General features: G+C 67.0%; 56 protein-coding genes and 1 riboswitch (2 of these 57 only partly in view). Of the genes, 15 read left to right on the top strand and 41 right to left on the bottom strand.

Annotated features, from left to right (window positions below; genetic code table 11):
- A protein-coding gene (locus tag QHC78_RS12305; protein ID WP_413816450.1) for a 2Fe-2S iron-sulfur cluster-binding protein crosses the window boundary here: on the top strand, window positions 1-298 show its 3' portion. Its footprint begins 44 nt before the window's first position; 298 of the gene's 342 nt are visible here — the last part of the coding sequence; its start codon lies beyond the left edge, outside the window; its stop codon occupies window positions 296-298.
- On the opposite strand, the gene QHC78_RS12300 is transcribed toward QHC78_RS12305, so the two are convergent.
- Window positions 252-1,211 carry a LysR family transcriptional regulator gene (locus QHC78_RS12300; protein ID WP_319744844.1) on the bottom strand — a complete coding sequence of 320 codons (960 nt, stop codon included), beginning with the start codon at window positions 1,209-1,211 and terminating at the stop codon, window positions 252-254. The two genes, QHC78_RS12305 and QHC78_RS12300, sit on opposite strands and share 47 nt — an antisense overlap.
- 149 nt (window positions 1,212-1,360) lie before the next feature.
- Between QHC78_RS12300 and QHC78_RS12295 the strand changes: the two genes are divergently transcribed.
- Window positions 1,361-2,572, top strand: coding sequence for a 3-hydroxybenzoate 6-monooxygenase (locus tag QHC78_RS12295; RefSeq protein ID WP_319744842.1), 1,212 nt, complete (start codon window positions 1,361-1,363; stop codon window positions 2,570-2,572).
- Window positions 2,573-2,602: 30 nt separating this feature from the next.
- Here QHC78_RS12295 and QHC78_RS12290 read toward each other — a convergent pair whose 3' ends face one another.
- From QHC78_RS12290 to QHC78_RS12280, 3 genes are all read right to left on the bottom strand, one after another.
- Window positions 2,603-3,160 carry a hypothetical protein gene (locus QHC78_RS12290; RefSeq protein WP_319744840.1) on the bottom strand — a complete coding sequence of 186 codons (558 nt, stop codon included), beginning with the start codon at window positions 3,158-3,160 and terminating at the stop codon, window positions 2,603-2,605.
- Between the two features lie 114 nt (window positions 3,161-3,274).
- Window positions 3,275-4,300 (bottom strand): aldo/keto reductase, encoded by a 1,026-nt coding sequence (locus QHC78_RS12285; protein WP_413816449.1) that lies wholly within the window; start codon window positions 4,298-4,300, stop codon window positions 3,275-3,277.
- A 29-nt stretch (window positions 4,301-4,329) separates the two neighbouring features.
- Window positions 4,330-4,827, bottom strand: coding sequence for an acyl-CoA thioesterase (locus QHC78_RS12280; protein ID WP_319744837.1), 498 nt, complete (start codon window positions 4,825-4,827; stop codon window positions 4,330-4,332).
- 123 nt (window positions 4,828-4,950) lie between these two features.
- Between QHC78_RS12280 and QHC78_RS12275 the strand changes: the two genes are divergently transcribed.
- Entirely contained in the window at window positions 4,951-5,787 is an 837-nt protein-coding gene (locus QHC78_RS12275) for an NAD(P)-dependent oxidoreductase (RefSeq protein ID WP_319744835.1), read from the top strand.
- 22 nt (window positions 5,788-5,809) lie between these two features.
- Here the strand turns inward: QHC78_RS12275 and QHC78_RS12270 are convergent, their stop codons facing one another.
- Genes QHC78_RS12270 through QHC78_RS12260 form a run of 3 tightly spaced genes read right to left on the bottom strand, consistent with a single transcriptional unit; the run spans window position 5,810 to window position 8,135 of the window.
- Window positions 5,810-7,210, bottom strand: a complete 1,401-nt coding sequence (locus tag QHC78_RS12270; protein ID WP_319744833.1) for an ATP-binding protein — start codon at window positions 7,208-7,210, stop codon at window positions 5,810-5,812.
- Complete coding sequence (locus QHC78_RS12265; RefSeq protein WP_319744831.1) at window positions 7,207-7,965, bottom strand: response regulator transcription factor; 759 nt, start codon at window positions 7,963-7,965, stop codon at window positions 7,207-7,209. The genes QHC78_RS12270 and QHC78_RS12265 overlap by 4 nt, the downstream gene beginning before the upstream one ends.
- 32 nt (window positions 7,966-7,997) lie before the next feature.
- Window positions 7,998-8,135: a hypothetical protein gene (locus QHC78_RS12260; protein WP_319744829.1), complete on the bottom strand. Its 138-nt coding sequence runs from the start codon at window positions 8,133-8,135 to the stop codon at window positions 7,998-8,000.
- Between QHC78_RS12260 and QHC78_RS12255 the strand changes: the two genes are divergently transcribed.
- Window positions 8,134-10,290, top strand: coding sequence for a TonB-dependent receptor domain-containing protein (locus tag QHC78_RS12255; protein ID WP_319744827.1), 2,157 nt, complete (start codon window positions 8,134-8,136; stop codon window positions 10,288-10,290). The two genes, QHC78_RS12260 and QHC78_RS12255, sit on opposite strands and share 2 nt — an antisense overlap.
- On the opposite strand, the gene QHC78_RS12250 is transcribed toward QHC78_RS12255, so the two are convergent.
- Complete coding sequence (locus tag QHC78_RS12250) at window positions 10,280-11,080, bottom strand: DUF2243 domain-containing protein (RefSeq protein ID WP_319744825.1); 801 nt, start codon at window positions 11,078-11,080, stop codon at window positions 10,280-10,282. The two genes, QHC78_RS12255 and QHC78_RS12250, sit on opposite strands and share 11 nt — an antisense overlap.
- Before the next feature lie 107 nt (window positions 11,081-11,187).
- Here QHC78_RS12250 and QHC78_RS12245 point away from each other — a divergent pair, with 107 nt between their 5' ends.
- On the top strand, window positions 11,188-11,418 hold the full coding sequence (locus QHC78_RS12245; protein WP_319744823.1) for a hypothetical protein: 231 nt from the start codon (window positions 11,188-11,190) through the stop codon (window positions 11,416-11,418).
- Between the two features lie 52 nt (window positions 11,419-11,470).
- On the opposite strand, the gene QHC78_RS12240 is transcribed toward QHC78_RS12245, so the two are convergent.
- Window positions 11,471-11,884, bottom strand: a complete 414-nt coding sequence (locus tag QHC78_RS12240; protein ID WP_319744821.1) for a hypothetical protein — start codon at window positions 11,882-11,884, stop codon at window positions 11,471-11,473.
- A gap of 128 nt (window positions 11,885-12,012) precedes the next feature.
- On the opposite strand from QHC78_RS12240, the gene QHC78_RS12235 reads away from it, so the two are divergent.
- Window positions 12,013-13,158 (top strand): alpha-hydroxy acid oxidase, encoded by a 1,146-nt coding sequence (locus tag QHC78_RS12235; RefSeq protein WP_319744819.1) that lies wholly within the window; start codon window positions 12,013-12,015, stop codon window positions 13,156-13,158.
- A gap of 31 nt (window positions 13,159-13,189) precedes the next feature.
- On the opposite strand, the gene cls is transcribed toward QHC78_RS12235, so the two are convergent.
- From cls to QHC78_RS12205, 6 genes are all read right to left on the bottom strand, one after another.
- The gene (gene cls, locus QHC78_RS12230; protein WP_319744817.1) at window positions 13,190-14,626 is read right to left on the bottom strand and encodes a cardiolipin synthase; all 1,437 of its coding nucleotides are present in this window, start codon (window positions 14,624-14,626) and stop codon (window positions 13,190-13,192) included.
- Between the two features lie 133 nt (window positions 14,627-14,759).
- On the bottom strand, window positions 14,760-15,383 hold the full coding sequence (locus QHC78_RS12225) for a glutathione S-transferase family protein (protein ID WP_319744815.1): 624 nt from the start codon (window positions 15,381-15,383) through the stop codon (window positions 14,760-14,762).
- A gap of 63 nt (window positions 15,384-15,446) precedes the next feature.
- Complete coding sequence (locus tag QHC78_RS12220; RefSeq protein WP_319744813.1) at window positions 15,447-15,836, bottom strand: sirohydrochlorin chelatase; 390 nt, start codon at window positions 15,834-15,836, stop codon at window positions 15,447-15,449.
- Window positions 15,833-16,801 (bottom strand): DNA-binding protein YbiB, encoded by a 969-nt coding sequence (ybiB, locus tag QHC78_RS12215; RefSeq protein ID WP_319744811.1) that lies wholly within the window; start codon window positions 16,799-16,801, stop codon window positions 15,833-15,835. Before ybiB ends, QHC78_RS12220 begins: the two co-directional genes overlap by 4 nt.
- A gap of 40 nt (window positions 16,802-16,841) precedes the next feature.
- Complete coding sequence (locus QHC78_RS12210; RefSeq protein WP_413816460.1) at window positions 16,842-17,630, bottom strand: IclR family transcriptional regulator; 789 nt, start codon at window positions 17,628-17,630, stop codon at window positions 16,842-16,844.
- 91 nt (window positions 17,631-17,721) lie between these two features.
- Window positions 17,722-18,903 carry an acetyl-CoA C-acetyltransferase gene (locus tag QHC78_RS12205; protein ID WP_319744807.1) on the bottom strand — a complete coding sequence of 394 codons (1,182 nt, stop codon included), beginning with the start codon at window positions 18,901-18,903 and terminating at the stop codon, window positions 17,722-17,724.
- Between the two features lie 198 nt (window positions 18,904-19,101).
- On the opposite strand from QHC78_RS12205, the gene QHC78_RS12200 reads away from it, so the two are divergent.
- Window positions 19,102-20,160: an MBL fold metallo-hydrolase gene (locus QHC78_RS12200; RefSeq protein WP_319744805.1), complete on the top strand. Its 1,059-nt coding sequence runs from the start codon at window positions 19,102-19,104 to the stop codon at window positions 20,158-20,160.
- Between the two features lie 96 nt (window positions 20,161-20,256).
- Window positions 20,257-20,856 carry a DUF502 domain-containing protein gene (locus QHC78_RS12195; RefSeq protein WP_319744803.1) on the top strand — a complete coding sequence of 200 codons (600 nt, stop codon included), beginning with the start codon at window positions 20,257-20,259 and terminating at the stop codon, window positions 20,854-20,856.
- 52 nt (window positions 20,857-20,908) lie between these two features.
- Here the strand turns inward: QHC78_RS12195 and QHC78_RS12190 are convergent, their stop codons facing one another.
- From QHC78_RS12190 to QHC78_RS12180, 3 genes are all read right to left on the bottom strand, one after another.
- Window positions 20,909-22,378: an aldehyde dehydrogenase gene (locus QHC78_RS12190; RefSeq protein WP_319744801.1), complete on the bottom strand. Its 1,470-nt coding sequence runs from the start codon at window positions 22,376-22,378 to the stop codon at window positions 20,909-20,911.
- Between the two features lie 19 nt (window positions 22,379-22,397).
- Window positions 22,398-23,552, bottom strand: coding sequence for an iron-containing alcohol dehydrogenase (locus QHC78_RS12185; RefSeq protein ID WP_319744799.1), 1,155 nt, complete (start codon window positions 23,550-23,552; stop codon window positions 22,398-22,400).
- Between the two features lie 126 nt (window positions 23,553-23,678).
- Window positions 23,679-24,641 carry a Bug family tripartite tricarboxylate transporter substrate binding protein gene (locus QHC78_RS12180; protein ID WP_319744797.1) on the bottom strand — a complete coding sequence of 321 codons (963 nt, stop codon included), beginning with the start codon at window positions 24,639-24,641 and terminating at the stop codon, window positions 23,679-23,681.
- A 138-nt stretch (window positions 24,642-24,779) separates the two neighbouring features.
- On the opposite strand from QHC78_RS12180, the gene QHC78_RS12175 reads away from it, so the two are divergent.
- Entirely contained in the window at window positions 24,780-25,763 is a 984-nt protein-coding gene (locus QHC78_RS12175) for a LysR family transcriptional regulator (RefSeq protein WP_319744795.1), read from the top strand.
- Window positions 25,764-25,783: 20 nt separating this feature from the next.
- Here the strand turns inward: QHC78_RS12175 and QHC78_RS12170 are convergent, their stop codons facing one another.
- The 5 genes from QHC78_RS12170 to QHC78_RS12150 all read right to left on the bottom strand — a co-directional run bounded on the left by QHC78_RS12170 (window position 25,784) and on the right by QHC78_RS12150 (window position 30,336).
- The gene (locus QHC78_RS12170; protein ID WP_319744793.1) at window positions 25,784-26,089 is read right to left on the bottom strand and encodes an I78 family peptidase inhibitor; all 306 of its coding nucleotides are present in this window, start codon (window positions 26,087-26,089) and stop codon (window positions 25,784-25,786) included.
- Window positions 26,086-27,279, bottom strand: a complete 1,194-nt coding sequence (locus QHC78_RS12165) for a metallophosphoesterase (protein WP_319744792.1) — start codon at window positions 27,277-27,279, stop codon at window positions 26,086-26,088. The genes QHC78_RS12170 and QHC78_RS12165 overlap by 4 nt, the downstream gene beginning before the upstream one ends.
- Before the next feature lie 30 nt (window positions 27,280-27,309).
- Window positions 27,310-27,933, bottom strand: coding sequence for a methionine biosynthesis protein MetW (gene metW, locus QHC78_RS12160; protein WP_319744790.1), 624 nt, complete (start codon window positions 27,931-27,933; stop codon window positions 27,310-27,312).
- Window positions 27,930-29,135, bottom strand: coding sequence for a homoserine O-succinyltransferase MetX (metX, locus tag QHC78_RS12155; protein WP_319744915.1), 1,206 nt, complete (start codon window positions 29,133-29,135; stop codon window positions 27,930-27,932). Before metX ends, metW begins: the two co-directional genes overlap by 4 nt.
- A gap of 24 nt (window positions 29,136-29,159) precedes the next feature.
- A riboswitch (SAM riboswitch) is annotated at window positions 29,160-29,238 on the bottom strand.
- Window positions 29,239-29,292: 54 nt separating this feature from the next.
- Window positions 29,293-30,336 (bottom strand): Bug family tripartite tricarboxylate transporter substrate binding protein, encoded by a 1,044-nt coding sequence (locus tag QHC78_RS12150; protein WP_319744788.1) that lies wholly within the window; start codon window positions 30,334-30,336, stop codon window positions 29,293-29,295.
- Between the two features lie 105 nt (window positions 30,337-30,441).
- Between QHC78_RS12150 and QHC78_RS12145 the strand changes: the two genes are divergently transcribed.
- Window positions 30,442-31,278, top strand: a complete 837-nt coding sequence (locus QHC78_RS12145; protein WP_319744787.1) for an IclR family transcriptional regulator — start codon at window positions 30,442-30,444, stop codon at window positions 31,276-31,278.
- Between the two features lie 32 nt (window positions 31,279-31,310).
- Here QHC78_RS12145 and QHC78_RS12140 read toward each other — a convergent pair whose 3' ends face one another.
- From QHC78_RS12140 to QHC78_RS12120, 5 genes are read right to left on the bottom strand one after another with little or no spacing between them, the layout of a single operon-like run.
- A complete protein-coding gene (locus QHC78_RS12140) occupies window positions 31,311-32,216 on the bottom strand; it encodes a VOC family protein (RefSeq protein ID WP_319744785.1) in 906 nt (301 codons plus the stop codon).
- Complete coding sequence (locus QHC78_RS12135) at window positions 32,210-33,172, bottom strand: substrate-binding domain-containing protein (protein WP_319744783.1); 963 nt, start codon at window positions 33,170-33,172, stop codon at window positions 32,210-32,212. The genes QHC78_RS12140 and QHC78_RS12135 overlap by 7 nt, the downstream gene beginning before the upstream one ends.
- A gap of 29 nt (window positions 33,173-33,201) precedes the next feature.
- Window positions 33,202-33,927 carry a class II aldolase/adducin family protein gene (locus QHC78_RS12130; protein WP_319744781.1) on the bottom strand — a complete coding sequence of 242 codons (726 nt, stop codon included), beginning with the start codon at window positions 33,925-33,927 and terminating at the stop codon, window positions 33,202-33,204.
- Between the two features lie 9 nt (window positions 33,928-33,936).
- A complete protein-coding gene (locus QHC78_RS12125) occupies window positions 33,937-34,437 on the bottom strand; it encodes an aromatic-ring-hydroxylating dioxygenase subunit beta (protein WP_319744779.1) in 501 nt (166 codons plus the stop codon).
- The gene (locus QHC78_RS12120) at window positions 34,437-35,714 is read right to left on the bottom strand and encodes an aromatic ring-hydroxylating oxygenase subunit alpha (RefSeq protein WP_319744777.1); all 1,278 of its coding nucleotides are present in this window, start codon (window positions 35,712-35,714) and stop codon (window positions 34,437-34,439) included. The genes QHC78_RS12125 and QHC78_RS12120 overlap by 1 nt, the downstream gene beginning before the upstream one ends.
- Before the next feature lie 242 nt (window positions 35,715-35,956).
- Here QHC78_RS12120 and QHC78_RS12115 point away from each other — a divergent pair, with 242 nt between their 5' ends.
- On the top strand, window positions 35,957-36,970 hold the full coding sequence (locus QHC78_RS12115) for a Bug family tripartite tricarboxylate transporter substrate binding protein (protein WP_319744775.1): 1,014 nt from the start codon (window positions 35,957-35,959) through the stop codon (window positions 36,968-36,970).
- A gap of 42 nt (window positions 36,971-37,012) precedes the next feature.
- Here the strand turns inward: QHC78_RS12115 and QHC78_RS12110 are convergent, their stop codons facing one another.
- The 7 genes from QHC78_RS12110 to gcvA form a co-directional block, all read right to left on the bottom strand.
- On the bottom strand, window positions 37,013-37,789 hold the full coding sequence (locus QHC78_RS12110; RefSeq protein WP_319744773.1) for a helix-turn-helix transcriptional regulator: 777 nt from the start codon (window positions 37,787-37,789) through the stop codon (window positions 37,013-37,015).
- 119 nt (window positions 37,790-37,908) lie between these two features.
- Window positions 37,909-39,645, bottom strand: coding sequence for a phosphoenolpyruvate--protein phosphotransferase (ptsP, locus tag QHC78_RS12105; protein WP_319744771.1), 1,737 nt, complete (start codon window positions 39,643-39,645; stop codon window positions 37,909-37,911).
- 3 nt (window positions 39,646-39,648) lie between these two features.
- Window positions 39,649-39,918 (bottom strand): HPr family phosphocarrier protein, encoded by a 270-nt coding sequence (locus tag QHC78_RS12100; RefSeq protein WP_319744769.1) that lies wholly within the window; start codon window positions 39,916-39,918, stop codon window positions 39,649-39,651.
- Window positions 39,919-39,920: 2 nt separating this feature from the next.
- The gene (locus QHC78_RS12095) at window positions 39,921-40,334 is read right to left on the bottom strand and encodes a PTS sugar transporter subunit IIA (RefSeq protein ID WP_319744767.1); all 414 of its coding nucleotides are present in this window, start codon (window positions 40,332-40,334) and stop codon (window positions 39,921-39,923) included.
- A gap of 11 nt (window positions 40,335-40,345) precedes the next feature.
- Window positions 40,346-41,308, bottom strand: coding sequence for a glutathione synthase (gene gshB / locus QHC78_RS12090; RefSeq protein ID WP_319744765.1), 963 nt, complete (start codon window positions 41,306-41,308; stop codon window positions 40,346-40,348).
- A gap of 157 nt (window positions 41,309-41,465) precedes the next feature.
- Window positions 41,466-42,878: a guanine deaminase gene (guaD, locus tag QHC78_RS12085; protein ID WP_319744763.1), complete on the bottom strand. Its 1,413-nt coding sequence runs from the start codon at window positions 42,876-42,878 to the stop codon at window positions 41,466-41,468.
- Window positions 42,879-42,987: 109 nt separating this feature from the next.
- Window positions 42,988-43,875: a transcriptional regulator GcvA gene (gcvA, locus tag QHC78_RS12080; RefSeq protein WP_319744761.1), complete on the bottom strand. Its 888-nt coding sequence runs from the start codon at window positions 43,873-43,875 to the stop codon at window positions 42,988-42,990.
- A gap of 147 nt (window positions 43,876-44,022) precedes the next feature.
- Here gcvA and QHC78_RS12075 point away from each other — a divergent pair, with 147 nt between their 5' ends.
- The 3 genes from QHC78_RS12075 to QHC78_RS12065 all read left to right on the top strand — a co-directional run bounded on the left by QHC78_RS12075 (window position 44,023) and on the right by QHC78_RS12065 (window position 46,930).
- A complete protein-coding gene (locus QHC78_RS12075) occupies window positions 44,023-44,820 on the top strand; it encodes an aspartate dehydrogenase (protein ID WP_319744759.1) in 798 nt (265 codons plus the stop codon).
- A 6-nt stretch (window positions 44,821-44,826) separates the two neighbouring features.
- The gene (locus tag QHC78_RS12070) at window positions 44,827-45,786 is read left to right on the top strand and encodes an alpha/beta hydrolase (RefSeq protein ID WP_319744757.1); all 960 of its coding nucleotides are present in this window, start codon (window positions 44,827-44,829) and stop codon (window positions 45,784-45,786) included.
- 154 nt (window positions 45,787-45,940) lie between these two features.
- Complete coding sequence (locus tag QHC78_RS12065) at window positions 45,941-46,930, top strand: tripartite tricarboxylate transporter substrate binding protein (RefSeq protein WP_319744755.1); 990 nt, start codon at window positions 45,941-45,943, stop codon at window positions 46,928-46,930.
- 106 nt (window positions 46,931-47,036) lie between these two features.
- Here QHC78_RS12065 and QHC78_RS12060 read toward each other — a convergent pair whose 3' ends face one another.
- Together QHC78_RS12060 and QHC78_RS12055 are read right to left on the bottom strand one after the other, a co-directional pair.
- Entirely contained in the window at window positions 47,037-48,479 is a 1,443-nt protein-coding gene (locus tag QHC78_RS12060) for an aldehyde dehydrogenase family protein (RefSeq protein WP_319744753.1), read from the bottom strand.
- Window positions 48,476-49,549, bottom strand: a complete 1,074-nt coding sequence (locus QHC78_RS12055) for a DODA-type extradiol aromatic ring-opening family dioxygenase (RefSeq protein WP_319744751.1) — start codon at window positions 49,547-49,549, stop codon at window positions 48,476-48,478. The genes QHC78_RS12060 and QHC78_RS12055 overlap by 4 nt, the downstream gene beginning before the upstream one ends.
- A gap of 209 nt (window positions 49,550-49,758) precedes the next feature.
- Here QHC78_RS12055 and QHC78_RS12050 point away from each other — a divergent pair, with 209 nt between their 5' ends.
- Window positions 49,759-50,619, top strand: coding sequence for an AraC family transcriptional regulator (locus QHC78_RS12050; protein ID WP_319744749.1), 861 nt, complete (start codon window positions 49,759-49,761; stop codon window positions 50,617-50,619).
- On the opposite strand, the gene QHC78_RS12045 is transcribed toward QHC78_RS12050, so the two are convergent.
- The 4 genes in view from QHC78_RS12045 to QHC78_RS12030 are tightly spaced (at most 46 nt apart) and all read right to left on the bottom strand, a layout consistent with a single transcriptional unit that may run on beyond the window.
- The gene (locus QHC78_RS12045) at window positions 50,595-52,391 is read right to left on the bottom strand and encodes an ABC transporter ATP-binding protein (RefSeq protein WP_319744747.1); all 1,797 of its coding nucleotides are present in this window, start codon (window positions 52,389-52,391) and stop codon (window positions 50,595-50,597) included. The two genes, QHC78_RS12050 and QHC78_RS12045, sit on opposite strands and share 25 nt — an antisense overlap.
- 19 nt (window positions 52,392-52,410) lie before the next feature.
- Complete coding sequence (locus QHC78_RS12040) at window positions 52,411-53,214, bottom strand: IclR family transcriptional regulator (protein ID WP_319744745.1); 804 nt, start codon at window positions 53,212-53,214, stop codon at window positions 52,411-52,413.
- A 46-nt stretch (window positions 53,215-53,260) separates the two neighbouring features.
- On the bottom strand, window positions 53,261-54,355 hold the full coding sequence (locus QHC78_RS12035) for a hydroxymethylglutaryl-CoA lyase-like TIM-barrel protein (RefSeq protein WP_319744743.1): 1,095 nt from the start codon (window positions 54,353-54,355) through the stop codon (window positions 53,261-53,263).
- A gap of 9 nt (window positions 54,356-54,364) precedes the next feature.
- On the bottom strand, window positions 54,365-55,000 hold the 3' portion of the coding sequence (locus QHC78_RS12030) for an enoyl-CoA hydratase/isomerase family protein (RefSeq protein ID WP_319744741.1). Its footprint extends 165 nt past the window's final position; the window shows 636 of its 801 coding nt (coding positions 166-801); its start codon lies beyond the right edge, outside the window; it ends in the stop codon at window positions 54,365-54,367.

The raw sequence follows: 55,000 nt of genomic DNA, 5'->3' as shown, positions 1-55,000 counted from the left end.
GTGCCACGCCGTCACGCTGGAACCCCAGCAATGGACGTTTGCCGCGGGGGCCGACGAAACCCTGTTCCAGGCTGCCCGCCGGGCCGGCATACGCCTGCCCACGCTATGCCGCAACGGCACCTGCCGCACCTGCTATTCCAGGATGGAGCACGGCAGCGTCCGTTACCAGGTGGAATGGCCGGGACTCAGCGCGCGCGAGAAGGAAGAGGGTTTTATCCTGCCGTGCGTGGCCGTGGCGACTTCCCCTATCGTCATGGTGAACCCGCACGCCGAGAAGATCGGCGGCGGGACGGATTGACGTTCCGCGGCGACGGCGCCTGACCCTCGAGAAACAGTTCAGCCAGCGTCTGGCGCAGCCAGGCATGCCCCGGATCCCGGTGGAAACGCGCATGCCAGTACTGGTTGACGGCGTAATGCTCGATAGAAACGGGCGGCGCGTATAGGCGCAGGTCTTCCTGCCGCGCCACGATTTCACCCAATAGCCGCGGTACGGTCGCCACCAGGTCGGTTTGTGCGATCACCGCCGCCAGCCCCAGGTAGCTGGGCAGGCGCAGAACGACTTGGCGCGCCAGGCCGGCGCGCCGTATCGCCTGCTCCACGATCAGTTGGCTGGTGGTAGACGGCGAGACGTCGATATGGCCTTCGCGGACGAAATCGGCGCGCGTGAAGGTTTTGCGCACGCGCGGGTGGCGCGCTCCTGCGACGCAGACGAAATCCTGCTCGAACAGCCGCTGGCGATAGAAGCCGGCTTCCAGCTGCGGCATGAAGCCGATGGAAAGATCGGCTTCGCCGCTTTCCATGCGCGCAGGCGTATCGGGCGCGATACGGAGGATTTCCACGCGTACCGACGGCGCGACCTCGCGCAGCCAGTTTACGATGCGGGGCAGCAGCACGATGTGGCTGATGTCGGTCATGCAAAGCCGGAAGGTGCGGTTTGAGGCCTCGGGCACGAAAGTGGGCGGCTCCAGCAGCGCCTGCATCGATGCGAGCGCTGCCGCCACCCGGCTTTCGAGTTCCAGCGCCCGGGCCGTCGGCTCCATGCCGGAAGTCGTGCGCACGAACAGCGGATCGCCGAATACTTCGCGCAGCTTGGCCAGGAAGAAACTCATGGTGGACTGGCTCATGCCCATGCGTTCGGCGGCCAGCGACACGCTGCCGGTACGGCGGATTTCGTCAAAGACTCGCAACAGCTTCGTATCGATATTCTCCAATCCGCCTGCCCTTTCATATCGAAAATATCGATTCAGACTATCGATGCCGCTCCATGGAGTCAAGCCAGGCCCCTAGCTAAGATGGCGCGACTTTTCCCCGCCCTTGCCGTGCGTAGCTATGCCGGGCAAGGGCGACACCAGGAGACATCATGACCCATAGAACCCAAGCAACGGCCATCGTGGTCGGCGGCGGCATCGGTGGCCTGGCGGCGGCGCTGGCGCTGGCCAAGGAAGGCGTCTCGGTCGAGCTGCTGGAGCAAAGCCCCACCATAGGCGAGATCGGCGCCGGCATCCAGCTCGGCCCGAACGCGTTCGCGGCCCTGGACGCGCTAGGGGTGGGCGAGGCCGCGCGGCGGCGCGCCGTCTTCACCGAACGCCTGATCATGATGGACGCCGTAGACGCCACGGAGGTGGGCGGCTTCGAGGTCGGGGACGCGTTCCGCCAACGATTCGGCAACCCTTATGCCGTCATTCATCGCGCCGACATCCACCTGTCCATCCTCGAGGCGGTCCAGCTCCATCCGCTGATCCGGTTCCGGACCTCGACCCGGGTGCAGGCGCTGGAACTGGGCGATGGCCATGCGACGGTGGTGGACGAGCAAGGCAACCGTCACACGGCCGACGTCGTGATCGGCGCCGACGGAGTCAAGTCGGTCATCCGCGACACGCTGATCGGCGACGAAGCCCGGGTAATCGGACATGTGGTCTACCGCGCGGTGGTCGACGAAGCCGACATGCCCGGCGATCTGAAGATCAATGCCCCGGTAGTCTGGGCCGGCCCGAATTGCCATCTCGTGCACTATCCGCTGCGCGGCGGGCAACAGTACAACCTGGTGGTGACTTTCCACAGCCGCGAGCCGGAGGTCTGGGGGGTCCGGGAAGGCAGCAAGGAGGAAGTGCTGTCCTACTTCGAAGGCATCCACCCGCGTCCGCATCAGATGCTGCACCGCCCGACCTCGTGGAAGCGCTGGGCCACGGCCGATCGCGACCCGCAGCCGCGATGGGGCCAGGGCCGCGCGACCGTGCTGGGCGATGCCGCCCATCCGATGACGCAATACCTGGCCCAGGGAGCCTGCATGGCGCTGGAGGATGCGGCGACGCTGGGGGCGGCGCTGCGCCATGCCGGCGGCGATCTGGAAGCCGCGTTCCGCCTCTACGAGGACTCGCGTATTACGCGGACCGCGCGCGTCGTGCTGTCCACCCGTTTGATGGGCACGCTCTACCATGCCAAGGGCGTCGAACGGCTGGTGCGCAATTCACTGTGGGCCGGGCGGCAGCAGGAGCAGTACTACGACGCCGTCCAATGGCTGTACGGCTGGCGCGTGGAGAACTGCCTGAACCTGGCCTCCCGGCAGGCGTAAGGGCGCGCAGGGCGGGCGCCGCCGCCGCGGCTAGGGCGCGACCGGGCTTTCCCTGAACGCAGCGGGTGCGGGCCGGTGGAGCGGCTTGCCCGACAAGCCCGGGAACACGATGGACAGCGCATAGATGTCCAGGACCGGGTCGTGGCCGAGCACAAAGGAGGCCCCCAGGGCTTCCAGCAGCGGCACGATGCGTTGCGCGCCGCCGCCAGGCGGCACACCTTCCCCGGCCCCCGGCGAGGCCGGCAGGTCCTCGAGCGTGAGCGGCAGGGACGGGGCCGCGCCAAAGCCATTGCCGTGGCCGACGAACAATTCCGCCCGCCCCATCTCCCATCGCGCACGCACGACCACGCGCCGGTGGATCCCGGGCCGCTCGGCGACACAGGCGATCGCCGCCTGCAGCAGCGCCGCGACGTCGTGCGCGCGGCCACAGACAAGTACCGGATGGGCGGGCACGTCGGCCTCGATATGGCGGACGTACCCCTCTTGCGTAATGCAAAAAGCGTCCACCGCTTCCCTGATCAACAGGCCCAGGTCGCACAGCGGACTCGTCGAAAACAGTGGCGGCCGTTGGCCGGCAAGATCCGTCATGAGTAGGCACGCAACAGACAACCCCGGCGAGTCTACGGGGAAGCGATGCGGCCAATCGCAAACAATGACAAACGCGCGGCCGGGTTCGCCCCCAGGGGCGCTGCCCCGGGCTGCTCAGTAGGCGCTTGCCCGGGTCAACCGGTCCAAGGCCTCGGGCTCGAGCTTCAGGCTCGCGGCCGCCTGCAGCGAATCGAGCTGCGCCTCGGAGGTCGCGCTGGCGATCGGCGCGGTCACCGCAGGCTGGTACAGCAGCCAGGCCAGGGCCACGGCCGCCGGCGTCGAACGGCATTGCGCCGCCACCTGGTCCAGTGCATCCAGGATCCGCAAGCCCCGCTCGTTCAAGTAGCCGCCCACCCGCGCGCCACGAGCCTTGCCTTCCAGATCCGCGGCGGTGCGGTACTTGCCGCTCAGGAAACCGCTGGCCAATGCGTAGTAATTAATGACCGCTACCTGGTTCTTCAGCACCACCGGCGCCAATTCGGTCTCGAAGGCCTTGCGCTCGACCAGGTTGTATTCGGGCTGCAGCGTCGCGTACGCCGCAAGCCCGTTGGCCCGGCTCACGTCCAGGGCCTCCTGGAACCGGGCAGCCGTATAGTTCGATGCGCCTATGGCCCTGACCTTGCCGGCCCGGACCAGTTTGTCGAATGCGGCCAGGCTTTCTTCCAGTGGCGTACCGGTATCGTCGTCGTGGGCCTGGTAGAGGTCGATATAGTCGGTCTGCAGGCGCCGCAGCGATCCCTCGACCGCCTTTTCGATATAGGCAGCCGAGAGGCCTCCCGGACTGCCGAGCGCGGCCTTGCCGACCTTGGTCGCGAGAATGACCCGATCGCGCTTGCCCGTCCGCTTGAACCAGTTGCCGATGATGGTTTCGGACTCGCCGCCCTGGTTGCCGGGCACCCAGCGCGAATAGGCGTCCGCGGTATCGATGAAGTTCATCCCGCGGTCGGCCAGCGCATCGAGAATGCGGAACGACGCGGTCTCGTCCAGCGTCCAGCCGAAAACGTTGCCGCCGAAGGTGATAGGGAATACCTGCAGGCCAGTGGTGCCGAGCGATCGATAAGTCATGGGCTGCCTCGCGAGTAAGTGGGACGGGATCGAAAATAGTAGGAGATTCCCGTCCGCCGGCAAAATACCCGGCATGGGTGGCCGCCCGGCGGCGCCGGCGATGCTCAGCCCTGCTGGGCGCCGGTCTTCACCTTGATTCCCTGGTGCCGGCGCTCCATTTCCTGCCGCAGCTCGCGCCGCAATTGCGCGGCCTCGAAGCGCTGGCGCTCTTCCTCGGTCTGAGGCTGGAGCGGCGGCACGGGCACCGGCACACCGTCGTCATCGACCGCCACCATCGTGAAATAGCAGCTGTTGGCATGCCGCACCAGCTTGTTGCGGATATCCTCGGCAACCACCTTGATGCCGATTTCCATGGACGTGCGGCCGGTATAGTTGACCGAGGCATAGAAGGTCACCAGCTCCCCCACATGGATGGGCTGGCGGAATACGACCTGATCGACCGAAAGCGTTACCACGTAGCGGCCGGCATACCGGCTGGCGCAAGCGTAGGCCACCTGGTCTAGGTATTTGAGAATGGTGCCGCCATGCACATTGCCTGAAAAATTGGCCATGTCGGGCGTCATCAGGATCGTCATGGAAAGCTGGTGCTGGGAATCGTTCATGGCGAACCTTCGCGGGCGGAACACATGCGTCATTGTAGCCACCGCGACGGCCGGCGCCCGTCGTTGTTAACATGAAACGCAGGGCGGCCCGCCGCCCCTTTCAATTCGTCCAGGATCATTCTCATGCAAAGCCGAACCATTGCTCTTTTGCACCCCGGCGCCATGGGCGCCGCCCTGGGGGCCTGCCTGGTCTCCCGCGGGCACCGCGTACGCTGGAGCTCGGCCGGACGCAGCGCCGCGACCCTCAAGCGGGCCCAGGCCGCCGGCCTGGAAGACGCCGGGACACTGGAGGCTGCCTTGCGAGGCGCCGATTTCGCCATCTCGGTCTGCCCGCCCCACAATGCGCTGGAACTGGCGCGCGAAGTTGCCGGGCACCGCTATGAAGGCATATTCGTCGACGCCAATGCGGTGTCGCCCGCAACCGCCAAGCAGATCGAGCAAGCGGTACGCGAGGGCGGGGCCCGCTTCGTCGACGGCGGCATCATCGGCCTGCCGCCGCGCAAACCGGGCTCGACCAGGCTGTACGTCGCCGGCGACGATGCCGCCGCAACGGCCGCCCTGTTCGACGGCAGCGCGCTGGACGCCGTGGCACTGGACAGCCCGGCCGGCAGCGCCTCGGCATTGAAGATCTGCTATGCGGCGTGGAGCAAGGGTTCCACCGCCCTGCTCGCGGGCATACGCGCCCTGGCCCGGCACGAACAGATCGAGGGCGCTTTGCTGGCCGAATGGCAGCGATCGACGCCGCAGACCGCCGCGCGCTCCGAGGAAGTCGCCCAGAAGGCGGAAAAGGCCTGGCGCTGGGTGGGCGAAATGGAAGAGATCGCCGCCACCTTCCAGGCCGCCGGCCTGCCCGGCGGCTTCCACCTGGCCGCCGCCGATCTCTACCGCCGGCTGGACGTCTACAAAGACGCCGCCCAGCCTCCTTCCGTCGATCAGGCGCTGGACAAGCTGCTGCGCTGACCGCCCGGCACCGCGGCCGATCCTAGGCCGGCAGGTACAGCCGGACCACCAGCCCACCCCCGTCGCGCAAGGAAGCCTCCACCGTGCCGCCGTGGCGCCGGACGGCGGTGGCGGCAATCGCAAGCCCCAGGCCCGCGCCTCCGCTTTCCCGGTCGCGCGCGTCGGCGACGCGGAAAAAGGGCTCGAACAAATGGGGCAACGCATCCGGCGGCACGCCCGGCCCCCGGTCGGCCACGCTCAGGCAATAGCGGCCGTCGCGCCGGGACAGGGTGACGTCCACCTCCCCTCCGGGCGGCGAGAACCGCAAGGCATTACGCAGCACGTTATCGAGCGCGCTGGCCAGCGCCGCCCGCTCGACTTCCACGACGGCATCGTCGGTGCCCGCAACCCGGACCGCGACATCCTTGGCCTGGGCCTCGAAGCGCGCGTTGTCCACGACTTCGCGCATGAGCTCGGCCAGGCGTACCCGCTCCCGGTGGTGGACGGGCTGGCCGCGCAAGCGGGCCACGTCCAGGATCTTGCCTATCATGGCATCCAGGCGCTCGCATTCGCGTTCGATACGGTCCAGCTGGGTCGATAGCCGCGACCCGCCGCGCCGGGCCAGATCCAGCGCCACGCGCAGCCGGGCCAGGGGCGAGCGCAACTCGTGGGAAACGTCCCGCAGCAATCGTTCCTTGGTGGCGACGAGGTCATGGATGCGGCCGGCCATGGCATCGAAATCCCGGGCCAGCACGCCCAGTTCATCGCGGCGCCCGCCCAGCGGCCGGCCCGCGCGCACCGACAGGTCGCCTGAGGCCAGGCGCCGGACACCGTCCCGCAGTTGCCCGACCGGCCCACTGATGGTGCGGGCCAGCAGCCAGCAAATGGGCGCGCTTACCAGAAAGCAGAACAGCAACAAGAGCCAGGGCACGTGCGGCTGGTCCAGCACGTCCAGCTCCGACAGCGCAAAGGGATCGAACAGCAAGTCCAGGCGCCGGCCGTCCTCCAGGACCAGCCGGCGGATGTTCCACCAGGAGGGCTGGTATTCGGGCGGTGTCGCATCGGCAGCCGGGATGGGCGTACGGGCGGCCGGCGGCAGTCCCAACGTAGCGCGCCAATGGTCGCGCGCCCGGTAGGCCCGCAAGCGGTCGGCCGTCAGCATGGACAGCTTCTGTCCCGCGATCTCCCGGTTGCCGGCATCGACGATGTACGCGCCCAGCGCCGGATGCCGGTCGCGCAGCCCGGCCAGCCAGGCGCGCAGCGCGGGCTCGCCCCCGGCGCGCGCGGCCTCCCGGGCTTCGCGCGCGAGATGGTCGGGGTTGACCTCGTACAGCGCCTTCATGCGGTAGGACAGGACCGAGCCGGTAATGGCCATGCCGCCCGCCAGGATCAGCCCCATGGCGATCCAGAACGACAGGAAAATGCGCAGGAACAGGGATTTCACGCCCCGCCCGCCAGCAGCATGTACCCCAGGTTGCGCAAGCCGCGTATTTCGGGGGCCGCACCGCGGCATTGCCGCAGCTTGCGCCGCAGATTGCTCACGTGGGTATCCAGGCTGCGGTCATAGGCTTCCAGCTGGCGGCCCAGAGCCGCCTCGGTCAGGTGCTCGCGGGTGACCGGCGTGCCGGCATGGCGCATCAGGATCTCCAGTATCCGCAGTTCGGCGGAGGTCAGCGCCAGCGCCTCGCCCGCCATATAGGCGCGCTGCGTGGAAGGCACCACGCGCAGCGCGCCGACGGCGATGCCCGGCTCATGCTGCAACGGCCGCGACAAGGTGCGGCGCAGGACGGCGTGCATGCGCGCCAACAGCTCGGCCGGACTGAACGGCTTGCAGACATAGTCGTCGGCGCCGGACTGCAATCCTTCGATACGGTCCTCCTGGGCCGTACGCGCCGTCATCATGATGACCGGCATGCTGGACATCCGGCGGATTTGCCTGAGCACGTCGAAACCCGAAAGCCGGGGCAGCATGACGTCCAGCAGCAGCAAGTCGAAATTGCGCCGGTCGACCATTTCCGCCGCGATGGCGCCGTCCGGCGCCACGTGCAGCTCGAACGGCTCGTCGGCAAAGAACTCCGCCAGCATCTGCGTCAGTTCGGCGTCGTCGTCGGCCAGCAGCACGGCCGGCTGGCTTGCGCTCACCGCGCCGCCGGCCCAGGCCGGACCGGCCTCTTCCTGTCGTGCATACCGCACACTCATGCCCCTATTATCTAAAGATAGCTAAAGAAATGTCAAAAAATCCAAAGACCCAAACCTTGGAGCCGGAAATCGGTCGTGCGGCCATTATAGTCAATGGAAATCATTCTCATTTGTTTTGTCGGTGCGCCGCCCAGGGCGCGCAGTGCTTTTTCGCTAGAGAATCCTTCCATGCCCTATGCTTACCCCCGGCCGCTCCGCGCGCAACGTCGCTACCCTTTTGCGCTCTCGAGTCTATGCGCCGCCCTGCTGGGCGCGCTTTCCGGCCCTGTGGCCGCGCAGGAGCCGGAGCCCCCGGCGCAGGCGCTCGATACCGTGGTGGTAACCGCTTCGGGATTTGAACAGGACATCAAGCAGGCGCCGGCGTCCATCAGCGTGGTGACCCGCGAGGAGCTCGAGCAAGGCGCCTTCCGGGACCTGACGGACGCGCTGCGCACCATCGAGGGCGTCAGCGTGATCGGCGCCGCGGCCCAGGCGGGCGGCGGCGGCCAGGACATCAGCATCCGCGGGATGCCGGGATCCTATACGCTGATCCTGGTGGACGGCAAGCGCCAGAATACCCGCGAAGCCCGCACCAACGGCAACGCGGGCTTTGAGCAGGGATGGATTCCTCCCCTGGAAGCGATCGACCGCATCGAAATCATCCGCGGCCCCATGTCGTCGCTGTATGGATCCGATGCCATGGGCGGGGTCATCAATATCATTACGCGCAAGGTCGCCACGCGCTGGGGCGGCTCGGCCAAGATAGAGGGCACGCTGCAAGAGCGCTCCGAAGCCGGCAACTCGGCCGGGACGAACTTCTACCTGAGCGGGCCGATCAAGGAAGACATGCTGGGGCTGGCCATCTACGGCGGCTACTTCCGCCGCGGCGAAGACGAAATCGTCTATGGCTTCAACAAGGCGGAAAACTACAACCTGAACGGCCGCCTCTCGCTTACCCCAAACCGCAACCATGACTTCGTGCTGGACTTCGGGCGCAGCCGGCAGAACGTCGCGTATCACCGCGGCGTCTCGGTCACCGACACCACGGCGTCGACCCGCAGCGTGAACGAACGCGAAAATGTCTCGTTCACCCATACCGGCCGCTGGGGCGACTGGGGCACCTCCACCATCAGCCTCTACCAGGAACAAGCGCACCGCCGGAACTTCAATCTCGAAACCAACGCGGTACCGGCCGACCCCAACGTCCTGCGCAACACCGTGCTGGACGGCAAATGGACGCTGCCGGCGGCCAACCATCTCATTACGATGGGCGGGCAGTACCGCAAGGAAGCCTTTACGGCCACCAACTATGTCGGCCGCGAGTGCATACGCACCGATCCGTCCGATCCCTATTTCGGCTGCTTCGACCCCGGCACCGGCAACCCGTATCCGGACATGCCGAACAACGGCAGCTCGTGGCGCACCGTGACCGACTCCAGCGCCAAGCTGTCGACCGTCATGAAGGCCGTGTTCATCGAGGACGAGTGGAGCATTACCGACAAGTTCGCGTTGACCGGCGGCATCCGCCTGGACGACCACGAAATCTTCGGCCGCGAGTGGACCCCGCGCGCCTACGCCGTCTACCACTTCAACGACAACTGGACCTTGAAGGGCGGTATCTCCAAAGGCTATAAGGCGCCTTCGGCACGCGATATCCTGCCGGGCTATGCGCTGTCTTCGGGCGGGGGCAACGGCGGCGGCTCCATCGTCATCCGTTCCAATCCCGACCTGCAGCCCGAAACCAGCATCAACCAGGAAATCGGCCTGCACTATGGCGACGGCGGCCGCTTGTCGGGCGGGCTGACCCTGTTCAACAACGATTTCAAGAACAAGACCACCGAGATCACGCTGCCCGGGGAAGTCGATCCCAACTATCCCGGCGCCACCATCCGCTCGCGGGTCAACGTCGGCAAGGCCGTCATGCGCGGGGTGGAAGGCAACCTGAAATGGGCGATCACCGACACGGTCTCGGTGCGCGGCACCTACACCTTCATCCGCTCGAAAATTACCGACGATCCCATCAACGGCCAGACCGGCCTGCAGCTGGCCGGTACGCCCAAGCAGATATTCAGCGGCACCGTGGAATGGAAGCCCCGCCACGCCCTGACCGGCTGGGCACGCGTATGGGCCTACGACAAGCAGATGCGCCTGAACCGTACCAGCGCCGTACCCACCATTTCGCCGGGATACGTCCAGGTCGATGTAGGCGGTTCGTACCAGGTGAACAAGACCGTCACGCTGCACGCTGCGATCTACAACCTGGGCGACAAGCGGCTGGACTACGAAACAGCCAACCAATACATCGACGGCCGCCGCCTGTGGGTGGGGATGAACGTCAAGTTCTGACCTGGAGCCAGCCCAGGCAACCCGCGGGCAGCAGCGAACCGCCCACCCACAGCGCGCCATGGCGGTAGAGCAGCGAGGCGCGCTGGCCAGCGGCGGGCCTTACGGCCCACAACTGGCCGGAGGCGTCGCTCCATAGCAGGTCCGCATCGATACGCTCGAGCGCCGCGATGGCCTGCGGCGCCGACACGCCGGGCCGGAACAGCACCAGCACCGCGCTCTGCCCGGGCGCGGGCAGCATGGACCACGGCATGGCGATGGCCACGGCACCAAAGAGCGCGGCCGCACCGGCCCGGCCCGTGCCGGAAGTCCCGCCACGGCGCGACAGCCACCAACCGAGCGCAATAAAGCCCAGGCCGAACACCGCGAACCACACCAGATCCCAGAGCAAGGGGCTGGCGCTATCCATCCGGATGCGGTGCAGTCCCAGCAGCCAATGGGACAGCACGGCGTCGATCACATGCCATACCCCGAAGCCGATCAACGCGTCGGCCCAGAGCCGGCGGCCAGCGCCGGGTTGTGCGTACTCCCACCGCGTACGCCACAGGCACCACAAACCCGCCAGCGCAATGCCGTACATCAAGAGGTGGAACAGGCCATCTGCCATGACTTGCATACGCAGGTCCAGCCAGGGCGCCGTCTCGATACCGCTGAACAAATGGTGCCACTGCAGTATCTGGTGCAGCAGGATGCCATCGAAGAAGCCGCCGAGCGCAAAGCCCAACAGGTAGCCCGCCCAGCGGAACAAGGCGGTAGGCGTCCACGCGACCTTGGAAATGGCTGCGCTTTCCATGCTGTCTCCTCGTATTGGCCCACACCCGGCGCCCTGCCGGGAACAGGGACGCGCGCCGGCCGCGCGGCACGCTACTTGCTGTTCCCGAGCCTCCTGAGGAGGCCCGTATGAAACCCGATGACCCCGCTACCCGGCGCGACACCAAGCCGACTCCCGTCATTCGAGAGCGCCCCAGCGACCCCAACTGGCTGGGCGTCGGCTCGGAACCCGAGCCGCGCGAACCCGCCGAATCCCCACCCGGCGCAGAACCCGCCGACATCGGCAGGAAAATGCCCGGGGAAGTCCCGCCGGCGCCCGGGCAGCAGCGCCGCCGCGGCCGGGATCCCGACTTGGCGTAACAGGGGGCTGACGTCCCGGCCCGCCTCGGACGGGCAGCGGGACGCGCGGCGCTCAATCTTCCGCGTCCCCCTCGACGCGCTTCTGCCATTCGCGCCGGCGCTCGACGCCCTCGCGGCCGCCGGCCGTCATGCCGTCGCCCAGCGTGTTGCCGCTCCCGGCCGTAGGCACGGACGCATCCCGTTCTTCGGAACCGCCATCGCGGGTGCGATTGCCCTGCGCGCCATCGCTGTGGACCTCCACATCGGCGCCTTGCTGCCCGCGCTGGGCCGGCGTGTAATCGTCGGCGCCGGGAAGGGTTCCGGTACGGGCCTCCTCGCTGGCTTGCGCCGTGCCTTGGTCGAATATCGTGGTGGGGCCCCGCGGCCCGGGCGGATGATCGTTGTCCGGCCGCGGCTCCTGCTCGGACGATACGTGCCGGGGCCGGGGAGCCCCGGCATTGGGATCGGGAATCTTGGGTGTTTTCATGACGCGCTCCTGCGGTAGACCGGCTCCCGATCAGCAGCTTGCGTGCCCGGGCAGCCGCCAGGCTCCCGCATGTTGCAAAATAACGTCCTCGGCGGCCTTGCCCCGCCTTTTATCCAGTCACCGCAACCATGCCCGTCATTACCTGCATCGAAGACCTGCGCCAACTCGCCAAGCAACGGGTCCCCCGCGCTTTTTACGATTATTGCGACAGCGGCTCCTACACCGAGTGCACGTATCGCGCCAATACCGACGACCTGGCTGCGATCAAGCTGCGCCAGCGCGTAGCGGTGAACGTGGACAACCGCTCCACCAAGAGCACGCTGCTGGGACAGGAAGTCAGCATGCCGGTTGCCATCGCTCCCACCGGCCTGGCCGGGATGCAATGGGCCGACGGCGAGATCCTGGGCGCACAGGCGGCCGAACAGTTCGGCATTCCGTTCACGCTGTCGACCATGAGCATCTGCTCGATCGAGGACGTCGCAGCGGCGACCACCAAGCCGTTCTGGTTCCAGCTGTATGTCATGCGCGACCGCGAGTTCATCGCATCGCTGATCCAGCGCGCCAAGGCGGCCAACTGCTCGGCCCTGGTGCTGACGCTGGACCTGCAGATCCTGGGCCAACGCCACAAAGACCTGAAGAACGGCATGACCGTGCCGCTCAGGCCCACGCTGGCCAACCTGCTGGACTTGGCCAGCAAGCCCGGCTGGGGACTGCGCATGCTGGGCTCCAAGCGCAAGACCTTCGGCAACCTGGCCGGACACGTCAAGGACGCCGACGGCATCAATAGCCTGGCCCGATGGACCGCCCGGCAGTTCGACCCCACGCTGTCATGGAAGGACGTCGAATGGATCAAGCAGCAATGGGGCGGCAAGCTGATCATGAAAGGCATCCTCGATCCTGAAGACGCGCGCATCGCCGCCTCCTGCGGCGCCGATGCCATCGTGGTCAGCAACCACGGCGGCCGCCAGCTCGATGGGGCGCTCTCGTCCATCGCCGCGCTGCCGGCCATCGTCGATGCCGTGGGCCATCAGACCGAAGTCCTGTTCGACGGCGGCGTACGCAGCGGCCAGGACGTGCTCAAGGCACTGGCCCTGGGGGCGCGGGGGGCCATGATAGGCCGGGCCTTCCTCTACGGACTGGGCGCCATGGGGCGGGAAGGCGTGACCACCGCGCTGAGCATCATCCAGAGGGAACTGGACGTCAGCATGGCGCTGACCGGCACACGGACCATAGAAGAGATCGGCCCCAACATACTCGTTCCCGCGCAGCGTTGAGGCACGTCCCACGGCCGATACGCGGGGTGGGCTACAGCACCGGCGCGAACATTCTCGCCACGTGCATGACGACGCGGGGCAGCAAGGGGATCGTCGCCCATTCGTCGCGCGTGACCTCGGCTGCATGGGCAAAATCGGATAGCAGCATCGCTTCCACGTCGGCCGCGAAAGCCGGGCTGACCGTCAGCACCGTCAACTCGAAGTTGAGCCGGAACGAACGGTTGTCCAGATTGGCGCTGCCCACGGCCGCCGTGTCATCGTCGACCAGCAGGACTTTCTGGTGCAAAAAGCCGGGCTGGTAGCGGTAGATCCTCACGCCCGCGCGCACCGCCTCGTAGGTGTGGAACAGCGAGGCCTGGTAGACCATGAAGTGATCCGGCCGGCACGGCACCAGCACCCGGACGTCCACCCCCCGCAGCACGGCCAGGCGCAGGGCGGTCTGCACCGCAGAGTCAGGCACGAAATAGGGGGAAGCCAGCCAGATGCGGCGTTGCGCGGCCTGGATGGCCTGCACGATGAACAGCGAACCGGTTTCCTGGTGGTCCGCCGGACCGCTGGCGATGGCCAGGCAGGTCATGTCGCCCGGCGTGGTCTCGGGCATCTGCAGATCGGGGATCTCCTGCGTGACCCAGTACCAGTCCTCGCTGAAGGTGCGCTGGATCTGCGCGACGATGGGGCCGGACAGGCGGATGTGGGTATCCCGCCAGGGCGTCAGCCGCGAATTCTCTCCCAGGTACTCCACCCCGACGTTATGGCCGCCGATGAAGGCGGTCTGTCCGTCGATCACGACGATCTTGCGGTGGTTGCGGAAATTGAGCTGGAAGCGATTGCTGAATCGCCGCACCGCGAAAGCATGGATCTGGACCCCCGCAACGCGCAGCGACTCGACGTAGCTGCGCGCCAGCGCATGGCTGCCGATGCCGTCGTAGAGGAAATAGACCTTGACGCCAGCCGCCGCCCGTTCCAGCAGGCGGCGATGCAGCTCGCGGCCCAGGGTGTCGTCGCGCACCACGAAGAACTGGACCAGGATATAGCGCTGGGCCTGCGCGATCGCCTGGAAGATGGCCTCGAACGTGGCCGTGCCGTTCTTGAGCAGACTGACCTGGTTGCCCCCCAGGAAGCGCCGCCCGACGAGCCGGTCCAGCGCGAGGAAGCGCCGCAGCTGGGGATCGGCCGCGGCGTTGCGGCGCGCACCCGCCGTCAGCTGCGACTGGTCGACGTCGGCTTCCGTCCGCGCCCGTGCCCGCGCGCTATTGAAGCGATGTTCGTCCACATAGCCGGCGAAACGGCTGCGGCCGAGAAACAGATACGGAATCAGGGTCAGGTACGGAATGGAAACGAGCGCCACCGCCCAGGCCACCGCGCCCTGCGACGTGCGAGTGTTCATGATGGCGTGGCAAGCGGCCACGATGCCCAATATGTGTATGGCTGCGACTTCCAGGCCGATCGACAGCAGACTTTCCGCCATGAATGGCTGACCTCCTTACTCCCGGCCGTATCTTATAGTTTCGGCGGCCTCTAGTCTCTGAGAGCCGGCCGGCGGCAGGCGCGCCCGCCCGCGTCGCGCCGGCATCAGGAGCGATCAGGCATCTTCCGGCAACCTATTTGAGCTCTTGCTTGAGTATGCCCTGCGCGGAAGGCCGGCTGCTGACGCGTTCGTGCCATTGCGCCAGCGCGGGGGTGTCGGGCCGGTCGACCGGCAGCAGGAACCAGCGGTCCACCGCGCAGCCGACTGCGATGTCGCCTATCGTGAAGCGATCGCCCGCAATGAATTGGCGGCCGTCGCCGAACACCCCTTCCAGCAGCTTTACCAGCCGGTTGGTGCGCGTCACGGCATCCGCAATGGCCTGGTGGTTGCGCTGGGCTTCCGGCGTGCGCACCAGGCCCAGGAAGGCGGGCGCCATGGCCGGCGCGAACTCGGTCGCCTGCCAATCCAGCCAGCGGTCGCTCAGGCCGCGCTCGCGCGGGTCGGTCGGCCACAGGGTCCCGGCGCCGTATTGGGCAGCCAGATAGCGCACGATAGAGTTCGACTCCCAGAGAATGTAGCCGTCCTCGTCCAGCGTCGGGATCTTGCTATTGGGGTTCATCGCCACGTATTCGGGCTTATCCAGGCCGCCGTACGGACCGCCGACGTCTATGCGTTCGAATTGCAGCCCCAGCTCCCGCGCTGCCCACACCGCCTTGGCAACGTTGATGGATGTCAGCCGGCCCCAGATGGTCATCATGATGGAAGTCTCCCTATACCTGTAGTGAACCACAATGAGCGCCGACGGCGACGCCCGCACTCCTCACGCGGCGCCGGAGGACGGCGTCCGCTTCAACGCTGCCGCGGCAATGGCGTCCGGCACGCCTGGCAGCTCGGACAACACGGGCAGTGCGGCAAACCGCACGCCGGGGTGCGCCGCCCGGGCCTCGTCCAGCAAGCGCGCCAAGTCCCGCGTAACGTGTGCGCCCGCCGCCCAGAATACCGGCAGTATGGCAATGTCGGCCACCCCCTGGGCGACCAGCGCCGCGATAGCGGCAGGCAGCGATGGCTGCATCAATTCCAGGAACGCCGGTTCGACCGCCGTATCCGGATCCCGAGCCCGTACCGTCTCCGCCAGGCGTTCCAACGGCGCCGCCCAGAGGGGATCGCGCGAGCCATGGGCAAACAGGATGATGCCGCGGCGGGGTGTCATGCCGCGCTCCGCATGCGGGCGACGGTATCCAGGATGGCGTCGCGCTGCGCCGCGATGGCGGCAGGCAGGGCGATCCGGCCCTGCTGCACGGCCCGCACCCAGTCCGCGGTGGCAGCCGCCTCGCGGGCGGGCAATTCGGGCAGCTGCGCCCCGGCCCGTTCCGCCCCTTCGACCGCGGTCTCTTCCCTGCCGTCGATCCAGCGCGCGATGCGTTGCGGGCGCCGCGTATTGGCCACCGCTTCGCCCTCGGTACCGCGCATCAGCAACGCTGGTTCGCGCCGCAGCGCGAACAGCTCCGCCAACATGGCGCCGAATTCGGGATGGGTATAGGCCGACAGCAGCAAGGTCGGTCCCTGTACCGGCCGCAGCAGCTTGGCCAGCGTGTGCGCCACGTTGCGTACGCCCAGGATGCGCCGCAGGCCCACCAGCCTGGCCAGCCCCGGACTGGCGTGCGCCAGCGGCAGATAGGCCACCCCATGGCGGCGCAAGTCCCCGGCCGCGGCCTGGGGCGAGGAAGCGGCGGCCATGTCGAGCGCCTGGAGAATGCCGACCGTTGGTACCCGCGCGACATTGGACCCCGCTCCCTGTTGTCGCGGGTCGGACGCCTGCCCGTGCATCAGGACCGGCACGCCTGCCTGCGCCACCGACCACGCCAGCAGCGGCACGAGATTGGGTGCGTGGCGCGCGCCGTTGTAGGTCGGCAGGACGACCACGGGCAGGCCCGCCGGGGGCTCCACCCTGTGCATGCGCGCCTCGACGGCATCCAGGAAGCCGGCGACTTCCGAGACGGCCTCGCCTTTCATCCGCAAGGCCAGCAGGACGGCTCCCAGTTCCAGGTCGGTGACCCGGCCGTCGAGGATGGCGCCCATCAGGTCGCGCGCTTGCCCGCGCTCCAGCGCGCGCGAGCCATCCTTGCCCCGGCCGATCTCGCGCAGGAGGGGCGCGCAGGAGTAGGACTCGTTCATGGGCGCTCCCCTGGGCGACTCGTGGGCCGATGCAGCAAGATTACACACGCTTCATCAAATCGTTAATGCGTTCCGCCGCCCGGCACAGCAAGGGCAGCAATTCTTCTTCCATCTGCCGCGCCGTGATGCGATGCGCCTGCCCGCTCAGGTTCAGGGCCGCCACGGTACGGCCGCTGCGGTCCCGGATGGGAGCGGCGATGGCGACCAGGCCGGTTTCCAGTTCGCGGTCCACCAGCGACCAACCCTGTTCGCGGACCTGGAGGATGGCCTGCTTGAGGCGCGCCGGATCGGTCACGGTCAGCGGCGTATGGGCACGCAAGTCGGAGCGGGCCAGGACTGCGTCGATCTCGTCGTCGGGCAGCCCCGCGAGCAGGACCCTTCCCATGGCGGAACAATAGGCCGGCAAGCGACTGCCTATGCCCAGGTTGATGGACATGATGCGCCCGGTGGGGATGCGCAGCACATAGACGATGTCGGTGCCGTCCAGGACCGTGGCCGAGCAGGACTGGTGCGCCTCGTTGGCCAGTTCCTCCATGATGGGTTCGGCCAGGTCCCAGAACGGCATGGACGTCAGGTAGGCGAAACCCAGCTCCAGGATGCGGGGCGTGAGCCGGAACAGCCGGCCCTCGGTGGCGACGTAGCCCAGCTGCACGAGGGTCAGCAGGATGCGCCGGGCTCCCGCCCGCGTCAGGCCGGCGGCGTCGGCCACCTCGGTCAAGGTCATGGCCGGGCGCTCGGCGTTGAAGGCGCGGATGACCGCCAGCCCGCGCGCGAACGACTGGACGTACGCGTCGCTGGGCTTGACCGCATCGCCGGCAGGCGCGTCCAGGGCGGCCGAGCGGGCCGTGCGACGTCCGCTCGCGCCGGAGCCGGCCGGCTTGCTTGCGGCCGCGGATTGTTGGGTCATGCAGCCGTATCGCTCAGAGAAGCTCGAACGCCATCGCCGTGGCTTCGCCGCCGCCTATGCACAGCGACGCCACGCCGCGCTTGACGCTGCGCTTGCGCATCGCGCCCAGCAGGGTGGCGATCAGGCGCGCGCCGCTGGCGCCGATGGGGTGGCCGAGCGCGGTCGCGCCGCCGTGCACGTTGACTTTGTCGTGGGGCAGCTTGTGTTCCACCATGGCCGCCATCGTGACGACGGCAAAGGCTTCGTTGATTTCGTACAGGTCCACGTCCCCGGGCTTCCAGCCCGTCTTGGCGAACAAGGCCGCCAGCGCGCCCACCGGCGCGGTGGTGAACCACTGCGGTTCCTGGGAGTGCTCGGCATGGCCCACGACCCGGGCCAGCGGCTGCAGGCCGAGTTTTTCGGCAGTCGAGGCGCGCATCATGACCAGTGCGGCCGCGCCGTCGGAAATCGACGAGGCATTGGCAGCGGTGACGGTTCCGTCTTTCTTGAAGGCCGGCTTGAGCGTGGGGATCTTCTCGGGCATGGCCTTGAACGGGGCCTCGTCGCGCGCGACCACCTTTTCGCCCTTGCGATCGGCCACGGTGACCGGCGCGATCTCCCAGTCGAAGCTGCCGTCCTCGCTGGCGGCCTTGGCGCGGCGCAGCGATTCGAGCGCGTAGGCGTCCTGCTGCTCGCGCGTGAACTGGTACTTGGCCGCGCAATCTTCGGCAAACACGCCCATCGCGCGGCCGCGGTCGTACGCGTCCTCCAGGCCATCGAGCGCCATGTGGTCGTACATGGTGGCGTGGCCGTAGCGATAGCCCTGCCGAGCCTTGGGCAGCAGGTAGGGAGCGTTGGTCATGCTTTCCATGCCGCCCGCCACGGCGATCTCCACGCTGCCGGCCACCAGCAGGTCATGCGCGAGCATCGCGGCCTTCATGCCGGAACCGCACATCTTGTTGATGGTGGAGCAGCTTACTGGCAGCGGCAGTCCGGCGCCGATCGCGGCCTGGCGGGCGGGAGCCTGGCCCTGGCCTGCCTGCAGGACGTTGCCCATGATCACTTCCTGGATCTGTTCCGGCTTCAGGCCCGCGCGCTCGACCGCGGCCTTGATCGCGGCCGCTCCCAACTGGTTGGCGGACAATCCGGAGAGCTCGCCCAACATGGCGCCCATGGGGGTGCGGGCGACCGATACAACGACTACGGGATCCGACATGTTCGACTCCTGGTTCTGGATAAGGGCGGGCGCCAGCGGGCGCGGGGACGGGTTGATCTTGGTGTTGTTCGAGCCGGCCGGAGAGGCGCCTGCCGGGCACCTGGGTACACTAGGCGTAATTTACCAATAAGTAGCCTGCCCATTTTAGTCCCCCGCACGCGGGGGCCGCACAAACCGGGCCGGCGCCCTGAACCCGCCATGAACCCTCTCGAACACCAACTGAAATATCCGCTGGGCGACACCCTGCCGGCGGCCGGCGCGGCGATCGAGGTCGCGCCCGGCATACGATGGATCCGCATGCCATTACCGTTCGCGCTGGACCACATCAACCTATGGCTCATGCGCGACCGGTTCGCGGGCCGCGATGGCTGGACCATCGTCGATTGCGGCGTCTCGCGCGACGAGGTCAAGGCCCACTGGGAACAGGTCTTCGCCACCCAGCTGGACGGCCTCCCGGTAGTGCGCGTCATCGTCACCCACATGCACCCGGACCACATCGGCCTGGCCTACTGGCTGACCGAACGGTGGAGCGTACCGCTGCAGATGAGCGCCACCGACTTCACCACCGCCCACCTGTTCGTGGAAGGCAAAGCCATCTCGGGCGGCGAGCGCATGGCCACCCACTTCGCGCGCAACGGCATGACCGACCCGGCTTCCCTGGAAGGCGTGCGGGCACGCACGCGCTACTACCCGCAGCTCGTGCCCCGGGTGCCGGCCCATTTCAACCGCATCCTGGACGGCGATACCCTGCACATAGGCGGGCACGCCTGGCAAGCGATCGCCGGCTATGGCCATGCCCCCGAACATATTTCGCTTTACTGCCAGGCGCTGAACGTCGTGATCTCCGGCGACATGGTGCTGCCCCGGATATCGACCAACGTCAGCGTCACCGACACGGACCCGGAAAGCAACCCGCTGCAGCTCTATCTCGACTCGCTCGACGGCTACGCCGGCCTGCCGGCCGATGCGCTGGTGCTGCCCTCGCACGGCCGGCCGTTCGTCGGGCTGCATACCCGCATCGCCCAGCAGCACGCCCACCATGCCGACCACCTGGAGCGCGTCAAGCAGGCCTGTACCGGCCAGGCACGGTCCGCCTACGACATCGTACCGGTCTTGTTCAAGCGCAAGCTCGATCTGCACCAGATGACCTTCGCGCTGGGCGAAGCCATCGCCCACCTGCACATGCTCTATTACCAGGGCGCCCTGGTCCGCGAAACCGGCACCGACGGCATCGTCAGGTTCCGGGTTCCCGCCTGATTTGCGCGCGGCCCCGGCCGCGCTCCATCTACTGGTATGCTTGGCGCCGCGGCAAGGCCGCACGCGGCGGCTCCTTCGTGGCCGCAGGAGTTTCAGATGAAGTCCATGTACAAGTATTTTTTCCGTGGCCTGATCACCATCTTGCCGCTGGCGCTGACCATCTACCTGCTCTATGTCTGCATCGCGTGGATGGAGGCCTTGGCACTCGCGGTGCTGCGCCCGTTCGTCGATGGCTTTTATTTTCCCGGCATGGGCCTGATCCTGGGCATACTGGGCATCATCGGGGTCGGCATGCTGATGTCCAAGCATCGGGTGCGGCGCCTGCTCTCGTACGTGGAATGGCCGTTCACCAGCATTCCGGTCATCAAGAGCGTGTACTCCTCGCTCAAGAGTTTCGCCGACTACTTCTCCCCCAGCACGGCCCAGGGCGGCCAGCAAGTAGTCATCCTGCGCCTGCCGGACCAGGAAATCGAGCTGGTGGGCCTGGTCACCCGGCGCAGCACGGCCGGGCTGCCTCAGGGCTTCCTGCCCGGCGAACGCGTCGCCGTCTACCTGCCCATGGGCTACATGATCGGCGGCTACACCGTATTCGTCCCCAGCGCCTGGCTCACGCCCATAGACATGACCGTGGAAGAAGCGATGCGCTCGTCGCTGATTGCCTGGATGTCACGCGCGGCGGCGCCGAAGAACGACTAGCCCCGTCCCCGCGTACCAACGGGAACGGGGTCCCTGCGGCACCCTCGGCCGGTCAGCGGCTCCAGGGCAGCGGCGCGGCGTTCATGCCCCAGTAATAGCTCTTCTGGTTCGTGTACTCCAGGATGCCCAGGCGGCCCTTCTCGCGGCCTGTCCCGCTCATCTTCACGCCGCCGAACGGCGTACTGACCGAGAACAGCTTGTAGGTATTGATCCATACCGTACCGGTCTGCAGCGCAGCGCCAAGACGCCGGGCGGTCTTGTAGTCGCGCGTCCAGATACCCGAAGCCAGGCCATACACGCTGTCGTTGCACTGGGCGATCAGGTCGGCCTCGTCGCTCCACGGCAAGAGCGCCAGCACGGGCCCGAAGATCTCTTCCTGGCACATCCGCGCCCGGTTGGGTAGCCCTTCGATGACAGTGGGCAGGTAGTAGCTGCCGCGGTCATATTCGTCCCCCGCCGGACGCCGGCCGCCGGCCAGCACCTTGCCGCCCTCGTCCACGCCCAGCTGTACATAGCGCTCCACCGAGTCGCGGTGCGCGCGGCTGACCAGCGGCCCCATCTGTGTCCGTTCGCTGGCCGGGTCCCCGACCCGCAACTGTTGCACGCCCGCCAGCAGGCGTTCCTTGAACGCCTCGTACACGCTGGCATGGACGAACGCGCGCGACCCCGCGATGCACGATTCGCCCGACGAGCTGAAGATGCCGAACAGCACCCCCGCGACAGCATGGTCGAGGTCCGCATCGGCGCAGACGATGGTGGGCGATTTGCCGCCCAGCTCCAGCGAGGTCGGCATCAGCCGCTCGGCGGCCAGGCGCGCGATGCCTAGCCCGACGTCGGTGCCGCCGGTAAAGGCAATGCGCCGGATAAGCGGGTGCCGCACCAGCGCGTCGCCCACGATGGAGCCCTTGCCCGGGACCACGCTGATGATGCCGTCCGGCACGCCGGCCTGCTGCGCGATGCGCGCCAGTTCGATGGCCATGCGAGGCGTGATTTCCGCGGGCTTGATGACGACCGCGCAACCGGCCGCCAGCGCCGGAGCGAGCTTCTGGGCCTCGCTGGCGATAGGCGAATTCCACGGCGTAATGGCCCCGACCACGCCCAGCGGTTCATGCACGCTCATGCTGACATAGTCGCCGCGGGACGGGGTAATGGTGTCTTCCATCGTTTCGCAAGCCGCGGCGAAAAACTGGAAAGTGCCCGCCGCGCTGGCCACCAGGGCGCGCGTCTCGGTGATCGGCTTGCCATTGTCCAGGCGTTGGAGTTGGGCCAGTTCTTCTGCCCGCTCGCGGATACCGGCGGCGATGCGATACAGCATGCCGGCCCGCTCGTGCGGCTTGAGCCGCGCCCAGTCCGGACGCAGGCGCGCCGCCTCGGCGGCACGTACCGCATCGTCCACGTCCTGGGCCGTGGCGGCGTGCAGCGTCGCCACCTCGCTGCCATCGGCAGGATATTCCGTGACGTAACGGGGCCCTGAGGCGTCGCGCCAAGCGCCGGCGATCAGGGTCTGAATGTGTTCGATCATGACATGGCTCCACAGGAAGCTAGAAAACGTCGGAGTAGAGGGCGAACGCGTCGTCCCGCGTCAGGTCCCGCGGATTGTTGATCAGCAGCCGATCGACAGTCATGGCGGCCTCGGCCAGCACGGGCAAGTCGTCCTGGCTCACGCCGACCTCGCGCAGCCGCCGGGGAATCGGGGCGGAAGAAACATGCCGGTCCATCATGCCGATGAACGCCTGGGCGGCTCGCTCGTCGCCGGCATCGCGCAGGGCGGGGTCCAGGGCGCGGCCGAGTTCGGCATAGCAAGCCTGCGCCGCCGGCAGGTTGAACTTGAGGATAGGCACCATCACCAGTGCGTTGGCGAGGCCGTGCGGCACATGGAAGTGGCTTCCGAGCGGATGGGCCAGCGCATGGATGGCCGCCACCGGGGCATTGGCGAAGGCCATGCCCGCCAACAGCGAACCGAGCAGCATGGCCTCCCGGCTTTCGAGATCGTCGCCCTGCCGGATTGCCCTTTCCAGGTGGGTATGCAGCAACTGCAAGGCCCGCACGGCGAGCAGGTCCGACATGGGGTTCTTCTTGTGCCGCGTGGTGTACGCCTCGATGGCATGGACCATGGCGTCGATGCCGGTCATGGCCGTGGGCGCCGGCGGCAGCGCGGCCGTCAGGCGCGCATCGAGCACCGCCACGTCGGGAAACAGCAGGGAGCTGATGACGCCGCGCTTCTGGTGGTCCGGAGTGGAGACGACCGAGGTCGGCGTCGCTTCCGAGCCGGTACCGGCGGTGGTGGGAACCTGGATCAGCGGCAAGCGCGGTCCGGCCGCCCGCTGCGGCCCGTAGATGTCGGCCAGGTCCTGCGGGCGGGCCGCCAGCAGCGCCACGAGCTTGGCGGTATCCAGCGAACTGCCGCCGCCCAGCCCGATCACGCACTCCGCGCGGTCTTCGCGCGCCGCGGCGGCCGCCTCCAGCACCACGTGCTCGGGCGGATCGGCGAGTACCCGGTCATAGACGCTGACGTGCAACCCGGCCTGGCGCATCGCCGCCACCGGGGCATCCACCAGCCCGGCCCGCACCAGGCCCGGATCGGTCACGACGAAGGCGCGGCGCTGGCCGCCGGCCTGCAGCAGATCGGCCAGCTTGAGCGCCGCGCCTTGCTCGCAGATGATGCGGGGAGGGGTTTCGAATTGGAAACTACGCATGTTGTAGAGCTCCGTCCGCGCCGCGGGGCGGCGAAAAAAGGACGAACGCGCCCCTCACCCGCCGCGCGGTGATGCAGTCAGGAAGAGAAAGAGGCAGCCGGCCGGCCAGGCGCCGGCCGGCCGGGATCAGTAGGCCGAGATCTTGGTCTTGGCGATCAGCTCGCCGAAGTTCTTGTAGTCGGCGCGCAAGGTGCTGCCCAGCTCTTCCGGCGTGGTGGTCACGCTTTCGAAGCCCATGGCCTGGATGCGCTCGATGGACTCGGGCTTTTTCAGGCTCTTGTTGATCTCGGCGTTGAGCCGCTTGATCACGTCGGCCGGGGTACCGGCCGGCGCGAACACGCCATGCCAGCCGCTGACCTTCTCGAGTTCCGGCAGCCCCGCCTCGCGGAAGGTCGGCACGTCGGGCAGCGCTGCCGAGCGCTTCGGGCCGATAACGGCCAGCGCATTGAGCTTGCCTGCCTTGACGTGCGCCGCGCTACCCGAGTCGAAGGTGAAGTCCACCTGCCCGGCCAGCAGATCCTGGATCGACGGCGCCAGGCCCTTGTACGGCACATGGGTGGCGACGGTGCCGGTTTCGAGGTTCAGCAGGGCGCCGGCCACGTGGGGAAAGGACCCGTTGCCGGTGGACGAGTAGTTCAGCTTGTCGGGATTGGCCTTCATCTTCTCGACCAGGCCCTTGACGTCGGTGACACCGACCTTGGGATGGGCCAGCAGGGCCATGTTGAGCCCCGCGGTCATCGCCACCGGAGCGAAGTCCTTGATAGGATCGAAGGGCACGTTCTGCATCACGTACGGCCCGAGCGCCAGGGTGCTGGAAGCGAGCATCAGCAGCGTATAGCCATCGGCGGAGGCGCGGCGCACATAATCGGCCGCGATGTTGCCGTTGGCGCCGGGACGGTTCTCGACGATGAACTGCTTGCCCATGGACTCGCCCAAGTCCTTGGCGACCATGCGAGCGATCGCGTCGATGGTGCCGCCGGCCGGCACCGAGACCACGATGGTCACAGGCTTGGAGGGGAAGGCATCGGCCATGGCAGCCGAAGGAGCGAGTGCCGACAGGGCCAGCACGGAAAGAGTCTTGCGCATCATCACATTACCTCGCGAAATGGGACATGGGCGGATCGCGCCGTAGCAGCGCTCGCCGATGAAAAAATTGTAGGCACCGGGGATGTGTGACAATGACTGTTTTAGTTAACCTGTGGTTAACTGCTTGCGGCATCCCGCCGCTTGTCCATCCGCCCCGCCATCATGCCCCGCCAGCTCAATAGCCGCCATTTCCAGATCTTTACGGCCGTCATGCGCAGCCGCGGGCTGGCCGAAGCCGCGCTCAAGCTGGGCATCTCGAAGGCCGCCGTCAGCAAGGCCCTGAGCCTGATGGAACGCGAAACCGGCGTCCCGCTGTTCAAGCTGGAGCACGGCCGGCTCGCCCCGACGGCGGCGGCGCGGCGGCTGCTGCCCCGCGCCGAGCAGGCCACCAAGCACCTGGAATGGGCGCTGGACGAGGCCTATGCGCTGGACCAGGGTTCGGTGCGCAGCGTCATCGTCGCGGCGCACGCGCCGCCCCTGATTGCGATCCTGCCCAGCGCCATCCAGCGCTTCCAGGAAAGCCATCCGGACGTGAACGTCCAGCTGCGGGTCGAAGGGCCGCCCAAGGTCCTGGAGTCGGTCGCGCACCATGAGGTGGACCTGGGCGTGACCAATCCGCCCGCGCCCAATACCGCCAGCAGTGTCGACCTGTGCGTACGCCACACCATTTCCGAAGACTTGCTGGTAGTGGCCTTGCACCGCCGCCATCCCCTGGTGGCCAAGTCCGTGATCCGGCCGGACGACCTGGTCGGCTCGACCGTGATCGCGCTGCCGGAAGAATCGCCCACTTCCATCCTGGTGCGCGCCACGTTGCAGGAAGCGGACGTGGCCATTCCCAAGGGCATCGTCGCCAGCACTTCGATGGGCGTATGCGCGCTCGTGCAGCAGAACGTCGGCATCGGACTGATCAACCCCATGCTGCTGTCCACGGGCATTTTTCCGGACATCGTGACGCGGCCCTTCCGCCCGCGCATCGAACTGTGGACCGAAATCTATTATTCGTCGATCCGGCCGCTGAGCCCCCATGCCCAGGCACTCGCGGCGTATATCGAAGAAGCCGCCGCGGCATTGCGCGGCCACGCCCCGCTGGCCCGGCCCAAGGCCGGCAAGCACTCGCCGGCCTAGCGGGGCGTCCGCATGGCCCGTCAGCCGCAGCGGATGGCCGTCACGACCTCGCTGCGATTGACTTCGACATTCACCCGCATCGGGTTGAACTCCATGGTGACCGCCTGCCCGGGACGCAGTACGCGGGCGCTCTTGGCCCCGGATGCCTTGCGGGCCTCGTCGGTCAGCACCGCCGTCAGCTTCTGCCCGACCAGGAACTGCGCCGGCTCGGCATTGCACTGCTCGCGCGCCGACTCGACCGAGGGTTGCGGCGCGGCGGCCGGCGTGGGCGCGGTGCAGCCCGCGGCAACAGCAAGCGCGGCGAGGGCGAAGGCTTTCCAGATCATGGGTGCTCCTTGCTATGAGGACGAGTCACTTTATCATCCCGCACCAGCCGCAGCAGCGTAATCTCCGACGGCACGCCGAAACGCATGGGCGGACCCCAATAGCCGGTCCCGCGGTTGATGTACACCCACATGCGCTGCTCGCGATGCAGGCCTTGCACATAAGGCTGCTGCAGCGGCACCAAGAAGTTCCAGGGCAGGAACTGGCCGCCGTGCGTATGCCCGGACAACTGGAGGTCGAACCCCGCCGGGGCGGTCAGCGCCGCGCTGCGCGGTTGGTGGGCCAGCACCACCTTGACGGCGGCATCGGCCGGCGCGCCGGCGATGGCGCGCTGCGGGTCGCTGCGGTGCGCGGGGTCGAACTGGTGGGCGCTGAAATCGGTGATGCCCGCAATCACGATGGCGTGGCCGGCATGCCGCACCACGGCGTGCTCGTTCAACAACACCCGCATGCCGAGCCCCCGTAGCGCCTCGACCCAGGCATGGGCGCCGGCGTAGTACTCGTGGTTGCCGGTCACGAAAAAGGTGCCGTGGCGCGACGACAGTCCACCCAGCGGCCGCACGTGCTGCGCCAGGTCGGGCACGCTGCCATCGACCAGGTCTCCGGTAATCGCCACCATGTCCGCGCGCAGCCCGTTCACGGTTTCCACGATACGGCGCACGTAGGATTCGCGGATGGTAGGGCCGACGTGGATGTCGCTGATCTGCGCGATGGTAAAGCCCTCCAGCGCCGGGGGTAGCCCCGCCACCGGGATGTCCACCGTGGTCACGCGCGCCACGCGGCGTGCGCCGACGAAGCCGGCGACCGACATGAAGCAGGCGGCCGCCAGCACGAACTCGGCCGACGCCCCGGCCAGGCCGCCGGGCTGCCAGGCCGGCAGGAACAGCGCCAGCGCAGAAGCCGCCGCCAGCACGACGTCGCGCAGCAAGGTGAGCACCAGCAGCGACGAGAACAGTCCCATGCACAACAGGCCCAGCCACATGGCGGCCCGCAGCCCGGGGCCGGCCGAACGCCGGCGTGCCAGCATGCTGGTGGGAATGAGGATAGCGGACAGGACCAGGACGATGGCCAGCGCGGCACCCAGCCCAGGGAAAGCATCGAGGTCCGGCACCAGGCGCAGGCCGACGTACGCATGCACCAGGCCGTCCAGTCCGAAGAAGTAATACCGGTGCAGGAGGCGGCGCTGGCTCACACTAGCGGCCCTTGTCCACTGCGGCGGGCGTTACGCCGTCGTCGTATCGCGCCGGGACGGCGACGCGAAACGGTAGACCGCCAAGGTGCTGCGCCATCCCGGCAACCACGAGATTTCCTTGCCGTCGGCAAAGGTTGCACGCGCCAGGATGCGCAGCTCCAGCTTGGCCGCCAGGGCTTCGAAATCCTTGAGCGTGCAAAGATGGATGTTGGGCGTGTTGTACCACTGGTAAGGCATCTGGCCGGTGACCGGCATGTGCCCGCGCAGGATGGACAAACCGTGCGTCCAATGGCCGAAATTCGGGAAGGAGACGATACCCTCGCGCGCCACGCGCGCCATTTCGAGCAGGATGCGCTCGGTATGGTGAACCGCCTGCAGCGTCTGCGACAACACGACGGTATCGAACTGCCCATCCTCGAACAGCGCCAATCCGTCTTCCAGGTTCTGCTGGATGACGTTGACGCCCTTGCGGGCACACTGGATCACGTGTTCGTCGCTGATCTCGACGCCTATCGTACGGGCCTGCTGCGCATCGCGCAGGTGCGCGAGCAGCGTGCCGTCGCCGCAACCCAGGTCCAGCACGCGCGAGCCGTTGGCGATCCAGCCGGCAATGCGCTGCAGGTCGGGACGCAGGGTGGAGCGGTTGCCGCTCATTGCGCCTCCCCGTCCTGGTCGAGTCCCAGCGTACGCGCGACGCGGTCGTAGTAGCCGCGGACCACCGCGTGGTAGCGGGGATCGTCCAGCAAGAAGGCATCGTGGCCGTGCGGCGCCTCTATCTCGGCGTAGGTCACCGGCCGCCCGTTACGCAGCAGCGCCTGCACGATCTCGCGCGAACACGAAGGCGGGAAGCGCCAGTCCGTGGTGAACGACGTCAGCAGGAACTCGGCCTTGGCCGGTGCCAGCGCCTTGGCCAGGTCGCCTTCGGTCTGCTTGGCCGGATCGAAATAATCCAATGCCCGGGTGATCAGCAGGTAGGTATTGGCGTCGAAGTATTTCGAAAACTTCTCGCCCTGGTAACGCAAGTAGGACTCCACCTCGAATTCCACATCGTAGCCGTAGCGGAAGGCGCCCCCCGCGGCGGGCGAGCGCTGGGCCCGGCCGAACTTGGCCGCCATGTCGTCGCCCGACAGGTAGGTGATGTGGCCGATCATGCGGGCCACCGACAAGCCGTTGCGCGGCACGGTGCCGTAGGCGTAGAAATTGCCGCCATGGAATTCGGGGTCCGTGATGATGGCACGGCGCGCGACTTCGTTGAACGCGATGTTCTGCGCCGACAGGCGCGGCGTGCTGGCGATCACGATGCAGTGCGCCACGCGCTCGGGGTAGGTAATGGCCCAGCTCAAGGCTTGCATGCCGCCCAGCGATCCGCCCATGACGGCAGCAAAGCGCTCGATGCCCAGCCGGTCGGCCACCCGCGCCTGCGCATGGACCCAGTCTTCCACCGTGACCACCGGGAACGACGCGCCGTACGGCTGCCCGGTCCGCGGATCGATGCTCGCCGGTCCGGTCGAGCCGAAGCAGGACCCGAGGTTATTGATGCCGATGACGAAGAAGCGGTTGGTGTCCAGCGGCTTGCCGGGTCCCACCATGTTGTCCCACCAGCCGACGTCGGAGGGATCTTCCGCCGACAGGCCGGCCACGTGATGCGAGGCATTCAATGCGTGGCAGACGAGCACGGCGTTGGTCCGGGCGGCATTGAGCCGGCCGTAGGTTTCGATCATCAGCGAGTACGGGCCGAACGCCGTGCCGTTCGCCAGTTGCAGGGGCTCGTCGAAAGCCATGGACTGGGGGCGGACGACGCCAACCGAATCGGGACCGATGGGGGGTGCGGCAGGAGTATCGAGAAAGGCGGTCAACGCCTCTTCGAGATGCGAATCGGAAGACACGATGGACGGAGCTCTTTAGCAGGATTTATGAGGCGCCCGCAAGCGGACCAGGCAAATCGGCGCCAATAAGAGGTGCGGGGATTGTAGCACCGGGCTGTAAGCGGGCCGGAAGCCCGGCCCGGCATTCTCACCCGGCTTTGGCCAGATTCGGCTTGCCCTTGAGCAGACCGGCCCAGAGCTGCTGTTCGGCCTGTGCGATCCGCGTCAATTCGGCCGGCGGGCTCGGCCGCGTCGCCAGGCCCACGGCGGCCAGTTCCTGCTTGACGTCGGCGCGGGAGAGCAAGGTCTGCAGCAATGCGTTGTAGCGCTGGACCACCGGCGCTGCCATGCCTTGGGGTCCCCACAGCGCATACCAGGGGTCCACGTCGTAGCCGGCCACGCCCCGCTCATCCAGTGTCGGCAGATCCATATAGGGCGGCTGGCGCTGCAGGCGCGTGCCGCCCAGCACCTTGATGCGTCCGCTGGCGGCATGGTTCATGGCCACCTGCACCGGCAGAAACATCACCTCCACCTGGCCCGACAGCACGTCGGTGGTGGCCCCTGCCGACCCCTTGTAGGGAATGTGCTGCAGTTGGATGCCGGTCTTGGCCATCAGCAGTTCCATGCACAGGTGGTGGTGGGTACCGAGTCCGGGGGAGGCATAGCGGAGTTGGCCCGGGCGCGCCTTGGCGTACGCCAGCAATTGCGCCACGTCGGCAACCGGCAGCCCCTGGTGGACCACCAAGGCGAAGTTGCCCGAACCGACCAGGCCGATGGGCGTGAAGTCCGCCAGCACGTCGAACGGCAGCTTGTCGTAGAAATAGGGCAAGGTCAGCGTCGTGGACACGTTGCTGAGCAGGGTATGGCCATCCGGCGGCGCCTTGGCCGCGGCCTCCATGCCGATGATGCCCGAGGCGCCCGCCCGGTTCTCGACCACGAAGGGCAGGCCCAGCTCGCGGTTCAAGTGCGGCGCCAGGATGCGCGCCACGGAGTCTGGCGTGGTACCCGGAGTCTGGGGCACCAGGATGCGCACCGGCCGGTCGTCCAGCGGGCCGCGGCTGGCGGCGCCGGCGCGGCCCAGCCATGCGGTGCCGGCCACGCCCAGCGCCCATCCCAATGCCCTGCGCCGGCCGGGCTCGGCCGGCGCATCGCCGCCGGCGCCATGGGCGGCGCCAATAGTCTTGTCTTCCATGTCTCCTCCTGTGTCCGGGCCTGCCGCCCGGTATCGTGTTTGCATTTATCATCTAGCGCTGCGGTGAATCTCTTCGCTCGTTCCTCCTCACGATCGCCCATTTCCATGCCCGCCGACCTGCCCGCAACCAGCCTCGAAAAAATGCTCTACATCCTCGACCTGGTCGAGGACAGCGACGGCGGCCAGACCTACGAAGAACTGTCCGACAAGCTGGGCCTGACGCGTTCGACGCTCTATCGCTATCTCAAGGTGCTGACCGATGCCGGGCTGCTGACCTCGCTTCCCGACGTGGGCTACACGCTGGGACCGAGAATTTCCGAACTCGACTACAAGATGCGGATGCGCGATCCGCTGATCATCGCCAGCCGCCCGGTGATGATCGAACTGGTGAAGGCGGTGCCCGGCATTGCGCTGCTGTGCCGCAAATACAAGGACAAGGTCCTGTGCGTGCACCAGGAATCGAATACCGATGCCTTCAATAGCAGCTACGAACGCGGCTACGCACGCCCCCTGCTGCGCGGATCCGCGTCGCGCATCATCCTGGCCTTCAGCCCCGCGCGCACCGTCGGCCGGCTCTATGCCGCCGATCCGGCCGCATTCGCCGATGCCGGCCTGGGCGATACGCTCGAAGCCGTCAAGGCCAAGCTGGCCGCCATCCGCCAGCGCGGCTGGGACTCGACCAGCGGCCAGGTCACCCACGGCGTGACCGGCATCGCCGCGCCCATCATGGACAGCCACGGCAACGTGGTGGGCAGCCTCAGCGTCACCATCGGGCGGCCCCGGCTGGACCCCCAGGAAACCGCAGCCGCGGCCGACCGCATCGTCTTCTGTGCCGGCATCGTCAGCAAGACCATCGCCAGCGATAGCCCGCGCGCGCGCGACCTGGCCCTTCGGGCGGCACCGGCACGGACCCATGCCAGCCGGACGCGCCAGGACGACTGACACCGCGACATCCTCCCCATGGGGGAATGCGCTCAGATCGACGCCCGTTCGATCGCGCCCAGGTTGGGGAGGTTGGTGGGCTTGGGGCCGTTCCAGATGTCCGTGGTGCGGTAGCTCTTGTCCAATTGCCTCGGCGCGCGCGGCGAGGTTTCAGGAAACTCCTCCATGCCGAGCGTGAACTCGACGGTGAAGCCGTCGGGATCCGCGAAGTACTGGAAAATGCTGCCCGACGCCTTGTGCCGGCCGGGGGTCGGGGCCACGATGGCGCCCTCCTCCAGCAGCCGGTTGCGCCCGGCCATCAGGTCGTCGATGTTCTCCACCGAGAAGGCCGCATGGAAGAACGCCGGCGTCTTGCCTTGCTGGATGGCGAACGAATGATGGAACGGGTTGGGAAAACACCGCATGAAGGCAAAATACGGATCGCCCTGGTCCTCATGGCGGAAATCCGACACGCGAAAGTTCATCACCTCGGTATAGAACCTCAGGCTCTGCGCGAAATCCGGCACTCGTATCACCGCATGGCTCAGGCGAACCAGACGGATCGGGTGCGGCGTGAAGGTATCCGTCCGTTGCCGCATGCCGGTCAGCAGATCGAGCGTGATGCCGTTCGGATCGATCAGCCGGACGCCATCTTCGACACGCATGTCGGCGCATTCGTCCGGAAGGAGCCGGCGATGATGCACGCCCGCGCGTTCCAGCACCTCCCTCGCCACATCGATTTGCGCCGGCGACTCCAGCTCGAACCCGATGCGCTTGAGACTGGGTTCGGCCGCCGCGCTCAGCGCCAGGTTGTAGTGATCGCCGTCGCACGACAGAAACACGGTATCGCCGCTGCGCTCCACCAGGTCCAGGCCCACCATGTCGCGATAGAAGGCCGCCGAGCGGTCCAGGTCCGACACGTTCAAGACCAGATGGCTCAGTTTCTTGAATCTCAGCATGGCTCACCTCGTGGCGATTCGGGTTCCAGCTGCACGAAGGCGCTGTCCAGGTCCACCTTGCGCACCATGCCCTGACTCACGGCGGCTTCGCAGAAGGTTCGCAATGCCGGTTCGCTGGCGCGCCAGCCGTAGGCGTTCCAATCGTTCCCCAGCGCGGCGCGGGTGCGGTCCTGCTCCAGGTCGCCCAGCGGCAGGAACTGGGCCGCCTCGTGGGCGACTTCCTGCGCGGCGTAATGCAGCGCGCGGGTGTACAACTCGACCAGTGCCTCGGCCAGGCCGGGACGCTCGGCCAGCAGCGCGGCGCGTACCGCAATGACGTGCGTGACCGGCACCACGCCGGTCCGTCGCGCCAATGCCAGCGCCTGCGCGGCGGGATCAGGCGACAGATAGCGCAGCCCCTTCATGTCCAAAGGCCGGCGCGCGAAGATGAAGCAATCGGCGTGGCCCGAACGCAGCACGTCGGAAGGCCCGCGGCCCTTGAGCGACCAGTCGATCTGCACGCCGTCGGGATAGGGCATGGCCTCCAGGCGGTCATCGGCAAGCGGGCACCACACCACCGAGGCCGGATCCACGCCGTACATGGCCAGGTACCAGCGATGCCATAGGGCGGCAGTCAGCCAGTACTGCGGAACGGCAATCCGCTTGCCCGCCAACGATTCATAGCCGGACAGCGCCGCACCGTCGCGGCAAAAGGCGTACTGCGATACCAGCTTGCGCGCAAAGACAGGCAAGCCGACCAGCGTGTCGTCCCGCTCGCGCACTTTCACGAAGGTCGCCAGCGACATCTCGGCGGCATCGAACTCGCCCCGCAGTGCTTTCATCGTGCATTCGTCTATGGTGCGGGTCGCGCTCGCGCGATAGGCTACACCCGGCACCTCGACCAGGCCGGCCAGCAGCGGCTGGGAATGGAAGGACTGCGTAGCGCCCAGGTGTATCGCCTGATTGGTGTTGGTCATGGGTGAAGTCGTCCTCATGTTTGCTTGCGTCAGGCCCGATCGGCATAGGCGCGGCCGCGCCAGTACTCCCAGGCCCGGGCGTAGCCCTCGCCCGGGAGCCCGTCGCGCAGGCGCGCGCAGATCTTCTCGACCTCGCCTTCCGTCAGGAAGGTGATGGGTCCCAGGCGGCTTGCCTGCAATTGCAGATTCGCGTTCACCTCCAGGTAGATGGCGGTGTAGACCGCCTCCTTGATGGAACCGCCCACTACCGTGCAGCCGTGCCCGCGCATCAGCGTGCTGCGGTTCTCCGCCAGCACCGTCGCCAGGTCGCGGCCCATCTCCATATCGCTGACCAGCAACGTGGTATCGCCGAACTTGTCCTGCGCATCCCAGGTCGGGATGTTGAAGCCTATGGTGGCGCAGCTATGCACGATGGGCCGCAGCGGCGCGCCTGTCACGGCGAACGGCACCACGCTGCGGCTATGGTTGTGCACCACCGATTGGACGTCGGGCCGGGCCTGGTAGATCGCGCCGTGGATGAAGCGCTCCAGGTAAGGCTTGCGGCCGCGCGCATCGATGGGCTCGCCCTCGAGCGTGAATTCCATGATGTCGCCGGGTTCCACCCGTTCGGGCGGACGCGCGCGCGAAAGAAAGTAGCGGCCGGGGTCGTCGGGGCTGCGCACGCTGATGTGCCCGAACGCATCGACCACGCCTTCCGACGCGAGTATGTGGTTGGCCGTGACCAACTCTTCCAGCAATGCCTGCGGTATAGCCATGCGGACTCCTCAGAGTATGAAACTGACCGACCCCAGCGAGCCGAGCTCGTGGGCGTCGATGACAATGCGCCGCTGCCGTATCCGCAGGCCCTCGCTGGTGATCCGCAGCTGATAGGTCAAGCCGCCCACGTATTCCCGTATGCGCTCATGGCGGCGGTAGCGGTGGCAGATGAAGTTGGCCGCCACGGTGGCCAGATCGCCTTCCTGCCCCAGCACGCGCACGTTGCTGATGCTGCGGCGCAGGCGCGACCTGGGCGCTTCGGCGTGGCAATTCGGGTCCAGCACGCGGATGACGCGCTGACGGATGCGCTCGGCATCGTCGGCGATGATGAACAACGTGTTGCGCCGATCGCCATCGGGCTTGTCGTTGGGTGGAATGAGATAGGTGGCGTCCGGGGTCAGCAGCTCCAGCCATTCCTCGAGCCGCCACTCATCGAGCAGCGCCGCCTCGAAATACAGAAAATCCTCGGCCTCGGCCCGGGTCAGGCGGCCGGCTGCGGTCTCTTGCATTACGCGCTCTCCTGCATCATGCGGTTCCAATGGCGCCAGAAAGTGCGCAGATGATGTTCGTCGCTATTGAGCTGCTCCGATTCGGGCTTGCCCATGCCACGCGACATCTCCGACCACTCGTCGCTGCGCCAGTTGGCCATGCCCTGCTGCACCAGCTCGAGGGCTTCCACGTCGTCGGGCGTGGCAAATCCGCCCGGCCCGTAGAAAGTCAGGAAGGCGTCCAGGCGCCGGGCGCGGGCCGACTCGTCTTCCTCGACCGGCCCCAGGGCCCACGCCGTCACGTCCATGCGTTCCGGCCCATCGGGGAAGAAGGTGCGGATGGTCACCGACGAACCGTCGTTGATCACCAGATTGGGAAAGATCACCAGGTTGCGGTTGGTATTGGCGACGCGCTCGGCGCGCTCGGGGCCGAGGCGTTCCACCAGTTCCTGGCGGATAGCCTCGATTTCCTCGCGGGCTGCCTCGCCGTACAGCGGAATCCAGTGCGCCACGGGACGGCCGCGGAAATTGACGTTGTCGGTGGTGAAGTGACCGTTGCCCAGGCTTATGGCATAGCCCTTGGTCGGCAGCACCTGGCCCGCTTCGCGCGGCGGACGCTCTATGGTTACCCCCGAGTTGGCCATGAAGTTCAGCCAGGTCGAATGCGTGGTGGGCAGGTGGTAATCGTCCACGCTGTTCTCCACCATCAGCTTCCAATTGGCGGCGACCGCATATTCCTGCGTGCCCGAGATCACCTGCATGGTTCCCGACGGCGACTGATCGACCACGAGATCGATGTATTCGGTGGCGCGCCCCAGATAGGTTTGCAGCGATGGCGCCTCGGGATCCAGGCACATGAACCAGAAATCGCGGTAGTGCTCGAAGCGCGGCGGCCGCTTCAGGCCGTATTCGTTGCGATCGAAGGACTCCGCGTACGCGTCCTCGCCGGGAATGCGGGCCAGGCTGCCATCCGTGTTGTAGCTCCACCCGTGATAGACACAGAAGAAGCGGCGGGCATTGCCTTCCCGCTTGGTGGCGACGACTGCTCCCCGATGGCGGCAGGTATTGAAGAAGCAGCCGATCTCGCCCTGCGCATCGCGCGCGAAGATCACCGGCCTGCCCGCCACCTTGCGCGTCACGAAATCGCCCGGCTGGGCAAGCTCCGACGTGTGGCCGACGTATATCCAGCACTTGGCGAAGATCTTGTCCATTTCTTCGGCAAGAACGGCGGGCGAGACATGCACTTCCCGGTGCAGCAGGAAGCGCTGGCTCTCGGGATCGTCAATGATGTATGGCATCTGAATTCCAACTATGAAAGACGACGTTCACACTCAATGAAAACTCAAATACCTAAAAAATGGGACTAATAAATCCGCCTTTCATGGATTTCCCTTATATATGTTGATTTAAAAAGTGAACCTGCGGCAAATCCTTGGAATATCATATCCCATTATTTAGGATTATAAATACCAAAAAGAGAGCGGCATTGCCCTGGCCACCGCGGGGCACACCGCTTCCCGACGCCCCCAAGGAGACAGCAATGCTTGCAAAGAACCCCGGCCGCCAGCCGCGGCCGGCCTCGGCTTGGCTGGCGGCAGCCGCCGCGTGTACGGCCCTGGCCAACTCGAGCGCGGTGCTTGCCGCCGAAAGCTCCGGCACCTACCCACAGCGGTCGATCACACTCATCGTCCCCTTCACGCCTGGAACCAGCGCCGACATCATTGCCCGCGTAATCGGGCCTAAGCTGTCGGAGCGCTGGAAGGTCCCGGTCGTGACCGAGAATCGCCCCGGCGCGGGAGGCAACATCGGGTCGGAACTGGTCGCCCGGGCGGCTCCGGACGGCTACACGCTGCTCATGACGGCGACCGCCTTCGGTACGACGCCGGTCCTGAACAAGCACACGCCTTTCGACCCCATCAAATCGTTCCGGCCCATCGGGCTCGCCGCGACCAGCGCCATGGCCTTGGTCGCTCCCGGCAAGCTGCCGGCGCAATCGGTACAGGACCTGATCGAGCTGGCGCGCAGCCAGCCGGGCAAGCTCAACTACGCATCGCCCGGCACCGGCACGGCCCAGCACCTGGCCATGGAATTGCTCAAGCAGAGCGCCGGGGTGAACATGGTCCACATTCCGTACAAGGGCACGGCCGGGGCCCTCACCGACGTCATGGGCGGCCATGCCCAAGCCATGGTGACCAGCCTGGGAGCCGCCACGCCCTTTGTGCAGGGCAGGCAATTGAAGGTGCTTGCAGTGATGAGCAAGAAGCGGGTGGCGGAGATGCCCGATGCACCGACCGTGGTCGAGCAAGGGCACCCCGAACTCGTGGTGGACACGTGGTATGGCCTGCTGGCGCCCGCCCACACACCCGACGCGATCATTGCGAAGTGGAACCGGGATCTCAACGAACTGCTGCGCAGCCCGGACGTGATCGCCAACTTCCAGGGCCAAGGCCTGGTCGCGACCGGCGGCACACCGGAGGAACTGGGTTCGTTGATCGCAGGTGAGCTGGCGCGCTGGGCCAAGGTGGTGGACGCCGCAAAAATCGCCGCCGATTGACGGGAAGCGGCCGGCGAGACGGCGGCAGCGAGGCTTGGACGGCTACAGCAGCCCCTGCAATATTGCCTGGGCCACCGCGGCCTGCTTGTTGTTGACCTTGAGCTTGCCGAAGGCGTTGCCCAGGTGGAAGTTCACCGTGCGCTCGGTTACGCCCAGGATAAGCGCCGTTTCCCAACTGGTCTTGCCCACCGAGGCCCAGCGCAGGCATTCGGATTCACGCGCGGACAGCCGCACCCGTGGGGCCGCGCGCACGGGCAGGCGCAGGTAGGTATCGAGCACGATGGATGCGGCATGATTGCAGAGGCCCGCCAGCTGGGCCTGCGCAGCCGGCAGCGCGATCCTGCTGCCCGAGGCGAACAGCAGCGCGAGACAGGCCGCCATATCGCCGGGATGCAGGGCCTCGGCGACCAGAAACAACACGCTATAGCCGCCCAGCTTGCGCAACTCCGCATGGGCCGGCGCATCGTTGGGGTCGTCCAGCGCCCGTCGCACCGCGCGTATCTGCGGTCCCCCGCGCGATCCGGACCGGGAGACCAACGGGGCAAACTCCCGCCGGAACCCCAGCCACCATCGCGGCGCGTCCTCGCACAGCCACCGCAAGGCGTTGCCGCCGGGCGCGCGCTCGACGATGCCTAGCGCATAGCGGACCGCCCCCAGTGCGCCGGAGAAGTCGCGGACCACCCTGGCAAGATCGGACAGCGAGGAGGCATCGATCAGCGGGCGCAGTGCGCGCAACGCACGCATGGCCGTCTCGTGGCCCTCCATGGGGCGGACCGCACTGGTGCGCACCGGCGCGTCGGCCGGCGGCGGTCTCGTCATTCCACCTGGTGATGTCGACATTTGTAACATTGTATGACGAACTCACCGCTATGGGAATAGCGAGGGCGCCGGCCGGCGGGAGGCGCCGCTGCGCCGGCCACCGGCAAAGAAGAATCGTCTTACTTGTTGAGCAGCGACAGGTCCATCTCGGCGGCGCGATTCAACACGGCCGCCACCTTGGTGCGCAGGGCGTTGGAGTGCGCCTGCAGGATCTCGCGCTTGACGTCCAGCAGCTGCTGCGGATGCATGGAGAACTGGGTCAGGCCCAGGCCCAGCAACAGCCGCGTCAACACGGTGTCGCCCGCCATTTCGCCGCAGACCGATACCGGCTTGCCGGCCCGGGCACCGGCGTTGATCGTATTGGCCACCAGGCGTAGCACCGCCGGGTGCAACGGGTCGTACAAGGCCGCCACGTCCGGATCGGCCCGGTCGATGGCCAGGGTGTACTGGATCAGGTCGTTGGTGCCGATGGAAAGGAAGTCGAAGGCTTCGACGAACGGTTCGATCGCGATCGCCACGGCCGGCACCTCCACCATCGCCCCCACCTGGACATTCTGGCCATAGGCCTGGCCCCGGGCATCGAGTTCCTGCTTGGCCGCGGCAATGGCGGCATAAATGGCGCGGGCCTCACCCAGCTGGGCGACCATGGGAACCAGCACCCGCACCGGCCCGTGCGCCGAGGCGCGCAGGATGGCGCGCAGCTGGGTAGCAAACAGTTCGGGATGCGCCAGGCAATAGCGGATGGCGCGCAAGCCCAGGGCCGGGTTGGTGGCCACCGTCGCCTCGCCGTCCAACGTCTTGTCGGCGCCGATGTCCAGCGTCCGTATCGTGACAGGCCGCCCGCCCAGGGTCCGCACGACCGAGGCATAGGCCTCGTATTGCTCGTCTTCCCCGGGCAGGTCGTCCCGCCCCATGAACAGGAACTCGCTGCGGAACAGTCCGATGCCCTCGGCGCCCGCATCGACCGCCGCCTGAGCCTCTTCCGGCAACTCGATATTGGCCAGCATGGACACGGTGACGCCGTCCAGCGTAATGGCCGGCACGTCGCGCAGCGCCGCCAGGTTGGCCCGCTCGCGGGCGAAGTCCGCCTGCCGCGCCCGGTATTCGGCTACGACCTTGGGCGGCGGATTGGCCAGCAGCACGCCGGCCTCGCCGTCGACGATCACCATGTCGCCATCGCGCAGCAGGGTACGCGCTACGCCCAGGGCCACGACCGCGGGCACCCCCATGCTGCGGGCCACGATGGCGGTATGCGACGTCGCGCCGCCGAGATCGGTGGTGAAGGCCGCAAAACGGGCGCCGCGCAGCTTGAGCATGTCGGCCGGCGAAATATCGTGGGCCACCACCACCAAGGGATCGCCGTGCTCGGCCACGGCCGACGCCTTGAGGGAGCGCGGGCGCCCGTCGGCCTCGGCCAGGGCATGCAGCACCCGTTCGATGACCTGCCGCACGTCTCCGCCGCGTTCGCGCATGTACTCGTCGTCCATCTGCGCGAACTGCTCGGCCAGCGCCTGGCCCTGTGCCGTCAGCGCCCATTCGGCGTTGTAGTGGCGCGTGCGGATGATCTCGAGCGGTTCGTGCGAGATCATCGCATCGGCCAGGATCATGCTGTGCACCTGCAGGATGGCGCCCAGTTCACGGGGCACGTCCGGGGGAAGATGGGCGGCCAGCTGCGCGAGTTCGTCGGATGCGACCCGAATGGCGGCTTCCAGGCGCGCGCATTCGGACACCACGTCCTCCTCGGCGATGCGGTAGTGCGAAACCTCGAGTGCGGCCGCGCCTATGACCACCGCGCGGCCGATGGCATAGCCGCGCGACACCCCGAGTCCGTGCAAGGCCAGCATCGCGGTTTCCATAGGCTACTCGGCCTCGCCGAATTTCTGTGCGAACAGGTCCTGGATCTGGTCCAGCGCCTCCTGCGCGTCCTCGCCCTCGGCATCGACGGTGACCTTGCTGCCCATGCCTGCCGCCAGCATCATGACGCCCATGATGCTCTTGGCATTGACGCGGCGCGACCCGCGCGAGATGTGGATGTCGCTGCGGAACCGGCTGGCGAGCTGGGTGAGCTTGGCCGATGCCCGCGCATGCAGGCCCAGTTTGTTGATAACGGCAATATCGATGCTCGGCATGGTCAATCGTCTTCAGGTTCGCCGTCGACGCGCAAGACGCCTTGCGTGCCGCCGGCCAGCGCGCGCTGCGCCAGATCATCAAGGGAAAGGTGGCGATAGGGCAAGGTGCGCAGCAGCATCGGTATGTTGACGCCGGCCAGCACCGTGGTGGGCGTGCCATGCCGCATGGCCTCGCGCGCGGCGCGGTCGGTCTGGTTCGAGGGCGTGGCCCCCACGACATCGGTCAAGACCAGCACCCCCTCGCCCGCGGCGACGGACTCGATGCGTTCGAGTACCGCGCGGAACATCTGGTCGGGATCCTCGTCGTTGCCGGCATCGTAGGCCAGCACGCCAGGCAGAGCACCGAAAATGTGCGTGGCACAGGAAAGCAGGGACGAAGCCAACGGCTCGTGCGCAACGATAACGACGCCTGTCATGCCGATCTCGCTCAAGACATCGCGGATACGGCGTTCTCCAGCGCACGGGCGAACATGGCGCCTACGTCGAATCCGGTCTGCTCGGTAATTTCACAAAAGGTGGTGGGACTGGTCACGTTGATTTCGGTGACGTACTCGCCGATGACGTCCAGTCCCACCAGCAGCAGCCCGCGCGCCGCGAGCCTGGGCCCCAGTTCGCGGGCAATCGCCAGGTCGCGCTCGGACAGCGGCTGGGCCACGCCGCGCCCGCCCGCGGCCAGGTTGCCGCGGGTCTCCCCCGCTTGCGGAATGCGCGCCAGGCAATAGGGTACCGGCTCTCCGCCTATCAGCAAGACGCGCTTGTCGCCCTGCAGGATCTCGGGAATGTAGCGCTGGGCCATGATGCTGCGCTGGCCATTGTCGGTGAGGGTTTCGAGGATGGCGTTGAGGTTGATTTCCCCGGGGGCCAACCGGAAGATGCCGGTGCCGCCCATGCCATCGAGCGGCTTGACGATCACATCGTGATGCTGGCGGTGGAAGGCCCGCAGCCGGGCCATGTCGCGCGTGACCAGGGTGGGGACGGTCAGATGCGGGAATTCGGCAATGGCGAGCTTTTCCGGGTGGTTGCGGATGGCCGCCCCGGAATTGAAGACCCGTGCGCCTTGCGCCTCGGCACGCTCGAGCAGGTGCGTGGAATACACGTATTCCATGTCGAACGGCGGGTCCTTGCGCATCAAAACGGCATCGAAGCCGGTCAAGGGCTGGTCGCTCTCGGGCCCCTCGGTCCACCAGTCGTGCCCGTGCGGGTCGGCACCGGGCACCAGTTCGATGGGACGGGACGCGGTACGCACCACGCCGTCGATGACATATAGATCGCCTTGCAGGGCGACGCTCAACTGATGGCCGCGGGCCGCCAGCGCGCGCATCATTGCCACGGACGTGTCCTTGTAGGCCTTGAGCGCGGGAAGCGGATCGACAATGAAAAGTACGTGCATGGTCGCCTTGGATGCCCGCAGGATGCGGGCGCGAAGAGGGAGGTCGATTCTAGCAAGCCGCCCCGGCCACGACCGGTAAGCGCCTACGCCCGCCGCGGGTTTTCGGCAAGCCGCCGGCCGGGAAAACCTCCTCCGGCTTTTGTAACACAAGCCGGCCTCAGGCCGGCGGCGGCGCGTCCATGCCGTCGGCATGACAGAACGGCTGCGGCTGGCGCGCGCGGTCGTACACGGGGCGGCCGGCCACGTAGGTCGCGCGCACTGCGCGGTCATCCCCCAGTGTCATCAGCACGAACAAGCGCTCGTCCAGCTCGGCGCAATAGCGCATGCGGAAATCCATCAGCGGCGTGCACTTCAGGTCCAGCACCACCAGGTCGGCCTCGTAGCCAGGCTCGATCGCCCCCAGGCGGTCATCCAGGTAAAGCGCCTGGGCGCCGCCGCGGGTCGCCAGATAGAAAGCGTGCGCCGCCGTCAGCGGCGTCTGGTTCAGGGCCGCCACTTTGTAGGCTTCGTTCAGCGTTTGCAATTGCGAGAACGCGGTACCCGCGCCAATGTCCGTTCCCAGCCCCACCCTCACCGGGCGATCGGCGCGCTTGGCGTCGAACAGGCGAAACAGGCCGCTGCCCAGGAACAGGTTGGAGGTGGGACAATGCGCCAGCGCCGCACCCGCCCGATGACACGCGCACAGCTCTTCTTCCGAGACGTGCACCGCATGCGCGAAGATCGCGCGAGGTCCCGCCAGCCCCGCACGCCGGTAGACCTCGAAGTAGTCGCCGCAATCCGGGAACAGCTGCGCGATCCAGTCCACTTCGCCGAGGTTTTCGCTGAGGTGCGTCTGCACATAGGTACCGGGATGCTCGCGCCACAAGCGGGCGGCGGCCTGCAGTTGCGCGTCGGACGAGGTCGCCGCAAAGCGCGGCGTGATGCAATAGAGCTGGCGCCCCCGGCCATGCCACTTCTCGATGAGCGCCTTGGACTGCTCGTAGCCCGACTCGGCCGTATCCGTGAGCGCGTCCGGCGCATTCCGGTCCATCAGCACCTTGCCGGCGATCATACGGGTACCGAAACGCTGCGACGCTTCGAAGAACGCGTCGACCGATTCCGGGTGCACCGTGCAGTACACCGCCGCTGTCGTCGTTCCCGCGCGCAGCAGCTCGCGCAGGAAAAGCTCGCTCACCAGGCCGGCATGGCTGCGGTCCGCGAACTGCTGCTCGGTCACGAAGGTGTACTTGTTCAGCCACTCGAGCAGCTGCTCGCCGAAGGCGCCGATCATCTGCGTCTGCGGATAGTGGATGTGCGTGTCGACGAAGCCCGGCAGGATCAGCGCGTCGGGATAATGCGCCACCGGCATCGCCCCCTCGACCCGCGACCGCAAGCGATCGTAGGGGCCGGCCTCGGCGATCTTGCCGTCTTCCAGCACGACCAGCGCATCGGGCAGGTGGGTGTAGGAAGCGTGGGGATCGTTCAGGAACGGATCGGCATGGAAGCTGAGCGTAGCGCCGCGCAGGGCGTGCCGGCCTGGACCGAAGCGCGGACCGGCGGCGTCAGCGGCCGGGGATAGGCGTGGCGTCATGGGCATCCTCGGTTGGTCGGCGGGCGATACGGCGGGGGCGTCGTCCGCTCCATGCCATAGCGAGCATGATAATGGTGTCTTTACGTCCTGGCGTGAAATGTTTTGCGGCTTACGCAGGCTCGCGGCGCGCAGCTTCCAGCACCCAGTCCCGGAAGTCGCAAAGGTGCGCATCCTTTTCCAGGCGCTGCGGATAGACCAGGTAGAAGCCGGAGTCGATGCCCAGCCGATCGCCGAAGGGAGCGACCAATCGCCCCGCCTTCAAGTCATCCTCCACCAGCGCGTATTGCCCCATGGCCACGCCCATGCCCTGCAGGGCTGCCTGGTAAGCCAGGGCCGCGTTTTCGAACGTCACGCCGCGCGCCGGATCGATATGCCCGACACCATGGGCCGTCAGCCATCGCCCCCAATAGTCGGGCCGCGCCGCCGACTGCAGCAGCGTGAAGCGCGCCAGCTCCGCCGGGGCCAGGCGCGACCGGCCGGTCGGTAACAAGCGCGGACTGCAGACGGGCACCAACTCGATGTCGACCAGGTGGTGCGAGACGACGCCGGGCCAGTCGCCATGGCCAATGCATATCGCCACCTCGGCATCGCTCAGGCTTTCGAGCTGCTTGAGCGAGGTGGTCAATACCACGTCGCGCTCGGGGTGCCTCGCCTGGAAGGCCGGCATGCGCGGCAGCAGCCAGCGCATCGCGAACGTCATCTGGCACCACACCTGGAGCGGTGCGGTACGGCTGCGGCGCAACGCCTTGGCAGTCGCCATGCCGATACGCTCGAACGCTCCGCGCAGGTCGTCCCGGTATTCCCGGCCGGCCGGAGTCAGCCGGACTTCGCCGCTGATACGCTCGAACAGCCGCGCGCCCAGGAACTCCTCCAGTACCCGGATCTGCCGGCTGACCGCCCCGGTAGTGACGTGCAGCTCGCGAGCGGTCTGCGTGAAGCTGAGCGTATGCGACGCGGATTCAAATACGCGCAGCGGATTGAGCGGGGGCAGTTTCATGCGTGCCAGCGTTGAGAAAAAATCAACTCTCTTGACTATATATCGATTGCATCTATCGGTAGAACGTAGCACGATCGTGTCGCCGGTGCTTGAGCATTTGACAACGCATCACACCGCCCTGCGTACTGGACTTCCAAGAGGCACGCCTTGAAAACCGTCTTGCTCATAGGCTTTGGCGCAATGGGCCGCTCGATCTTCGACCAACTCAGGCACGATCCGCGCGTTGCACGATGGCTGGTCCTGGACCGCCCGGAACGCCTGGACGAAATCACAGCCACCCTGGGGGGTTGTGGCCTGGCCGTGGCCGGCATCGAGGACCTGAATGCGCGTCCGGACTTCGCGGTCGAATGCGCCGGCCATGGTGCGGTGACGAACGTCGTGCCGGTGCTTTTGCGGCGCGGTATCGACACGATTGTCGCGTCGGTGGGTGCCCTGGCCCATCACGACGTGGCGCAGCGGCTCGATCAGGCGTGCAGCGAAGGCGGCGCGCAATTGACCCTGGTCCCCGGCGCCCTGGCCGGCATCGATGCGCTCGCCGCCGCCCGCGCCTGCGGCCTGGACGAGGTCCGCTACACCGGCCGCAAGCCGCCGCGCAGCTGGAAGGGCACGCTGGCCGCCGAGCGCTGCGACCTGGACGCGCTGGCCCGGGCCACCGTGTTCTTCGAGGGAACCGCCCGCGAGGCGGCAACCCTGTTCCCGCAAAATGCCAACGTGGCCGCCATGGCCGGGTTATCGGGGCTGGGCCTGGACCGGACCCGGGTACAGCTCATCGCCGATCCGGAAGCCGGCGGCAACACGCACACCATCACGGCGCGCGGCGCCTTCGGCAGGCTGGAGGTAGAAGTCGAGGCGGCGCCTTTCGCCGCCAATCCCAAGACCTCCGCGCTGGCCGGCATGTCCATCGCGCGCGCCATCCGCAACCGCCTCGATACTTTCATTCTCTGAGCCGCCATGGATCATTTGCCTTCCTCCCCTGCCCAGACGCCCTCGCCGCCGGCCCAAGCACCGCTGCCCGATATCCCGCCGTCGCTGCGGCAAGCAATGGCCGAGCTCGGGCCGCGCTGGGGCACCCGCGTGCAGGCCCACGTCAAGCAGATGGTCGACGGATTCTCCGAAGTGCTGCGGGACGCGCCCAAGCTGGGCAGCGTGCGGCGCAACCTGCCCTACGGACAGGACCCACGCCAGTGCGTCGACGTTTTCCTCCCGTCGGCGCCCAGCGGTGCGCTGCGGCCGGTACTGATGTTCGTGCACGGGGGCGCCTTCGTCGAAGGCGACAAGGACCGCACCGGCGAAATCTACAGCAATGTACTGTGGTACTTCGCCCGCCATGGCATAGTGGGCGTCAACGTCGAATTCCGGCTCGCCCCGGCCCATCCCTACCCCAGCGGCACGCAGGACATCGCGGCAGCCGTCGCCTGGGTCCGCCAGCACGCCGCGGAGCTGGGCGCGGACCCGGACCGCATTTTCCTGATGGGCCATTCGGCCGGCGGCACGCACGCCGCCCACTATGCGTACGACGCGCGCTTCCATCCTGCGGATGGACATGGGCTGGCCGGCCTGGTCGTCGTGTCGGGACGGGTGCGCGCCGAGAATTCCCCGGAAAACCCCAACGCCAGCCGGGTCGAGGCCTATTACGGCAGCGACCGGCAAGTCATGGAAGATGGCTCCCCGGTGAACCACGTGACGCCCGCGGCGCCCCCCACCATGATAGCCGTGGCCGAATACGAAAACCCGCTCATAGACGTGCACTGCGTCGAGCTGTTCAACACCCTGACCCGGCTCAGGCGGCGCGCACCCCGCTTCGTCTGGATGGCTGGTCACAACCACACCTCGATCGTGGCGCACTTCAATACTGCCGAAGACTTCCTCGGCCGGCAGATCCTGGCGTTCATGGCGGCCCCCGGATACTGAAACGCCGCAACGGCATCGAGGAAGTTCCGGTAGGCGGGGGGGCCGCCTTCAAAAAAAAGGACCATTGCGTAAATCAGAGGACGGCCGGGTAACAGCGGACGGAAAGGCCACTCCTAAACTGGTTCGTGCCCTTTCCAACCCACAGGAGTCCCCCATGCACCGCCGTCCGCCACGAGCCCTGAAACTGGCTGCCATTCTCGCCCTGTCCTTCGGCGCCCCCGCGGCCCTGCTGGCCGCCGATGCCTTCCCCACGCGCCCCATCACGCTGGTCGTGCCCTACGCGCCGGGCGGCGCCGGAGACATCCTCGGACGTTCGGTCGCCAAGGAGCTGGCCAGCATCGCGGGCAAGCCGGTGGTGGTGGAAAACAAGCCCGGCGCGGGCGGCAACATAGGCGCCGAACTGGTCGCCCGGGCGCAGGACAAGGAAGGCTACACACTGCTGCTGGGCGCCACCAGCCTGGCCAGCAACCCCAGCCTGATGCGCAACATGCCCGTGGACCCGCTGAAGGACCTCGTCGCCGTCAGCGGCGTCGCATCGCTGCAGAACGTCATTGCCGTCAATCCGTCCTCCAAGCTGCGCAGCGTGGCCGACCTCATTGCGGAGGCCAAGGCGCATCCCGGCAAGCTGACATTCGGCACCGCAGGCATAGGCACCTCCAGCCATCTATCGGTCGAGTTGTTCAAAGGCGAAGTAGGCGTGGATCTGCTCCATGTGCCCTACAAGAGCGGAGGTCCCGCCATGGCGGACGTGATGGCAGGCAACCTGGATCTCGTGTTCGAACTCATGCCCGCCGTGGTCGGACATGTACGCAGCGGCAAGCTGCGCGGCATCGCCGTCACCGGTACGGCGCGTTCGGAAGCCCTGCCCGACCTGCCCACGGTGGCGGAATCCGGCTATCCCAAGTACTCGTTCGTATCCTGGTTCGGCATCTTCGGTCCCGCCGGCATGGAGGCGAAGCGCGTGGCCCAGCTCAACGAGATGATAGGCAAGGCCCTGACTTCCGACGAGTTCAAGGCCCGGCTCGAACAGCTCGGCGCGGAAGGCATGCCGGGCTCATCGGCCCAGTTCGACCAATTCTTCCAGGGCGAAGTGTCCAAGTGGAAGCGCGTCGTGGCGGAGCAAAGCCTGCCGCTGATGAACTGACCGTCCGGCGGGCTCTTCGCCTGCCTGGGAGGTACGCCAGGACAGCCCGGCGGCCTCCGCCTCGTTCGAGGTACTTCCGGGGCGCGCCGACAGCCCCCGCTACAGGCTATTGCCAGGCAATGCCCGTGAACTTGAGCTGCGACAGCTCCTCGATGGCATAGCGGACGCCTTCGCGCCCTGTCCCGCTCAGCTTCATGCCCCCGAAGGGATACATGTCGAGCCGGAAGCGGCTGGCTTCGTTCACCCACAGCGCGCCTACATCAAATGACTCGGCGAACCGGAACGCGTGGGCCAGGCTGCCGGTGAAGACGGCCCCCTGGAGCCCGAACGGCGAATCGTTGGCAAGCTCCAGCGCGTGCCGGGCGTCGTCGGCACGGATCAGCACGGCCACCGGGCCGAAGACCTCCTCGTACCATAGCCGCGCCGAAGGCGTCAGTCCCTCCAGAATCGCCGGCGACAGGATCAGGCCCTCCCGCCGGGGCGCCAGCCGGTAGCGCGCGCCTCGCGCGATCGCATCCTCGCACAGGGCCATGATGCGATCGGCCGACACCTCGGAAACGAGAGGGCCGATATCGGTCTGCTCGTCGCCCGCGGGGCCGACCCGCATTGCCTCGGCAGCGGCGACGAAACGCGCCGCGAACGCATCGTAGACCGGCGCCTCGACGATGACCCGCTGCGCGGAAATGCATTGCTGGCCGCTGGCCTCGAATGCGGCCGCAGCGATCTTGGCAGCGGCCGACTGCAGGTCCGCATCGGCCAGCACGACGTTGGCGGCGCTCGATCCCAGTTCCGATACGAAGCGCCGCACGCCGGTCGCCCTGGCCAGCGCTTCGCCGGCCTGCACACCGCCCGTGAACGATACCGCGCCGACATCGGGATGGCCGGCCAGCGCCAGTGCTGCTGCTTTGTCGCCGGCCAGCACATTCAGCAGTCCGGGAGGCAGCCCTGCCGCTATCGCGGCCTCGGCCAAGTGGAGGGCCGTGCGCAACGACGCAGGCGCGGGCTTGGCCACGCAGGCATTGCCGGCAGCAAGCGCGGGGGCGAGCTTCTGGACCAGCAGGTTCACCGGCGCATTGAATGGGGTAATCGCGGCTACGACACCATAGGGGAAGCGGCGGGTGTAGCCGACGCGGCCCACTCCCGCGGACACAGCATCCAGCGGAATGACTTCGCCGCCCAGATGCGGCAGCTCCGACATGCAAGCCTCCACGAACTGCAGTCCACGCGCCACTTCGCCGCGCGCGATGCGAATGGGTTTGCCCACGTCCTCGCTGATGATGTGCGCCAGCGTGGCGGCTTCCTGGGCCAGCGCATCCCCCAAGGACTGCAGGTGTTGCAGGCGTACCGTCAACGGCGAGGGGCGCTGCGCCTGGAAGGCGCGGCGCGCGCTGCCGACCGCCTGCGCCACGACGCCCTCGTCCGCCTCGGCGATGTCCAGCACGCCCCCGCTGCCGGCCTGCGTCCATGGCATGCGCGCCGGCCCGGGCACCACGTGGGTGCCAGCTATGAACGAGGATAGCAGCATGTTCCCGGAACGTTCGCTCTTCATCGCCCGCTCCCCGCTTCGGCGCGCAGGCGCTGGATATTCATATTGGCAAGAAACCCGATCAAAGGATGCAGTCCCATCTCGGCAAATGCCAACGGGTCCATGTCGAGCAAGGCCCCACGGTGGCTTTCGCTCAGCTCGAAGCGGGCGGCATAGGCCGAGGGATCCGCCACGAAGGCGAGCTGGTTGGCCTGGTCATACGCCAGGCCGTGCAAGGCGCGCGTCAACTCCGCCAGCTCGGGGGCAATGCGCGGGTAATGGGGCCGGGGAGCGGGCCGGGGCGGCGAGAAAAACCCCAGCGAGGCATAGTTGTGATGCCAGCTGGGGTCCATCTGCACCACATCGGGCACCCGCTCGCCCAGCGCTCCCGCGGCAAGTGCCCAGCAGCGCAACTCGATGTTGCCGGTGTCGTCCAGCCGGTTCTCGCTGTATCCGATCAGCGACTTCAGGTTTCCGGTCCGCAGGATATCCAGGACGCGATTATCGAAATCCAGGTCGGGCTCGCTATAGCGATCGGTGCCGGGGAAATGCGACATGCCGCCGCTGGCCACGACCACCGTCCGCAGGCCCAGGCGGCGCACCGCATTGGCCAGCGCCACCCCGAAGGCGTAACACCGCTCCGGTGTCGGCTGCGGGGGCAGATAGGCGTTGACGTACACAGGCAGCACGGGAGCCGACACCCCGAGGTGCGTCAGCGGAATGCCCAGCGCATAGTCGATCTCCGCACTGCTGGTGAAGGCCGGGTCGAAACCCGAGCGATACAGGTCTTCGACGATCCGGAAGGAGATTTCGCTGGGCACCTGGTAGCGAAAGCCGCGCCCGGCGAACTCGCCCTTGGCCACTCCTCCCACGTGCAGCGTGAACGGAGGCGCGCACTGGTGGAAGAATTGCTGGGCATGGTCATTGGCGATCATGATCCACAGATCGGGCTGGAGCGCCTGCAACCGTTGCCCGATCGCGGCGGCCACGTCCCGGACGCGCCGGACCGTGTCCTTGTCCTCGCTGTCGGGCAGCGTGAAAAATTGTGGCGCATGGGGCAGCATGGCGCCGCCGACGATCAAATCCTCGCTCATTCCGTCTCTCCGTTTTGGCAATATGTCCTGGGTGCCGGAGAGTGTAGGAACGCAGCCCCTGGCGGCCGTTACCCCGCCGTCTGCCTATTTATCGATTCATCCGATTTTGTGAGTGCCCCGGATAGCGTTTACCGGGCCCTTGGATATACTGCCTGCACACAAGCAAAAACATCGCCGTCTCATCGCCTGCGGGGCGAAGGAATTGCCACGTGTCCAGAGTCCTAGCCGTTACCCAAGGCCACATCGGGCGGGCTTGCCTGCTCGAGAAGGTGCGCCCTGCCGGCGCGCATGCCCATCCGGTCCACCATGTCATGATCGAGCTGGACGGCGCATGCCATGAATACCAGGTAGGGGATGCCTCGGCGATTCTGTCCCCCTGCCGCGCCGTGCTGGTCAACAGCCATGAACTGCACGCCAACCGGTCGGTCGGCCAGGGCAAGAGCACCATCCTGATGCTGTATTTCTCGCCGCTGTGGATCGAGGATCAATTCCCCGGCCTGCCCTCGTACGTTCGCTTCTTCCGGCAGAACAGCGTGCAACTGCAGGCCTACGCCGTCGAGCTGGCCCAGCGCCTGGCCCGGCACATGCTCGAGGCGGCCGAGATCAATACGCCGGAACTCGAGGCCTTGTTCGGAGAACTCGCCGAACATCTGTGCCACCAGTACGGCCCCACGCATCCGAATCGCGAACGCCCCGCCCGCATCAACGACCATCGCATCCGGCGGGCCATCGCCCTGATGCAGGAACATCTCGAAGAACCCCTGCCCACCAGCACGATCGCTTCGCGGGTGGGGCTGTCCCGCTCCCGCTTCTTCGAGCTGTTCACGGCTTGTACCGGCCTGTCGCCCAAGCACTACATCAACATGCTGCGGCTACAGGCAGCGGTGCAATTCCTGGCCGACGACCCGGGCCCCATAGCGGAACTGTCGCAGCGTTGCGGCTTCGGCGCGCAAAGCCACTTTTCCAAGTTCTTCGTCGACCAGCAGGGCTTCACCCCTCGCGACTATCGCCGCGCGGCGCTGCCCGTCGCGCAGCGCGCCTGCGCTCACGCCTCGATCGTCGCGCTCTGAGCTGACGCCTCGGCTTCCTCTTCCTTCGCCCGGGGCCGCTCGCCGATCTGCTGCCGCCACATCGCGTAATAAAGGCCCTTGCCCTCGAGCAACTGCGCGTGGGTGCCCCGCTCGACGATACGGCCCTTCTCGAGCACGAAAATGGTGTCGGCCTGCATCACGGTCGATAGACGGTGGGCGATCAGGATGGTGATTTGGGTGCGGCGCGCGCAGATCTGGCGTACGGTCTCGTTGATGTGCTCTTCCGTCAGCGAGTCCAGCGCCGACGTGGCCTCGTCGAAAATCAGCAGCCGCGGCTGGCGGATCAGCGCACGGGCAATCGACAGGCGCTGTTTCTCGCCGCCCGACAGTTTCATGCCCATTTCGCCGATGGCGGTATCGAGCCCGTCGGGCGACTTCGTCAGCAGGTACGCGCACGAGGCCTGCTCCATGGCCGCCACCATTTCTTCGTCGGTCGCATCGGGCTTGACCAGGCGCAGATTCTCGCGGATCGTGCCGGCGAACATGTGGGCCTCCTGGGTCACGAAGCCGATCTGCCGGCGCACGCGGTTGAACCGCAGCGATGTCGTGGGCTGCCCGTTGTAGCGCACGGTCCCGCTGGCCGGGGGATACAGGCCCACCAGCAGCTTCACCAGCGTGGACTTGCCCGAGCCCGACGGCCCCACGAAAGCGATGGTGTCGCCCAGCTCGGCCTCGAACGATACGTCTTCCAGCGCGTAGTCCTCGGCCCCTTTGTGGCGAAAGCTCACGCCATCGAAGCGCACGTCGCGCACCTGGCCGATGTCCACCGCGCCCGGCGGCCGCCGCTCCACCGGCTTGTCCATGAGATGGCGGAAGTTCAGCAGCGAGGCTTCCACCTCGCGGTGCGCGAGGATGATGTTGCCCAGTTCCTGCAGCGGCGCGAAGATCGCCACCGAAATGAACTGCATCGCGATCAGTTCGCCCGGGCTCAGCACGTTCCGGAAAATCAGCCATAGCAGCGCAAACAAGATCGACAGGCGCAACAGGCTCAGCGTCATGCCTTGCAGGAACGACAGCACGCGTATCCGCTTGACCTTCTCCATTTCAAGCGCAAAGATCGCTGCGGTCTGCGCCTGCAGGCGCCGGATCTCCGGATAGGTCAGGCCCAGGCTCTTGATCAGCTCCACGTTGCGCAGCGATTCGGTAATGAAGCCCGAATTGCGATTGGTCTCGCGCACGATCGAACGCTGCTGCGTCCTGATCTCCCGGCTCAGCAAGCCGGTCAGCCCTCCTAGCAGCAGTACGCCCACCAGGAACACCGGCACCAGCAGCCAGTTCTTCGTGACCGAATACCAGGTCAGGAAGCCTACGCCTACCACTGCCGCGAACACCGTATTGATGAAGGTATTGATGAAACGTTCGCTATCGGCGCGGAGCTTCTGCAGCAAGGACAACACCTCGCCGCTGCGCAGGTCCTCGAACTCCTGAAAGCGCAGGCGCAAGACCTGCCGCAGGCCGTCGTTGAAAAGCTGCGTGCCGAGTTTCTGCACCACCAGGCGCGTGACGTATTCCTGGAAGGCCCGGGCCAGCCGCGACAGGATGGCGATCAGGACGGCCAGGCCCAGCAGTGCAAGGACGCCGGAGACCAGTTCGTCTTCGGTCTTACCGGCGCGATTGATGGCGTACTCGTCGATGATCCGGCCGAAGATGATGGGATCGACCAGGGCCAGGATCTGCGCCGTACCGGCCAGGAAAAGCGCGAGCAGGGCCAGCGAGCGGTGAGGGGTGAGGTAGGTCCACAGGGTGCGCATGGAGGTCCTTGGTAAACGGCTATCCGGGCCGCGCCCCCATGGTAACCGGCGGCCAGGCCGCCATTTCCGCCTGGAGACTGGCACGCCCCTGCAAGGTCAGCCCGATCTGGCGCAGCCGTTCGACGATCTCTTCACGCTGGTGCGCCATTTCGTCCTGCGGGCCGCCCAGGCCGATCGCCAGGTCCATTTGGCCGGGCACCGGCGGCAGCGCCGTGGCAATGACGTTGCGCCCCGCCACGACCCGGCCCTGGCTTTCGGCCCAGCCGCGCGCCCGGCACAGCTCGATATCGGCCAGCAGTTCGGGAACGGCCACCTTGCACGCCGGATCCGTTTCCTGGGCATTGGCGCGCCGCGCGATCAGCGAAATCTCGGCATTCCGGAGTCCGGCCAGCAGCGCCTTGCCGACCGCGGCGCGGCACACCGGCCGGAGGATGCCGGTGGCGTACGGCGGCAGGCCGGTGGTCTCGGCGCATAGCGTCACGATGTAGCGCACATAGACGCCCTGACGCATGCCGAGCAGGACCGAATGTCCGAACTCGCGCCGCAAACCTTCCAGCAGGGAAATCACGCTGCCGTTGCCGAAAATCTCGTCGTGCACCCACGACCCGAGCAGCATCACGCGCAGGGTCGGATAATAAGTGCGGCTGGCAGCGTCGTAGCGCAGGTACCCCTGGGTCAGCAGACTCTTGAGCAGCAGCGAGGTGCTGGACTGCGGGTAGCCCAGGCACTGCGACAGCTCCTTTACCGTCGCCGGCGCGTGGGTCTGCGCGAAGAACTCGAAAATCTCCAGCACCCGCCGGGCTGACTTGATCGTCCCTTCCATGTCTCCACGCTTCTTGCGCCGCCGCGCCCCGGGCGGTGCAAGAAGGCTACTTGCCCGCCGGTGCCGGCGACTTGATCCACGGCCGCGCATTGCCCTCGTACACAGAAGGCCCCAGCCGGAAGTGCTGGGCCTCGGCAAAAGTGTAGACCACAGGCACGTCGCGGTCGTACAGGCGGTCTGCGGAAGGCAGCGGGCCATTGTTGGCGACCTGCGAATGCAAGGGCCGCCCGAGGATTTCCGACAAGCGCACCGAAGCCTCGACCAGGCGATCCAGGTCCACGCCGGAATCGATGCCCAGGACCTGCAGCAGCTGGACGAAATCCTCGGTCGGGATCATGCCCGTGGCCTGGCCATTGCCGCAATAGGGGCAGCCGCCGATGCCACCGAGCGCCGTATCGGCAATCAGCGTATCGGAGGCCTCCAGCAGCTTGAGCGCTTCGTACATCGACAGCATGGCCATGCCCCGCGCATTGTGCAGATGGAGATGGAAGATGTCGATGCCGGGAAAGCGCTGCTTGATGGCTTCCAGGTCGCTGGCGACTTCCGGCGGCGTATTCCACGCCATCGGGTCGGCCAGGTCCACGCGCTTGACTTCGATACCGGCCTCGCTCCAGGCGTCGTACTGCCGCTGCAGCGCGTCCAGACGTGCCGACTGCGAAAACTTGCCGCTCCAGTTCGACCCCCAGCCGGCGCTCAAGCCGATCGCCGCCTGGCGCACCCCCGCCTCGCGCGCCTTGTCGACCGGTGTGCGCCAGGTCCTTTCCTGTCCCTCGAAGGTCTGGTTGGTATTGCGCTGCAGGAACACCTCGCAAAGATGCAGATGCGTGGCCGGCAAGGGCTCCAGGCTCAGCGGCGGGGCGTGCCGGCGGCGATCCTCGCGGCCGCGCTCGTTCAGCGCAAGCGCGAAGAACTCCACGCCCGGGACCGGTTGCAAGCGCTCCACCAAGCGCAGCGTATCGCCCATCTGCGGGCTCCACTTGGGATTGACGAAGGCGCCCACCATCAGGCGCCGGATCCCCGCTTCAACGAGCATGTTCAGCAGCTCGAGCTTCTCGTCGACGGTAACCCCCTCGCGCTCGATCTGCAGCCCGTCGCGCAAGGTTTCATCGGTAATGAGTACCTTGGGATTCTGTGTTCGCATGAAAGCCCCCTAGCGGTTCTGCCATACCGGCTTGCGTTTCTCCAGCCGGGCCCGTATGCCTTCCTTGCGATCCTCGCTCAGGTAGGGGTTGGCGCCCGGGTCCTGCCGCAAAGCGGCCGCTACCGGCATATCGAGCCCGCGCATGGCCACGGCCTTGACGCGGCGCACCGAAATCGGCGCGTTCCCGGCGATCTTGCGCGCAAGTTCCAGCGACGCGGGCAACACCTGTTCGGGCGCGACTACGCGGTTGAGCAAGCCCAGCCGGTGCGCTTCGGCCGCGTCGATGTAATCGCCAGTGAACAGCATTTCGAGCGCGATGCCTGGGGCCACGCGCCGGGGCAGCAGCACCGAGCCGAAGTTCGCGCCCATGCCGATCTTGGTCTCGGGCAAGCCGAACTGGGCGCCCGGATGCGATATGCGCAGATCGCAGGCCAAGGCCAGCTCGAAGCCGCCGGCGACGGCGCTGCCGTTGAGCGCCGCGATGGTCGGTTTCTTGGCTTCGAGCACTACCTCGAACACATTGCGTTCGACCCGGTTCATCGGCGAACGAAAGCGGGCGCCCGCCTCGTCGTTGCCGCGCATTTCCTTCAGGTCGCCGCCGGCGCAGAAGGCCGAATCGCCCGTACCGGTCAGGACGATCACGCG

The sequence above is a fragment of the Pigmentiphaga sp. genome, from assembly GCF_033795525.1.
In the GTDB taxonomy this organism is placed as follows: Bacteria; Pseudomonadota; Gammaproteobacteria; order Burkholderiales; family Burkholderiaceae_B; genus Pigmentiphaga.
The sequence above is the reverse complement of the archived record's forward strand: the minus strand, read 5'-3'. Positions and strand labels throughout refer to the sequence as shown.

Coding starts and splice junctions, on each gene's coding strand:
- QHC78_RS12295 (WP_319744842.1), top strand. CDS start 1,361: ATGACCCATAGAACCCAAGCAACGGCCATCGTGGTCGGCGGCGGCATC.
- QHC78_RS12290 (WP_319744840.1), bottom strand. CDS start 3,160: ATGACGGATCTTGCCGGCCAACGGCCGCCACTGTTTTCGACGAGTCCG.
- QHC78_RS12285 (WP_413816449.1), bottom strand. CDS start 4,300: ATGCCGGGTATTTTGCCGGCGGACGGGAATCTCCTACTATTTTCGATC.
- QHC78_RS12280 (WP_319744837.1), bottom strand. CDS start 4,827: ATGAACGATTCCCAGCACCAGCTTTCCATGACGATCCTGATGACGCCC.
- QHC78_RS12275 (WP_319744835.1), top strand. CDS start 4,951: ATGCAAAGCCGAACCATTGCTCTTTTGCACCCCGGCGCCATGGGCGCC.
- QHC78_RS12265 (WP_319744831.1), bottom strand. CDS start 7,965: ATGAGTGTGCGGTATGCACGACAGGAAGAGGCCGGTCCGGCCTGGGCC.
- QHC78_RS12255 (WP_319744827.1), top strand. CDS start 8,134: ATGCCCTATGCTTACCCCCGGCCGCTCCGCGCGCAACGTCGCTACCCT.
- QHC78_RS12260 (WP_319744829.1), bottom strand. CDS start 8,135: ATGGAAGGATTCTCTAGCGAAAAAGCACTGCGCGCCCTGGGCGGCGCA.
- QHC78_RS12250 (WP_319744825.1), bottom strand. CDS start 11,080: ATGGAAAGCGCAGCCATTTCCAAGGTCGCGTGGACGCCTACCGCCTTG.
- QHC78_RS12245 (WP_319744823.1), top strand. CDS start 11,188: ATGAAACCCGATGACCCCGCTACCCGGCGCGACACCAAGCCGACTCCC.
- QHC78_RS12240 (WP_319744821.1), bottom strand. CDS start 11,884: ATGAAAACACCCAAGATTCCCGATCCCAATGCCGGGGCTCCCCGGCCC.
- QHC78_RS12235 (WP_319744819.1), top strand. CDS start 12,013: ATGCCCGTCATTACCTGCATCGAAGACCTGCGCCAACTCGCCAAGCAA.
- cls (WP_319744817.1), bottom strand. CDS start 14,626: ATGGCGGAAAGTCTGCTGTCGATCGGCCTGGAAGTCGCAGCCATACAC.
- QHC78_RS12225 (WP_319744815.1), bottom strand. CDS start 15,383: ATGATGACCATCTGGGGCCGGCTGACATCCATCAACGTTGCCAAGGCG.
- QHC78_RS12220 (WP_319744813.1), bottom strand. CDS start 15,836: ATGACACCCCGCCGCGGCATCATCCTGTTTGCCCATGGCTCGCGCGAT.
- ybiB (WP_319744811.1), bottom strand. CDS start 16,801: ATGAACGAGTCCTACTCCTGCGCGCCCCTCCTGCGCGAGATCGGCCGG.
- QHC78_RS12205 (WP_319744807.1), bottom strand. CDS start 18,903: ATGTCGGATCCCGTAGTCGTTGTATCGGTCGCCCGCACCCCCATGGGC.
- QHC78_RS12200 (WP_319744805.1), top strand. CDS start 19,102: ATGAACCCTCTCGAACACCAACTGAAATATCCGCTGGGCGACACCCTG.
- QHC78_RS12195 (WP_319744803.1), top strand. CDS start 20,257: ATGAAGTCCATGTACAAGTATTTTTTCCGTGGCCTGATCACCATCTTG.
- QHC78_RS12190 (WP_319744801.1), bottom strand. CDS start 22,378: ATGATCGAACACATTCAGACCCTGATCGCCGGCGCTTGGCGCGACGCC.
- QHC78_RS12185 (WP_319744799.1), bottom strand. CDS start 23,552: ATGCGTAGTTTCCAATTCGAAACCCCTCCCCGCATCATCTGCGAGCAA.
- QHC78_RS12180 (WP_319744797.1), bottom strand. CDS start 24,641: ATGATGCGCAAGACTCTTTCCGTGCTGGCCCTGTCGGCACTCGCTCCT.
- QHC78_RS12170 (WP_319744793.1), bottom strand. CDS start 26,089: ATGATCTGGAAAGCCTTCGCCCTCGCCGCGCTTGCTGTTGCCGCGGGC.
- metW (WP_319744790.1), bottom strand. CDS start 27,933: ATGAGCGGCAACCGCTCCACCCTGCGTCCCGACCTGCAGCGCATTGCC.
- QHC78_RS12150 (WP_319744788.1), bottom strand. CDS start 30,336: ATGGAAGACAAGACTATTGGCGCCGCCCATGGCGCCGGCGGCGATGCG.
- QHC78_RS12145 (WP_319744787.1), top strand. CDS start 30,442: ATGCCCGCCGACCTGCCCGCAACCAGCCTCGAAAAAATGCTCTACATC.
- QHC78_RS12140 (WP_319744785.1), bottom strand. CDS start 32,216: ATGCTGAGATTCAAGAAACTGAGCCATCTGGTCTTGAACGTGTCGGAC.
- QHC78_RS12135 (WP_319744783.1), bottom strand. CDS start 33,172: ATGACCAACACCAATCAGGCGATACACCTGGGCGCTACGCAGTCCTTC.
- QHC78_RS12130 (WP_319744781.1), bottom strand. CDS start 33,927: ATGGCTATACCGCAGGCATTGCTGGAAGAGTTGGTCACGGCCAACCAC.
- QHC78_RS12125 (WP_319744779.1), bottom strand. CDS start 34,437: ATGCAAGAGACCGCAGCCGGCCGCCTGACCCGGGCCGAGGCCGAGGAT.
- QHC78_RS12120 (WP_319744777.1), bottom strand. CDS start 35,714: ATGCCATACATCATTGACGATCCCGAGAGCCAGCGCTTCCTGCTGCAC.
- QHC78_RS12115 (WP_319744775.1), top strand. CDS start 35,957: ATGCTTGCAAAGAACCCCGGCCGCCAGCCGCGGCCGGCCTCGGCTTGG.
- QHC78_RS12110 (WP_319744773.1), bottom strand. CDS start 37,789: ATGACGAGACCGCCGCCGGCCGACGCGCCGGTGCGCACCAGTGCGGTC.
- ptsP (WP_319744771.1), bottom strand. CDS start 39,645: ATGGAAACCGCGATGCTGGCCTTGCACGGACTCGGGGTGTCGCGCGGC.
- QHC78_RS12100 (WP_319744769.1), bottom strand. CDS start 39,918: ATGCCGAGCATCGATATTGCCGTTATCAACAAACTGGGCCTGCATGCG.
- QHC78_RS12095 (WP_319744767.1), bottom strand. CDS start 40,334: ATGACAGGCGTCGTTATCGTTGCGCACGAGCCGTTGGCTTCGTCCCTG.
- gshB (WP_319744765.1), bottom strand. CDS start 41,308: ATGCACGTACTTTTCATTGTCGATCCGCTTCCCGCGCTCAAGGCCTAC.
- guaD (WP_319744763.1), bottom strand. CDS start 42,878: ATGACGCCACGCCTATCCCCGGCCGCTGACGCCGCCGGTCCGCGCTTC.
- gcvA (WP_319744761.1), bottom strand. CDS start 43,875: ATGAAACTGCCCCCGCTCAATCCGCTGCGCGTATTTGAATCCGCGTCG.
- QHC78_RS12070 (WP_319744757.1), top strand. CDS start 44,827: ATGGATCATTTGCCTTCCTCCCCTGCCCAGACGCCCTCGCCGCCGGCC.
- QHC78_RS12065 (WP_319744755.1), top strand. CDS start 45,941: ATGCACCGCCGTCCGCCACGAGCCCTGAAACTGGCTGCCATTCTCGCC.
- QHC78_RS12060 (WP_319744753.1), bottom strand. CDS start 48,479: ATGAAGAGCGAACGTTCCGGGAACATGCTGCTATCCTCGTTCATAGCT.
- QHC78_RS12055 (WP_319744751.1), bottom strand. CDS start 49,549: ATGAGCGAGGATTTGATCGTCGGCGGCGCCATGCTGCCCCATGCGCCA.
- QHC78_RS12045 (WP_319744747.1), bottom strand. CDS start 52,391: ATGCGCACCCTGTGGACCTACCTCACCCCTCACCGCTCGCTGGCCCTG.
- QHC78_RS12040 (WP_319744745.1), bottom strand. CDS start 53,214: ATGGAAGGGACGATCAAGTCAGCCCGGCGGGTGCTGGAGATTTTCGAG.
- QHC78_RS12035 (WP_319744743.1), bottom strand. CDS start 54,355: ATGCGAACACAGAATCCCAAGGTACTCATTACCGATGAAACCTTGCGC.